Here is a 57,316-nt window from a genome sequence, read left to right as displayed (position 1 = left end):
ATCCGCGTGTTCAACCCGTTCGGCGCGTCGCAGCAGGGGATGGTCGAGCGCACGGCCGATTTCTTCACGCGCATCGACAGCTTCACGCGCCGGATGCACAACAAGGCGATGATTTCGGACAACCAGATCGCGATCGTCGGCGGCCGCAATCTCGGCGACGAATACTTCAACGCGAGCCCGACGCTGCAGTTCCGCGATCTCGACGTGCTTGCCGCGGGCCCCGTGACGAACGACGTCTCGGCGAGCTTCGACACCTACTGGTCGAGCGCGAGCAGCTATCCGCTGCGCGTGCTGAATCACCAGTCGTTCAATCCGGAGGACCTCGACGCGACGCGCGACGAACTGCGCAGCCATTGGCGCCAGAACGCCGATCCGTACAACGCGAAGCCGCTGAACGCGACGCCGCTCGCGCAGCAGATCGCGCGCGACGAGCTCGCGCTCGTGTGGGCACCGGCCGAGTTCAAGGTCGACGCGCCCGACAAGGTCGCGCAGCCGACCGACGCATACGTGAGCCCGCCGATGCAGCGCCTGGTCGAGCTCACGCGCGGTGCGCAGCAGGAATTCCTCGCTTTCTCGCCGTACTTCGTGCCGCACGACGCGGGCGTGAAGATCCTCGGCGAGACGACTGCGCGTGGCGTGCGCGTCGCGATCCTGACCAATTCGCTCGCCGCGACCGACGCGGTCGCCGTGCAGGCCGGCTACGGGCCGTACCGCGTACCGCTGCTGCAGCACGGCGTCGAGCTATACGAGTTCAAGGCGCAGCCCGGCCGGCAGCGCGCCCGCCTGTTCGGGTCGCGCTCGCGGGCGAGCCTGCATGCGAAGGCGTACGTAATCGACCGAAAGATCCTCGTGATCGGATCGATGAATCTCGATCCGCGCTCCGCGCACCTGAATACCGAACTGGCGCTCGTGATCCACAGCCCGGCGCTCGCGCAGCAGGTTGCGACGATCTTCGCGCGCGTGACGCAGCCGGATGACAGCTACCGGGTGAGCCTCGTGACGCCGGCGGGCGGCGGGTCGCCCGAACTCGAGTGGACGGGCATCGACAACGGCCAGCCGACCACCTATCACGTCGATCCGCACGCGGGGCTGCTGCGCAACCTGATGACCGGCGTCTTCATGCTGCTGCCGGTCGACGACCAGCTTTAGGGGGACGGAAGCGCTCCGGCTAAACCCGCGTTTCGGGCGCGCGCGGAAAGGTGATATGGTTGTGTGCGCAACTAGTATGGCGCGCAAGACGGTGCCGCCGGGCGGCGCGCGCCACGCGTGCCGCGCACATCCGCAACCGGAGTTCTCCCATGCAACGTGTCCCGAACCAGCCGTTCACGCGTCCCGCCCGTTTCTCCGAAGCCGAATGGCAGGCGCGCGTGCAGCTCGCAGCGGCTTACCGCATCTTCGATCATCTCGGCTGGACCGAGCTGATCTACAACCATATCTCGCTGCGCGTGCCGGGCGAGGACGGGCATTTCCTGATCAACCCGTTCGGGCTCCATTACCGCGAGGTGTGCGCGTCGAACCTCGTGAAGATCGACATCGACGGCAACGTGATCGGTCATTCCGACTGGCCGATCAATCCGGCCGGCTTCACGTTCCACAGCGCGATCCATGCGGCGCTGCCCGATGCACACTGCGTGATGCACGTGCATACCACGCCCACGATGGCCGTCTGCTGTTCGCGCGACGGGCTGTCGTTCTCGAATTTCTATTCGGCGCAGTTGTACGGGAAGATCGCGTATCACGACTTCGAGGGCATTACCGTGCATCTCGAAGAGGGGCGGCGCATCGTCGAGAGCGCCGGCGGGCGGCCCGTGCTGCTGTTGCGCAACCATGGGCCCGTGACGATCGGCGCGACGCTCGCGCAGACGTTCTCGCTGATGTGGCTGCTCAACCGCGCGTGCGAGGTGCAGGTCGCCACGCATGCGATCGGCGACGCGCTGCCGATCGCGCCACCCGTGCTCGAAGCGTGCGTGCGCGATTCGCTGAATTTCGATCCGAAGCATGGCGCGGGGCAGGACGCGTTCGATGCGCTGCAGCGTATCGTCGATCGCATCGATCCCGGTTATCGCGCGTGACGTGAAGCGGCGGTATCGCTTCTTCGTGCTTGGTACGGTGCGGACCGGGTCCGGCGGCGCGCAAAAAAAACGCGGCCGGGTGGCCGCGTGAATACTCGCAGACTCCTTCGGACGAAGGAAACAAGCAACTGTGAGACGAAGTGTAGCGAAAGGCCGCGCGCCGATTCAGTCATCTGGCTGCAAAGGTCCATTCCAGGTTGACGCAGACTCATGCGTCGTGCGCTGTGCGAGATGGTCGGCCGAGCGCGGTGCGGCGATTCGCTGCATGGCCGTTCGGCGGACTCCCGGACCGGTGGCGATCGACTACCATCCTATCAACGCCCCCGCTCGGGCGGCGTACAACGTCGTACAAGGAGAGTCCATGCTCAAGCTGCGTTTGCTCCAGGTCGCGTTACTCGCGGGCGTGCTGGCCGCCGGCAGCGCCGCCGCCGAAACGGTGCGCCTGTCCGCCAATCTCCAGCCGTCGAGCGAAGTGCCGCCGACGGCGACCAAGGGTTCGGGCGACGTCGAGGCCACCTACGATACGGCCACGCACATGCTGCAATGGAAGGTCACTTACGAACACCTCACGGGGCCGGCTACCGCCGCGCATTTCCACGGGCCCGCGCCGGTCGGCCAGAACGCGGGCGTGCAGGTGCCGATTCCGAATGGCGAGTTGGCGAGCCCGATCAAGGGCTCGAAGGAGCTCACCGACGCGCAGGTCACCGACCTGATGGGCGGCAAGTGGTACTTCAACGTCCATACGAAGGAGCACCCGGCCGGCGAGATCCGCGGCCAGGTGATGCCGGCGAACTGAGCGCCGGCGTTTGGTATAGAGGTACCTGTCGAGCGGTGCGGGAACGATCGCACGTACCATCGTCACACTGCGATTACGGAGTGCGTCCGATGAGTTGGCAAAGCAAGTTTGCCTGCTGGCTGCTGCGCTGGCAGTTCCGTCCCGAGACCACGCGCGAGGTGCTCGATCCTGCCCGCGCGCGGCGCTTTACCGACTTGCGGATGATCGTGCCGCGCCGCGCGCCATCGGGCTACCGGCTGCGCCAGTGCTACGGCGCGGGCGACGCACCGCTGCGCGGCGAATGGCTCGAACGCACCGACGCGGGCGCGGGTCGCGGGCCCGGCCGCACGCTGCTGTACTTTCACGGCGGCGGCTATTACTTCTGTTCGACGAAGACCCACCGCCCGCTCGTGTTCGGCCTGACGAAGCGTGCGGGCGTGCGCTCGTTCTCGCTCGACTACCGGCTGGCGCCCGAAAACCGTTTCCCGGCCGCGCTCGACGATGCGCTGGCCGCGTACCGGCAACTGCTGGCGCTTGGCACGCCGCCCGAGTCGATCGTGCTCGGTGGCGATTCGGCGGGCGGCGGCCTTGCGCTTGCGACGCTCGTTGCGCTGCGCGACCGCGGCGAGCCGCTGCCGGCCGGCGCGATCCTGTTCTCGCCGTGGACCGACCTGGCTGCCACCGGGGCCACGCTGCGCACGAACGATGGCGCCGATCCGATGTTCGCGGGCGCGGCGCTGCCGAAGGCCGCGAAGCTGTACCTGGGTGACGAGCCGGGGACGAATCCGTACGCATCGCCGCTCTATGCGGACTTCGCGGGCCTGCCGCCGCTGTATATCCAGGTCGGCAGCACCGAGGTGCTGCTCGACGATTCGCGCCGCGTCGCCGAGAAGGCGAAGGCGGCCGGCGTGGCGGTGGAGATCGAGGTGTGGCCGGACATGCCGCACGTATGGCAGTTGTACGCGCCAATGGTGCCGGAAGCGCGCGACGCGCTCGACCGCGCGGCCGCGTTCCTGCGCCGCGTCGCGGTCGAGCGTGCGATTCAGCGCGCCGGCGAGGCGTCGATCGCCTGATAGGCGGCCTTGACGGCCACCGAGCCGTACTTGCGCTCGAGCCGGCGGACGGTGAAGTGGCCGTGCGCCATCTGCTGGAAATGGTCGATGAACAGCGTATTGACGGTCGCGCCGAGCACGGCGCCGATCGCCGGAATCGACTTCGCGGCCATCTGCTCGGTTACCTGGACCGAGAAGCGCGACGCCACCGTCTGCACGAGCTTGAACACGGCCGCCGAGCTGTGCGCGGCGATACCCTTCGTCGTGATGTCGGACGATGCCTTCGAGATCGCCTGCGCGAGCGCGCCGCGCAGCACGAAATAGCCGAGATCGGCGTCCTCTTCCTGCTTGTCCGGGTTGCCGCCCATGCCGAGCACGGCCAGGCATTGCAACTGCGTATCGACCGAGCTCAGGTCTTCACCCTCGCTGCGTGCGATGTCGCACACCGAGCGGAAGATCAGCGTCGTCGTCACCGGCAGCTCGACCGGCAGCGCGAGAAAGCCGAATGCGCCGCCCGCCGCGCCGGTCGTCGCGACTGCAAGCTTGTGCAGCAGGTTGCTCGGCTTGTCGGGTTCGGCGTCCGGCGCGGGCGGCTTGCCGAGCGTACGCAGCGCGATGTTCAGGCACTTGCGCAGCGCGAGCTGTGTCGCGTCGTTGATCTTCCCGGTCGCGAAATCCGGCAGCCGGGCGATCATTTTCTCGACCGGCGCGCCCAGCATGCCCGTCAGCTTCATCGTCAGCGACGGGCTTTCCAGCACCTGCTTCGCGCGCCACAGCGCGTCCCGATCGTCCGGCGACAGCGTGGTCGCGGGGGTGATTGAAATCGGTTCCATCTTTCTCCTTGGCGGTCTGAGTCGGTTTGACCGTCGCCAGCCTAGATTACTCCGGCATGCTAGAATTTTGAGATTGTTTGACTCGTCAAAAGTTGCGCCAACAAAAAATGGCTGTCCATACTGCCGCCCATCATTCGAGCGGGCAAGTCCTGCCATTCCGCGAATCGCTGCTGGCGATGATCGGGATCTCATTTGTCACCATGCTCGTTGCGCTCGACCAGACCGTCGTCGGCACCGCGTTGCCGACCATCGTCGCCGAGCTCAGGGGTTTCGACCTGTACGCATGGGTCGCAACGTCGTACCTGCTCAGTTCCGTGATCACGGTGCCGATCTTCGGCCGCCTCGGCGACTATTACGGACGCAAGCCGTTCGTCATCGCGTCGATCGTCGTGTTCACCGGCGCGTCCGTGCTGTGCGGGATGGCGAACGACATGCTGATGCTCGTGCTTGCGCGCGGGCTGCAGGGGATCGGCGGCGGGATGCTGGTCGGCACCGCGTTCGCATGCATTCCCGACCTGTTCCCCGATTCCGTCGTGCGGCTGCGCTGGCAGGTGCTGATGAGCTCCGCGTTCGGCATCGCGAACGCGGTCGGGCCGTCGCTCGGCGGCGTGCTGACCCAGTCGTTCGGCTGGCGCTCGGTGTTCTACGTGAACCTGCCGGTCGGCCTGCTGTCGCTGCTGTTCGTGTGGCGCTACCTGCCGCACCTGCGCCACGTCGAGCACGATCGCAAGATGCGGCTCGACTGGCCGGGCGCGCTGCTGATCGCGCTGTCGCTCGGCGCGCTGCAGCTGTTCGTCGAATGGCTGCCGAAGTATGGCGTCGCGAGCTGGGCGTCGCTGCTGCTCGTCGTCGCGGTTGCGGCCGGTTTCGGCCTGTGGCACTGGGAGCGGCGCTGCGCGCAGCCGATCCTGCCGTTCGACATGTTCGGCAACCGCGCGCTGTCGGCGCTCTTCGTGCTGGCGATCCTCGCCGGCTTCTCGATGTTCTCGCTGCTGTTTTACGCGCCGCTGCTGTTCCAGGGCGGGTTCGGGATGTCGCCGAAGGAGGCGGGCCTCGTGATCACGCCGCTCGTCGTGTTCATCACGATCGGCAGCATCATGAACGGCCGTGTCGTCACGCGCATCCGCAATCCGAACGCGATGCTGCACGTCGGTTTCGTGCTGTTCGCGATCACCTGCGCGGGTATCGTCGTGTCGACCCACACGACGCCGAAGTGGGTGCTGATGGCGCTGATGGTCGCGGGCGGCATCGGGCTCGGCTTCGTGCTGCCGAACCTCACCGTATTCGCGCAGCAGACGGCCGGCCGCGAGCACCTCGGCATCGCGACGGCGCTGCTGCAGTCGCTGCGGATGGTCGGCGGGATGATCGGCACCGCGCTGACCGGCACGCTCGTCAACCAGATGTACTCGGGCGGCGTGCGCGATGCGCTGTCGGCCGACCATGCGATGCAGTGGCATGCGCAGCTCGCCGATCCGCAGATCCTGATCGATCGCGCCGCGCAGGGCGGCCTTGTCGCGGAGCTGACGCGTGCCGGGCATAATGGCGCGCTGCTGCTGGAAGCGGCCCGCGAATCGCTCGTCGGCGCGATTCACCTGGGCGTGGCAATGGCGGCCGTCGTCGCCGTCGTGTCGGTATGGCAGTGCCGCCGCGTGCCGCCGATCGCACTGCGGCACAAGATCGAACCGCATGTCGCGGCCGACTGAACGATTGAACGAGTAGAACTGAGCGCATGGAAGAACAGGACCGCGTCGCGATCTTGCAGCAATTCGGACGCACGTATCGCGCGTTCATGACCGCGTTCGAAACGCATGTCGGGCAGCCGATGCCGCGCTGGCGCATCATGGTTGCGTTGCACACGATGGGCGGGCATTCGTCGCAGAAGAAGCTCGTCGAAGTGCTGCGCGTCGATCCGGGCGCGCTCACGCGCCAGTTGAAGTCGCTCGACGCGCTCGGCTGGATCCAGCGTGAATCCGACGCACGCGACAATCGCGTGACCAACGTGACGCTGACGGACGACGGCCGCGCCGCGTTCGACGCATGCCTGCCGCGCCGCAAGGCGTTTCTCGACCAGACGATGGCGCAATTGCCGGACGACGTGCTGAATGCGCTGTCGGGCGCGCTGGCGATGCTGGAGTCGCGGATCGCGGACGTCGGCTCGACGCCGGCCGCGCGCTGAAGCGCGGGGCAGGGCGGCGCGAATACGCCGCCGGCCCGGCCCTTCATCTCATCTCAATTCCACTTCAGGTTCAAAGCTCGATGCGCGTTCCCAGCAGCGCGAGGAACTGCGCGAGCCAGGCCGGATGCGCGGGCCATGCGGGCGCGGTGACGAACGGCGCGTCGGTCACGGCCGCGTCGACCGGGATATCCGCATATTCGCCGCCCGCGAGCTTCACCTCGGGCGCGCAGGCCGGGTAGGCCGAGATGCGCTTGCCGCGGATCACGTCGGCGGCCGCGAGCAGTTGCGCCGCGTGGCAGATCGCGGCGATCGGCTTGCCGGCTTCGGCGAACTCGCGCACGAGCGAGATCACCTTCGGATCGAGTCGCAGGTACTCGGGGGCACGGCCGCCCGCGATCGCGAGCGCGTCGTAGCGCGATGCGTCGACGTCGTCGAACGCCGCGTTCAGCGTGAACTGGTGGCCGGGCTTCTCGGTGTAGGTCTGGTCGCCCTCGAAATCATGGATCGCGGTCTTGATCTTGTCGCCCGCGCGCTTGCCCGGGCAGACTGCATCGACGTGGTGGCCGACGGCCTGCAGTGCCTGGAACGGCACCATCGTTTCGTAGTCTTCGGCGAAATCGCCGGTCAGGAACAGGATCTTCTTCGCGGCCATGGCTTTCTCCAGTGGAGCTGCGTTGAGGGCCCGCACGCGGCAGGCGAGTGCAACGCCCGCCTGGGGCCCCGAGGACGAAAGCGCAGTGTACTCCGGCCGCTTGAAGCGCGCGTGACGGCCGCCCCGCGCGAGCGGCGGGGCGGTGCGCGCGATGTGCGTCAGAAGAAGGTTTCGACGACTTCCGTCACGCGGAACTGCGGATCGAGCACGAGCACCTGGCGCCACTTGTCGAACGTCAGGCACGGGTGCGAGATGTCGAACGCGACCATGTCGCCGACCTTCACGTCCGCGCCCGGCGGGATCTGCAGGTACGCGTGCTGGTCCATCATCCCGGTGACGGCCCAGCCTTCTGCGGCGGCGACGTCGCGCGGTGCGGTGTCGCGGCCCGGGCGGAAGTGGCGCGCCGGCTCCGGCAGCCCCGCGTCGAACGCCGCGTCGCGCTTGCCGAGCGCGACGATCGCGCGATTGGCTTCCGGCACCGACTGCACGTAGGCCCACAGCTGCAGCGCGGGCAGCAGCCCTTCGCCCATCGTGCGTGCGATCGGGTTGCGCGCGAACACGTCGGTCTGCGCCTTCTTGTAGATGCCGACATCGTGCGTCAGGTAGCAGCCCGGACGCAGCACGACTTCCGCGAAGCCGGCATTCGACGCCTTCGCGAATTCTTCCGCGACCACGTCGTACCACGCCGAACCGGCGCCGGACAGGATCGCCGGCGTACGCGCGAAGCGGCCTGCTTCGGCCAGCTCGCGCGTGAGCGCGACCGCTTCCTGCAGGAACGTGCGGATCTCGCCTTCCTCCTTCAGCACGCCTTCGTAGAGTTCGATGCCGGCCAGCTTCAGCGTGTCCGGATAGCGTGCGATCGCGGCGAGCACGGCCTCGCGCTGTGCGGCATCGCGCACGCCCGCACGGCCGCCCGGCACGCCGAGTTCGAGCAGCACGTTCAGCGGCTTCTTCAGTGCGCCGAAGAAGCTGCCGAGCTGGTCGACGCTCTCCGCCGAATCGACGAGGCAGAAGAATTCGAAGTCGGGATCCGACAGCAGCCCGGCGATGATAGTCATGTTCTGGCGGCCGACCAGCTGGTTCGCGAGCAGCACGCGCCGCACGCCGCCGTGATATGCGGCCTGCGTCTGGTGCGCGGTTGCGAGCGTGATGCCCCATGCGCCGGCGTCGAGCTGGCGGCGGAACAGTTGCGGTGCCATCGTCGTCTTGCCGTGCGGCGCAAACTTGACGCCGTACTTCTGGACGAAAGCCTGCATCCAGTTCAGGTTGTGTTCGATGCGGTCCTCGTAAAGCACGGCGGCCGGCAGGCTGACGTCTTCGGCAAGCAGGTTCCACTCGAGGCGGCCTGCGTCGCCGAGCGGCACGCTCGCGCTCGGCAGATTGCCGAGACCCTTGCCGAACGGATCGATCGTCGCTTCCTGATAGTTTGTAACTTTCATGTCATCCCGCTCCATCATCACTATGCATTGCACTGAAGTTGACACGCCGATGGTACAGAAAGTAGCATCGGCGCGGTGATGTTATTTAGTAACATCGAGCTTCGCACCCTTTTCCGCAGATGAATACGCCCGCCACCCCGTCCGCTCCGCTCGCGGCCGAGCCCCATCCGGCTCCGGCCGCTCCGCCGGTCCTCGACATCGTTGCCCGGATCGCCGAATGCGCGCCCGAGCTGCGCGAAGCCGAGCGCAAGGTCGCCGCGTTCATCCTCGCCGACCTGGCGCGCGCCGCGCATGCGAGCATCGGCGCGCTTGCGCGCGACGCGGAGGTCAGCGTTGCGACGGTCACGCGTTTTGCGAAGGCTGTCGGCTGCCGCGACGTGCGCGAACTGAAGGTGCTGGTCGCGCAGGCAGCGGCCGTCGGCCGGCGTTTTCTCGTGCCGTCCGATGACGCACCGGCCGACGATACGAGCCCCGCGTCGATGGTCTACGACGAGATCCGCGTCGCGCTCGCGCACAACCACCAGTTGCTGCGCAATACGTCGTTCGAGAAAGCGGCCGACCTGCTCGCCGGCGCGAAAATGACCTACGTGTACGGGCAGGGCGGCGGCTCGACCGCGCTCGCCGACGAGCTGCGCTTCCGGCTCGTGCGCTTCGGCCGGCCGGTCGCGAGCTACCAGGACAGCCTGCTGCAGCGCATGGTGGCCGCGACGCTGTCGCGCGACACGGTCGTCGTCGCGCTGTCGGTGAGCGGCCGCGTGCCCGAGCTGCTCGAGAGCTGCCGGCTCGCGAAGCGCTACGGCGCGACGCTGATCGCGATCACCGCGCCGGCGTCGCCGCTCGCGAAGCTGGCCGACCACCTGATCCCGGTCGTCGCGTTCGAAACCGATTTCATTTACAAGCCGTCGACATCGCGCTACGCGATGATGATGGCGATCGACGTGCTCGTCACCGGAGTCGCATTGCGGCTCGGCGATGCGGGCCGAGAATCGCTGCGCCGCATCAAGCACGCGCTCGATGCGCACCGCGGCGGCGGAGACCGTCAACCGGTAGGAGACTGACCATGCATTCGCATCCCGAAGCCGCCGATACGCTGATCGTCGGCGCGCAGCTGTACGACGGTACCGGTGCGCCGCCCGTCACGCGCGACGTCGCGATCCGCAACGGCCTGATCGCTGCGATCGGCAACCTGTCGAACTGGCTGGCCGAGAACGTCGTCGATGCGAACGGCCGCGCGCTGGCGCCGGGTTTCGTCGACGTGCACACGCACGACGACACGCACGTGATCCGCGCGCCGGAGATGATCCCGAAGATCTCGCAGGGCGTGACGACCGTGATCGTCGGCAACTGCGGGATCAGCGCGTCGCCGGTGACGCTCGCGGGCGATCCGCCCGACCCGATGAACCTGCTCGGCGAGCGCGGTGCGTTCCAGTACCCGACCTTTGCCGACTACGTCGCGGCCGTGAACGACGCGCGTCCGGCCGTGAACGTCGCGGCGCTCGTCGGACACACGGCGCTGCGCAACAACCAGATGGACCGCCTCGACCGCGCGGCGACCGACGGCGAGATCGCCGGCATGCGCGCGCAGCTCGAGGAGGCACTTGCGAACGGGGCGCTCGGCCTGTCGTCGGGCCTCGCGTACGGCTCCGCGTTCGCGGCGCCGGCCGAGGAGGTGATGGCGCTCGCCGAGCCGCTCGCGAACGCGGGCGCGCTGTACACGACGCACATGCGCACCGAGTTCGACGCGATCCTCGATGCGATGGAAGAGGCGTACCAGGTCGGCCGCCATGCGCGCGTGCCGGTCGTGATCTCGCACCTGAAGTGCGCGGGCCCGTCGAACTGGGGGCGCAGCACCGAGGTGCTTGCCTCGCTCGAAGGCGCGCGCCGCTACCAGCCGGTCGGCTGCGACTGCTATCCGTACAGCCGCAGCTCGTCGACGCTCGACCTGAAGCAGGTGACGGGCGACATCGACATCACGATCACGTGGTCGGAGCCGCATCCGGAAGTCGCCGGCAAGCTGCTGAAGGCGATCGCGGCCGACTGGGGCGTGACCGAGCAGGAAGCCGCGCAGCGGATCCGCCCGGCGGGCGCCGTGTACCACAACATGTCCGAGGACGACGTGCGCCGGATCCTGTCGCATCCCGCGACGATGGTCGGCTCCGACGGCCTGCCGAACGATCCGCTGCCGCACCCGCGGCTGTGGGGCGCGTTCCCGCGCGTGCTCGGCCACTACGTGCGCGACACGAACCTGCTGCCGCTCGAGGAGGCGATCCGCAAGATGACGTCGCTGTCCGCGCGCCGCTACGGGATCGCGCGGCGCGGCGAGGTGCACGTGGGCTACCACGCGGATCTCGTGCTGTTCGATCCGGCAAGCGTGATCGATGCCGCGACGTTCGAGAAGCCGCAGCAACCCGCGCACGGGATCGATGCCGTGTGGGTGAACGGCGTGCTGACTTATGAGAACGGCCAGCCGACCGGCGAGCGCGCCGGCGGCTTCGTCGCGCGCGGCGAGCGCGTGCCGGCGAGTGCCGACGCCGCGTTCTGAACGCGGTTGTTGTTCCGATCTGCCGCGCGTGCCATCGTCGGTGCGCGCATCCGCAACCGTGCGTTGCATGGGCCGGAGCCGGTGCTGACGCGCTGGCTCCGGTCGACACACAAGGAGTGAAACGATGAAGCGATATGGCGTAGGCGAAGCGAAGGGCACGGGCGGCCAGGTGATGCCGTTCGCGCGTGCGGTCGAGGCCGACGGCTGGCTGTACGTGTCGGGCCAGACGCCGATGGTGAACGGCGAGGTTGTCGAAGGCGGGATCGTCACGCAGTCGAAGCAGACGATCGAGAACGTGATCGCGATCCTGAAGGAAGCCGGCTACGGCCTCGAGCACGTCGTGCGTTGCGGCGTGTGGCTCGACGATGCGCGCGATTTCGCGTCGTTCAACAAGGTGTTCGTGTCGTACTTCGGCGAGAACCCGCCGGCACGCGCATGCGTGCAGTCGAGCATGGTCATCGACTGCAAGGTCGAGGTCGATTGCATCGCTTACAAGCCGCCGGTGAAGTAAAGCGGCCACGGCGAGCCGCTACGCAACGGGCCCGGCGCATTCATGTGCGGGCCCTTTTTCATCTGCGGCCGCGGGTCGACCGGCGGGCGGGGCGCTCGAGGTGGCAACCGCCGCAACGCATCCCGTCCGTTCGGGTAATGTGCCACATGACCTTACGGAGATGACATGCATGGAATGGGCTGCACTGGTGCCGGAGCTGATCTGCTCGGATCTTGCCGATAGCGTTCGCTTTTATCGCGACGTGCTCGGATTCCGGATCCGCTTCGAGCGTCCGGAAGACGGGTTCGTCTATCTTGAATTCGGGCGGGCCCAGCTGATGCTCGAGCAGTACAGCCCGGGGGGCTGGCTGACCGGCCCGCTGGAGCCGCCGTTCGGGCGCGGGATCAATCTGCAGATCGAGGTCGATGCGCTCGACCCCATCCTCGACAGGATTCGCGCCGCGGGCGTGACGCTGTTCGTCCAGCCGCGCACGTCCTGGTATCGGGAGGACGAAATCGAGCATGGCCAGGTCGAGATGCTAGTGCAGGATCCCGACGGCTACCTGTTGCGCCTGGTGGAGATTCTCCCGGAGCGGCCGGTGAGTGGGTGAGGGCCCTTAGCGCGTTTCCGCGCAATGAAAAACAGCCCGGCCGGTTGAATCCGGCCGGGCTGTTTGATCAGGGGTTACCGCCGTGCGTCGCCAACTGCGAACCGCGGCGACCACCCGCCGCCGTCACTGCCGCGCCGTCCGTGCGTTATCCGGCATCGGCTGGTTGTAGTTCGTGCGGAACGGGTTGATGTCGAGCCCGCCGCGGCGCGTATAGCGTGCATACACCGCGAGCTTCACCGGTTTGCACGCGTGCATGATGTCGAGGAAGATCCGCTCGACGCACTGCTCGTGAAAGCCCGTGTGGTTGCGGAACGAGATGATGTAGCGCAGCAGGCCCGCGTGGTCGATCTGCGGCCCGACGTAGTGGATCTGCACGCTGCCCCAGTCGGGCTGGCCCGTGACCGGGCAGTTCGAGCGCAGCAGGTCCGACACGAGCGTTTCCTCGACCGGTGCTTCGTTCTCGCCGTCGGCCGCCGTCAGCAGCGACGGATCGGGTTCGTACACGTCGGTGTCGAGATCGAGCCGGTCGAGCGACAGCCCGTCGAGCTCTTCCATCTCGAGCTTGCCGAAATCGTGCGGCGACACGAGCTGCACCGATACGCTCGCGCCGCACGCGGCCGACACGTCGCGCTTCAACGTGTCGCGCACCGCGTCGACCGAGTCGAACTTCGATTGGGCAAACGAGCCGAGATACAGCTTGAACGACTTCGATTCGACGATGTTCGGCGATTCGGCCGGCACGTAGAACGTCGCGACCGCGACCTGCGGCTTGCCGCGCGTGTTGAGCCACGACAGTTCGTACGCGTTCCAGATGTCGGTGCCGAAGAACGGCAGCGCCGACGTGATGCCGAGTTGCGCGCGCGCGCCGGCGCGCGGGATCGGGAACAGCAGCGACGCGTCGTACTGGGCGGCATAGACGGTGGCCTTGCCGAGCGGGGAATGTTCGGGATTCATTGCACGAAGCCTTTACGACAGGAAGAGCCGGTACGCCGGGTTGGCGCTCTCTTCGACATACGGATAGCCGAGTGCCGCGAGGAAGCGTTCGAATTCGACGCGATCGGCCTGCGGCACCTGCAGCCCGACGAGGATCGAGCTGTAGTCCGCGCCCTGGTTGCGGTAGTGGAACAGGCTGATGTTCCAGTCCGGCGCCATCGACGACAGGAATTTCATCAGCGCGCCCGGCCGTTCCGGGAATTCGAAGCGGAACAGGCGCTCGTCGAGCGCGAGCGGCGAACGGCCGCCCACCATGTAGCGGATGTGTTCCTTCGACAGTTCGTCGTGCGTCAGGTCGACGGTCTTGAAGCCGTGCGATTCGAAGTTCGCGGCGATCTCGGCCGATTCGCCGCGGCGCTTGATCTGCACGCCGACGAAGATATGCGCGGCCTGCGCATCGGCGATCCGGTAGTTGAACTCGGTGACGTTGCGGTCGCCGACGAGCGAGCAGAAGCGCTTGAAGCTGCCGCGCTCCTCGGGGATCGTGACCGCGAACACGGCTTCGCGTGCCTCGCCGACTTCCGCGCGCTCGGCGACGAAGCGCATCCGGTCGAAGTTCATGTTCGCGCCGGACGTGACCGCGACGAGCGTCTGGTTCTCGATGCCTTCGCGTTCCGCGTAGCGTTTCGCGCCAGCCACCGCGAGCGCGCCTGACGGCTCGAGCACGCTGCGCGTATCCTGGAACACGTCCTTGATCGCCGCGCACAGCGCGTCGGTGTCGACCGTCACGACGCCGTCGAGGAATTCGCTGCAGAGCCGGAAGGTTTCCTCGCCGACGAGCTTCACCGCGGTGCCGTCCGCGAACAGGCCGACTTCGCTCAGCTCGACGCGTTCGCCCTTTTGCAGCGACTGCGCCATCGCGCACGAATCCTCGGCCTGCACGCCGATCACCTTGATCTCCGGGCGCACCGCCTTCACGTACGCGGCGACGCCGGACGCGAGCCCGCCGCCGCCGATCGGCACGAAGATCGCGTGAATCGGGCCCTGGTGCTGACGCAGGATTTCCATCGCGATGGTGCCCTGGCCCGCGATCACATACGGATCGTCGAACGGATGCACGAACGTGAGGCTGCGCTCTTCCTGCACCTTGACCGCATGCGCATACGCATCGCTGTACGACTCGCCGGCCTGGATCACCTCGACGCCCGGGCCGCCGTGCGCGCGCACTGCGTCCACCTTCACCTGCGGCGTCGTGACCGGTACGACGATCACCGCCTTCACGCCCATCCGGGCCGCCGAGAACGCGACGCCCTGCGCATGGTTGCCGGCCGACGCGGTAATCACGCCGCGCGCGAGCGCGTCCGCCGGAATGTGCGCCATCTTGTTGTACGCGCCGCGCAGCTTGAACGAGAACACCGGCTGGTTGTCCTCGCGCTTCAGGTAGACGGGGTTGCGCAGCCGGGCCGACAGGTTGCGGGCGGGTTCGAGTTCCGTCTCGATCGCGACGTCGTAGACGCGCGCGGTGAGGATTTTCTTCAGGTAATCGTGGGATGCCATGGGTGCTCGCGTGCAGTGCGGAGGCAGACGGTAAAACGACAATGATAGCGCCAAGGGTCCGCCCGCATGCAAGCGGCATGCCGAGCGCGCGCTCGCAGGGCCGTGCGGACGGTGCGTCGGCGAGCTCGCACCGCCCTTTTTTACCGGTTTAACCGCGTGGTTACCGACCGGACGGACGGCGAATGGTCGCACGAAATCGCGCCGAGCCAGGCCTGGCGCGGCTCGCGGCGATAGCCCCACGACCTGTCCGACGTGTCACGCATGGCGCGATCATGGGTTAGAATTCCGTTTTGAATCAAGGATCGGAAGATGCAGAGGCACCCTCGGATCGCACCGTTGAAGCCGGCACCGCGCGCAGCCAGCCCCGCGGCCGAACGGCATGCGCGCCGCGCGCGATCGTGCTGATGGTTCCGAGTGCCGCCAGGCCCTGTCGCCGGCCAGGAGGGGCGAGTCGCCCGCTCCGGCCCCATGAAGGACAGCCGCGCGCCTGGTAACAGAACAGATTTCCCCAAGATTGCGCCCACGCGCTTGCCGACGCCCGTGCACGGTGTATCGGCCCTCCGAGTCGTCCGAACATGAACGCACCACAAGTTTTCGATCCGCATGGCGCGGCCGCCGCCGTCGCCGCCGACCCCGCGCCCCGCTTGCGCGAGATTCCCTACAACTACACGTCCTTCTCGGATCGCGAGATCGTGATCCGCCTGCTCGGCGAAGAGGCGTGGTCGGTGCTCGACGAATTGCGCGCCGAGCGCCGCACGGGCCGCTCGGCACGGATGCTGTATGAAGTGCTTGGCGACATCTGGGTCGTGCGCCGCAACCCGTACCTGCAGGACGACCTGCTCGACAACCCGAAGCGCCGCGCGCTCTTGATCGAGGCGCTGAACCACCGCCTGACCGAGATCGGCAAGCGCCGCAGCGCGGATCTCACCGAGCACCGCGACGATGCGGGCCGCGAGCGCGCATCGCGCGTCGAGATGCTCGAAACCGCCGCGCAGCGCGCGGTCAACGAGTTCGCCGACGAATTCGAGAAGATGGCCGACCTGCGCCGCCGCGCGACCAAGGCGCTCGGCCGCTGCACGCAGAAGGACAACATCCGTTTCGACGGGCTGTCGCGCGTGTCGCACGTGACCGACGCGACTGACTGGCGCGTCGAATACCCGTTCGTCGTGCTGACCCCCGATACCGAAGCCGAGATCGCGGGGCTGATCAAGGCCTGTTTCGAGCTCGGCCTGACCGTGATCCCGCGCGGCGGCGGCACCGGCTACACGGGCGGCGCGGTGCCGCTCACGCCGTTCTCCGCGGTGATCAACACCGAGAAGCTCGAACAGCTCGGCGCGGTCGAGCTGACCGAGCTGCCGGGCGTCGCGCACAAGGTGCCGACGATCTTCTCCGGCGCGGGCGTCGTCACGCGCCGCGTGACCGAGGCGGCGGAAGCGGCCGGCTACGTGTTCGCGGTCGATCCGACCTCGCTCGACGCATCGTGCATCGGCGGCAACGTTGCGATGAATGCGGGCGGCAAGAAGGCCGTGCTGTGGGGCACCGCGCTCGACAACCTGGCCTGGTGGCGGATGGTCGACCCGGACGGCAACTGGCTCGAAGTCACGCGCCACGAGCACAACCAGGGCAAGATCCACGATATCGCGGTCGCGCGTTTCGAGCTGAAGTGGTTCGACGGCGCGCATGCGCCGGGCGAGAAGCTGCTGCGCACCGAAATGCTCGAGATCGAAGGCCGCCGGTTCCGCAAGGAAGGGCTCGGCAAGGACGTGACCGACAAGTTCCTCGCCGGCCTGCCGGGCGTGCAGAAGGAAGGCTGCGACGGGCTCATCACGTCCGCGCGCTGGGTGCTGCACAAGATGCCCGCGCACACGCGCACCGTCTGCCTCGAATTCTTCGGCCAGGCGCGCGAGGCGATCCCGAGCATCGTCGAGATCAAGGATTACCTGTTCGAGACGTCGAAGCAGGGCGGCGCGATCCTCGCGGGCCTCGAGCACCTCGACGAGCGCTACCTGCGCGCGGTCGGCTACGCGACCAAGAGCAAGCGCAATTCATTCCCCAAGATGGTGCTGATCGGCGACATCGTCGGCGACGATGCCGATGCGGTCGCGCAAGCGACGTCCGAAGTGATCCGGATGGCGAACGGCAAGAGCGGCGAAGGCTTCGTCGCGGTCAGCGCGGAGGCGCGCAAGCGCTTCTGGCTCGACCGCAGCCGCACGGCCGCGATCGCGAAGCATACGAACGCGTTCAAGATCAACGAAGACGTCGTCATCCCGCTGAACCGGATGGGCGAGTACACCGACGGCATCGAGCGGATCAACATCGAGCTGTCGCTGAAGAACAAGCTGCAGCTCGTCGACGCGCTGGAGGCGTTTTTCCGCGCCGGCAACCTGCCGCTCGGCAAGACCGACGACGCGAACGAGATCCCGAGCGCCGAGCTGCTCGAGGATCGCGTGCAGCAGGCGCTGGAGCTGCTCAAGCGCGTGCGTGCGCGCTGGGAATTCGTGCGCGACCGGCTCGACCAGCCGCTGCGCGAGGCGCAGCACTACCTCGTGCAGCTCGGCTACGAGGCGCTCGCCGAGAAGTTCGCCGACCGCGCGGACGAGCAGCCGGGCGCGACCGTGTTCCACATCACGCAGGACCGCACCGTGCGCATCTCGTGGAAGCAGGAGATCCGCGCGGAGCTGCGCGCGATCTTCAACGGCGGCGCGTTCAAGCAGATCCTCGACGAGGCGCAGGCGATCCACAAGCAGGTGCTGCGCGGCCGCGTGTTCGTCGCGCTGCACATGCACGCGGGCGACGGCAACGTCCACACCAACCTGCCGGTCAACTCCGACAACTACGAGATGCTGCAGGACGCCCACGCGGCGGTCGCACGCATCATGACGCTCGCGCGCTCGCTCGACGGCGTGATTTCCGGCGAGCACGGCATCGGCATCACGAAGCTCGAGTTCCTGACCGACGACGAGATCGCCGAATTCCGCGCGTACAAGCAGCGTGTCGACCCGAACGGCCGCTTCAACAAGGGCAAGCTGCTCGAAGGCGCCGATCTTCGCAATGCCTATACGCCGAGCTTCGGGCTGATGGGCTACGAGTCGCTGATCATGAAGCAGTCCGACATCGGCGCGATTGCCGATTCGGTGAAGGACTGCCTGCGCTGCGGCAAGTGCAAGCCGGTGTGCGCGACCCACGTGCCGCGCGCGAACCTGCTGTACAGCCCGCGCAACAAGATCCTCGCGACGTCGTTGCTGGTCGAGGCGTTCCTGTATGAAGAACAGACGCGCCGCGGCGTGTCGATCAAGCACTGGGACGAGTTCAACGACGTGGCCGACCACTGCACGGTGTGCCACAAGTGCGCGACGCCGTGCCCGGTGAAGATCGACTTCGGCGACGTCACGATGAACATGCGCAACCTGTTGCGCAAGATGGGCAAGAAGAAATTCAACGCCGGCAATGCGGCGGGCATGTTCTTCCTGAACGCGACCAACCCGCAGACGATCAACGTCGCGCGCGGCGTGATGATGGGCGTCGGCTACAAGGTGCAGCGCTTCGCGAACGACATGCTGAAGAAGGTCGTGACGAAGCAGACGCAGCACCCGCCGGCGACGGTCGGCAAGCCGCCCGTGGTCGAGCAGGTGATCCACTTCGTCAACAAGAAGATGCCGGGCAACCTGCCGAAGAAGACGGCGCGCGCGCTGCTCGACATCGAGGACAACAAGATCGTGCCGATCATCCGCAACCCGAAATCGACCACCGTCGATTCGGAGGCGGTGTTCTACTTCCCGGGCTGCGGCTCCGAGCGCCTGTTCTCGCAGGTCGGTCTGGCGACGCAGGCGATGTTGTGGGAAGCCGGCGTGCAGACGGTGCTGCCGCCGGGCTACCTGTGCTGCGGCTATCCGCAGCGCGGTTCGGGCCAGTACGACAAGGCAGAGAAGATCGTCACCGACAACCGCGTGCTGTTCCACCGCGTCGCGAACACGCTGAACTACCTCGACATCAAGACGGTGGTCGTGTCGTGCGGTACCTGCTACGACCAGCTCGCCGGCTACGAATTCGACAAGATCTTCCCTGGCTGCCGGATCATCGACATCCACGAGTTCCTGCTCGAGAAGGGGATGAAGCTCGACGGCGTGACGGGCACGCGCTACATGTATCACGACCCGTGCCACACACCGATCAAGACGATGGACCCGGTGAAGCTTGTCAACGAGCTGATGGGTGCGGAGAAAGACGGGTACAAGATCGAGAAGAACGAGCGCTGCTGCGGCGAATCGGGCACGCTCGCGGTCACGCGCCCGGACATCTCGACGCAGGTCCGCTTCCGCAAGGAAGAGGAGATCCGCAAGGGCGCCGCGAAGCTGCGCGCGATTCCCGTGGTGGCCGGCGATGCGCCGGCGCCGGCCGCCGCGGCCGCGAACGGCCCGGACGTGAAGATCCTGACGAGCTGCCCGTCGTGCCTGCAGGGCCTGTCGCGCTACAGCGAGGACGCGAACCTCGAAGCCGACTACATCGTGGTCGAAATCGCGCGCCAGGTGCTCGGCGAGAACTGGATGGCCGATTATGTCGCACGCGCGAACAATGGCGGGATCGAGCGCGTGCTGGTCTAATGCGGGCATGACGGCCGCCCGACCGGGCCAGGAATGAGCGGGCGCCGGCGCAGCAATGCCGGCGCCTGTCCACATGGGAGCGACGATGGAATGCGTGTTTTGCCGTGAAGACGGCGGCGAGCTGCTCTGGCAGGACGAAGCGCTGCGTGTCGTCCTCGCGACGGGCGAGCACGACTACCCGGGCTTCTGCCGGGTGATATGGGGCGCGCACGTGGCCGAGTTCTCCGATCTCGGCGAGCCCGAGCGGGCCCACCTGATGCGCGTGGTTTACGCAGTCGAGCGGGCCGTGCGCCGCGTGATGCAACCGAACAAGGTGAATCTCGCGAGCCTCGGCAACATGGTGCCGCACGTGCACTGGCACGTGATCCCGCGCTTCTCCAACGACGCCCATTTCCCGCAGCCCGTCTGGGCGCCGCGCCAGCGCAGCGTGTCCGAGGCGCTGCTGCGCACGCGTGCCGCGCAGGCCTCGCTGCTGCACAATGCGGTGCGCGAGGAAATTCAACGCATGACCGATTCGAGGCAGCCATGAGCGGTTTGACTTCCACGACGCCGATTCCGTCCGGCGTCGTCGTGCACGCGGTGTCGCGCGTGCTCGAATTGCAGTACCCCAACGGCGACAGTTTCCGGATTCCGTTCGAGCTGATGCGCGTGTATTCGCCGTCGGCCGAGGTGCGCGGCCACGGGCCCGGCCAGGAGACGTTGCAGACGGGCAAGCGCGAAGTGACGATCACCGCGCTCGAGGGCGTCGGCAACTACGCGCTGCAGCCGACGTTTTCCGACGGCCATTCGACCGGCATCTACTCGTGGGACCTGCTGTACGAGCTGGCCACGCAGCAGGACGCGCTGTGGCGCGACTATTTCGACAAATTGAAGGCGGCAGGCGTCGAGCGCGACGCCCCGATGCCGGCGGCGAGCGCGTCGCACGGCCACTGCCACTGAAATTCGACGGCGCCCGCTCGGCGCCGTCTTGCCATTTACTGAGGATCAACGCGATGAGCAAAACCCACTTCGGCTTCGAAAGCGTCGAGGAAAACGAAAAAGCGAAGAAAGTGGCGGGTGTGTTCCATTCGGTCGCGAGCAACTACGATCTGATGAACGACCTGATGTCGGCGGGCATGCACCGCGCGTGGAAGGCGTTCACGATCGCGCAGGCGAACGTGCGCCCCGGCTTCAAGGTGCTCGACCTGGCGGCCGGCACCGGCGACCTGACCCGGTCGTTCGCGAAGGCGGCCGGGCCGACGGGCGAGGTCTGGCACACGGACATCAACGAATCGATGCTGCGCGTCGGCCGCGACCGGCTGCTCGACAAGGGCATCGTGACGCCGTCGCTGCTGTGCGACGCGGAGAAAATTCCCTTTCCGGACAACTACTTCGATGTGGTCACGGTCGCGTTCGGGCTGCGCAACATGACGCACAAGGATGCCGCGCTGGCCGAGATGCGCCGCGTGACGAAGCCCGGCGGCCGCGTGATGGTGCTGGAATTCTCGAAAGTCTGGGATCCGCTGAAAAAAGCGTACGATCTGTATTCTTTCAAAGTATTACCGTGGCTTGGCGACAAGTTCGCGAAAGATGCTGAAAGTTATCGGTATCTTGCTGAATCTATCCGGATGCACCCCGACCAGGACACCCTGAAGACAATGATGGAACAAGCGGGCCTCGATGCCGTCAAATATTACAATTTGTCAGGTGGCGTGGTAGCTTTACACATGGGAGCCAAGTATTAAGGGGCTCTTTCCATACATTTGTCTTACATCCGGAGAAACTGATGTTCGAATCGCGTTCGTTGTTCAACCGTAGCAAGCCGTCGAAGCCGTGGGCTCGACGGGTCGGCACGCTGCTGATGGTCGGCCTGCTCACGGCCGGCACGTTCGCATCGCTCGACGCCGAAGCCAAGCGCATGGGCGGCGGGCGCAGCATCGGCCGCCAGAATTCCACCGTCACGCAGCGCCAGGCCACGCCGCCCGCGCAGCAGCCGATGCAGCAGGCCGCGCCGTCGCAGGCACAGCGTGCGAACCCGGCCGCGCCCGCGCCGGCTGCGCAGCCCAACCGTTCGCGCTGGCTCGGGCCGATCGCCGGCCTTGCGGCCGGTCTCGGCATCGCAGCGCTGCTGTCGCACTTCGGCCTGGGCGGCGCGTTCGCAAGCATGATGGCGAACGTCATCGTGATCGCGCTGCTCGCGATGGTCGGCATCTGGCTGATCCGCAAGTTCATGAACCGCCGTCGTCCGCAGGAGCCGGCCTACTCGGTCGGCGGCTCGGCGTCGTCGTCGGGCGGTTACTCGCAAAGCCCGTCGTTCCAGCAGGGCAGCACCGGCAGCAACTATGCGGGTAGCGGCAGCAGCTACGCGAACGAAGCGCAGGGCGTGTTCGGCGGCGGTGCTGCGGCCGCCGGCACGGCAGCAGCTGCCGCGGCAGCACCGCTCCAGGTGCCGGCCGGCTTCGACACCGAAGCGTTCCTGCGCAGCTCGAAGGTCTATTTCGTGCGCCTGCAGGCTGCGTGGGACCAGGGCAACCTGGCCGACATCCGCGAGTTCACGACGCCCGAAATGTTCGCCGAGATCAAGATCGACCTCGATTCGCGCGGCAACGAGTCGAACCAGACCGACGTCGTGCAGCTCGACGCGGAACTGGTCGCGATCGAGGATCGTGGCATCGAGCAGTCGGCGAGCGTGCGTTTCCACGGCCTGATCCGCGAATCGGCGAATGCGTCGGCCGCGCCGTTCGACGAGGTGTGGAACCTGTCGAAGTCGGGCAGTCAGGGCTGGCTGCTCGCGGGCATCCAGCAGATCAACACGCACTGAGCGTGACCGGCGGCCCACGCCGCCGGACACCCGGGCAACGGCCGCCGCACTGCGACCGCTTGCCGCCCGGGTGTACGGTCAGGCACGGCCTGCCGACGATCCGACGTTACAATAGAAACCCGCGTGGGCGCCCGGCCTGCGCGGGTTTTTCCTTTCCCAGCCCGATGACCTTTGCTGCCAAGCCTTTTGCTGCTGCCGTCAATCACCTGCTCGCCCGCGAATCGTGGGCGCGCGATCGCCTGATTCCCTATGCGGGCAAGACTGCCCGGATCGACGTGCCTCCCGTTACGCTCACGCTGCTGGTGCAGCCCGACGGCTATCTGTCGGCCGTCGACGCGCACGATGCGCAACAGGTCGACGTGTCGATCGCGCTCGCCGGCGACACGCTCGCCGCGTTCCTGCAGGGCGGCCAGGCGGCTGTGATGAAGCACGTGAAGATCGAGGGCGACGCGGAGTTCGCGACGCAGATCGCGAAGCTGGCCGAGCACCTGCGCTGGGAGCCTGAAGAAGATCTCGCGAAGCTGGTCGGCGACGCGGCGGCATACCGGATCGCGACGGTCGTACGCGACGCCGGTGCACGCGCGCGACGCACCGGCCGCAACGTGCTCGATTCCGTCGCCGAATACTGGCTCGACGAGAACCCGCAAGTCGTCCGGCGCGCGTCGCTCGGCGGCTTCGATGCCGAGCTGGCGCGTGCACGCGATGCGCTCGCACGGGTCGAAAAGCGGGTCGAGCGACTCGAACAAAAAATCGGCGCGCGCACGGGTTCCGGCCCGCGCGGCGCGCACTGAGGGCCGCAGGGCATGCGCATTTTCCGTTTCATCAAGATTGTCTACACCGTCATCCGCTTTGGTCTCGACGAGGTGATGCTGTCCCGGATCGACGACCGGCGTGTGAAGCTGCTGCTGCGGATCACGACAATCGGCCGCCGTTATTCCGATCCGCCTGCCGTGCGGCTGCGCCACGCGCTCGAAAGCCTCGGCCCGATCTTCGTGAAGTTCGGCCAGGTGCTGTCGACGCGCCGCGACCTGCTGTCGGTCGATTTCGCGAACGAACTCGCGAAGCTGCAGGACCAGGTGCCGCCGTTCGATTCGGCGGTCGCGATCGGGATCATCGAGAAGTCGCTCGGGGCGCCGGTCGACGAGCTGTTCGACGAATTCGAGCGCGAGCCGATCGCAAGCGCGTCGATTGCGCAGGTGCATTTCGCGAAGCTCAAGCAGGGCCAGCACGCGGGCAAGGCCGTCGCCGTCAAGGTGCTGCGCCCGAACATGCTGTCCGTGATCGACTCCGACCTCGCGCTGATGCGCGACATCGCGATCTGGACCGAGCGCATGTGGGCCGACGGCCGGCGCCTGAAGCCACGCGAGGTCGTCGCCGAATTCGACAAGTACCTGCACGACGAGCTCGACCTGATGCGCGAGGCCGCCAACGGCAGCCAGCTGCGCCGCAACTTCGCGGGCCTCGACCTGCTGCTCGTGCCGGAGATGTTCTGGGATTTCTCGACGTCGCAGGTGCTCGTGATGGAGCGCATGACTGGCGTGCCGATCAGCCAGGTCGAGACGCTGCGTTCGGCCGGCGTCGACATCAAGAAGCTCGCACGCGAAGGCGTCGAGATCTTCTTCACGCAGGTGTTCCGCGACGGCTTCTTCCATGCCGACATGCACCCGGGCAACATCCAGGTGAGCCTCGATCCGAACACGTTCGGGCGCTATGTCGCGCTCGATTTCGGGATCGTCGGTGCGCTGTCCGATTTCGACAAGAACTACCTCGCGCAGAACTTCCTCGCGTTCTTCAAGCGCGACTATCACCGCGTCGCGACGCTCCACCTCGAATCGGGCTGGGTGCCGCCCGAAACGCGCGTCGAGGAACTCGAAAGCGCGATCCGCGCGGTGTGCGAGCCGTATTTCGATCGTGCACTGAAGGACATCTCGCTCGGCCAGGTGCTGATGCGGCTGTTCTCGACGTCGCGCCGCTTCAACGTAGAGATCCAGCCGCAGCTCGTGCTGCTGCAGAAAACGATGCTGAACGTCGAGGGGCTCGGCCGCTCGCTCGACCCCGAGCTCGACCTGTGGAAGACCGCGAAGCCGTACCTCGAGCGCTGGATGACCGAGCAGATCGGCCTGCGCGGCTGGTACGAGCGCTTCAAGGTCGAGGCGCCGCAGTGGAGCAAGACGCTGCCGCAACTGCCGCGCCTGATCCACCACGCGATGGCCGCACGCCATGACGCGCCGCGCGCGGCGAGCGAGGACCTGATGCGCCAGGTCCTCGTCGAGCAGAAGCGGACGAACCGGCTGCTGCAGGCGCTGCTGATCTTCGGCCTCGCCGTCGGCGTCGGCGCGCTCGTCGCGCGCGTGCTGCTCGCGCTCGCGTACGGCACATGACCGAAAGGAGCAGGGCGATGCCCGATCCGAAGCAACCCGTCACACCGGCAGCCGCCGATTTCTCGACGCGCGATCCCGGCAACGCTTCGTTCTGGGACGAGCGTTTCGAGCGTGGCGTGACGCCGTGGGAATTCGGTGGCGTACCCGATGGTTTCAGTGTGTTCGCGCATCGGCTCGAGCCGTGCGCGGTGCTGATTCCCGGCTGTGGCAGTGCGCAGGAAGCCGGGTGGCTCGCGCAGGCCGGCTGGACCGTACGTGCGATCGATTTCGCCGCGCAGGCGGTGGCTGCCGCGAAGGCGCAGCTCGGCGCGCATGCCGAAGTCGTCGAGCAGGCCGATTTCTTTGCGTACCGGCCGCCGTTCGACGTGCAGTGGGTGTACGAGCGCGCGTTCCTGTGCGCGCTGCCGCCGGCCATGCGCGCCGGCTATGCGGCACGCATGGCGGAGCTGCTGCCCTCGGGCGGATTGCTGGCCGGCTATTTCTTTCTGATGGCGAAACCGAAGGGGCCGCCGTTCGGAATCGAGCGTGCCGAACTCGATGCGCTGCTCACGCCGTACTTCGAACTGATCGAGGATTTGCCCGTGACCGATTCGCTGCCCGTGTTCGAAGGGCACGAGCGCTGGCTTACGTGGCGCCGCCGCTGATGCGCGGGTGTCGTGGCCATTGCCGGAGCGCGGCAGGGTTTCGGCTATAATTCAAGGTTTTGCAAGCCGTTTCCAGTTTCCGCGGGAAAAATATCATGCCGATCTACGCCTATCGATGCGAAGCGTGTGGTTTCGCGAAGGACGTGCTCCAGAAGATGAGCGACGCGCCGCTGTCGCAGTGTCCGGAATGCGGGAAGGATGCATTTCGCAAGCAGGTCACTGCCGCAGGCTTCCAGCTGAAGGGTTCGGGTTGGTATGTCACCGATTTCCGCGGCGGTTCGGGCGGCACCAGCGCGCCGGCGACGGCATCGGGCGACGCAGCCCCGGCTGCAGCGGCGGAAGCCGCGCCTGCTGCAGCGAGCAGTTCCGAAAGTACGACGACGAGCGCCGCGCCCGCCCCGGCCGCAGCGCCCGCCGCCAGCAGTTGACCGTCGCGGCCCGGCCGGGCTGCGACCAACCCGCGCCGCCGGCGCGGTTCATTGACGGCAGATGATGAAAAAGACGACCCTGAAATCGGTGTTTCTGACCGGCCTGCTGGTTCTCGTCCCGCTCGCGATCACGCTGTGGGTGCTCGGCCTCATCATCGGCACGATGGATCAGACACTGCTCCTGTTGCCCGAATCGTGGCAGCCCGAGCGGATGCTCGGCTTCCATCTGCCGGGGATCGGCGCGGTGCTGACGCTCGCGTTCATCTTCGTCGTCGGGCTGGCCACGCGGAATTTCATCGGCCAGAAGCTCGTCACGTGGTGGAACGCCGTGGTGCGTCACATCCCGGTCGTCGGGCCGATCTACACGAGCGTCAAGCAGGTGTCGGACACGCTGCTGTCGAGCAGCGGCAACGCGTTCCGCAAGGCGCTGCTGATCGAATACCCGCGTCGCGGCTCGTATACGATCGCGTTTCTGACCGGCACGCCGGGCGGCGACGTGCTCAATCATCTGACGGAAGAATACGTGAGCGTCTATATTCCGACGACGCCGAACCCGACGTCGGGCTTCTTCCTGATGCTGCCGAAGAGCGAAGTCATCGAACTCGACATGTCGGTCGATGCCGCGCTCAAGTACATCGTCTCGATGGGCGTGGTGGCGCCCCCGGCGCCGGCTCCGGCGCCGGCACGCCGCCCCGTCGAGCCGCCGCTGTAAGTAAAGAATCATCGCCCGGGCCGCGCGTTGCGGCGCCCGTTGATCAAACCGAACGAAAGCAAACATCATGTCGATGCGTACTGAATACTGCGGTCTCGTGACCGAACACCTGCTGGGCCAAACCGTGTCGCTGTGCGGCTGGGTGCAGCGCCGCCGCGATCACGGCGGTGTGATCTTCATCGACCTGCGCGATCGTGAAGGCCTCGTGCAGGTGGTGTGCGACCCGGATCGCGCGGAAATGTTCGCGACCGCCGAAGGCGTGCGCAACGAGTTCTGCGTGCAGATCAAGGGCCTCGTGCGCAACCGTCCGGAAGGCACGGTCAACGCCGGCCTGAAGAGCGGCAAGATCGAAGTGCTGTGCCACGAACTGAACGTGCTGAACGCGTCGGTCACGCCGCCGTTCCAGCTCGACGACGACAACCTGTCGGAAACGACGCGCCTCACGCACCGCGTGCTCGACCTGCGCCGTCCGCAGATGCAGCACAACCTGCGCCTGCGCTACCGTGTCGCGATCGAAGCGCGCAAGTACCTCGACGAGCAGGGCTTCATCGACATCGAAACGCCGATGCTGACGAAGAGCACGCCGGAAGGCGCGCGCGACTACCTCGTGCCGTCGCGCGTGAACGCGGGCCAGTTCTTCGCGCTGCCGCAGTCGCCGCAGCTGTTCAAGCAACTGCTGATGGTCGCGAACTTCGACCGTTACTACCAGATCACCAAGTGCTTCCGCGACGAAGACCTCCGAGCCGATCGTCAGCCGGAATTCACGCAGATCGACTGCGAAACGTCGTTCCTCGGCGAGCAGGAAATCCGTGACCTGTTCGAAGACATGATCCGTCACATCTTCAAGACGACGATCGACGTCGAGCTCGACGCAACCTTCCCGGTGATGCCGTACTCGGAAGCGATGGCGCGTTTCGGTTCGGACAAGCCGGACCTGCGCGTGCAGCTCGAATTCACCGAGCTGACCGACGCGATGAAGGATGTCGACTTCAAGGTGTTCAGCACGCCGGCCAACGCGAAGGACGGCCGTGTCGCGGCACTGCGCGTGCCGAAGGGCAGCGAGCTGTCGCGTGGCGACATCGACGGCTACACCGAATTCGTGCGCATCTACGGCGCGAAGGGCCTCGCCTGGATCAAGGTCAACGAGAAGGCGAAGGGCCGCGACGGCCTGCAGAGCCCGATCGTCAAGAACCTGCACGACGCATCGATCGCGGCGATCCTCGAGCGCACCGGCGCAGAAGACGGCGACATCATCTTCTTCGCGGCCGACCGCGCGAAGGTCGTCAACGACAGCCTCGGCGCGCTGCGCCTGAAGATCGGCCATTCGGAATTCGGCAAGGCGAACGGCCTCGTCCAGGCCGGCTGGAAGCCGCTGTGGGTCGTCGACTTCCCGATGTTCGAATACGACGACGAAGATGCGCGCTACGTTGCGGCGCACCACCCGTTCACGAGCCCGAAGGACGAGCACCTCGAGTACCTCGAGACCGATCCGGGTCGTTGCCTCGCGAAGGCCTACGACATGGTGCTGAACGGCTGGGAAATCGGCGGCGGCTCGGTGCGTATCCATCGCGAGGAAGTGCAGAGCAAGGTGTTCCGCGCGCTGAAGATCGGTGCGGAAGAAGCGCAGCTGAAGTTCGGCTTCCTGCTGGACGCGCTGCAGTACGGCGCGCCGCCGCATGGCGGTATCGCATTCGGTCTCGACCGCATCGTCACGATGATGGCCGGCGCCGACTCGATCCGCGACGTGATCGCATTCCCGAAGACGCAGCGTGCGCAGGATCTGCTCACGCAGGCGCCGAGCCCGGTCGACGAGCGTCAGCTGCGCGAACTGCACATCCGTCTGCGTCAGCCGGAGCAGCCGAAGGCGTAACGCGCTTCGTATCCGGTCGTGTGTGCGTTCGCGCGCACACGGCGCACATGAAAAAGGCGCAGCGATGCGCCTTTTTCGTTTTTTGCGGTACAGTCGCAGCACTTGCCGCCCGTTCGGAGCCAATGCCCGGCGCGCGGCCCCGTGCTGCATGAAACAACGATGACGAAGCCGCCGAAAATTCCCGAATCCGTTCTTGTCGTGATCTACACGCCGGACCTCGATGTGCTCGTGATCAAGCGTGCCGACCAGCCCGATTTCTGGCAATCGGTGACCGGCTCGAAGGACGCGCTCGACGAGCCGCTCGCGGTCACCGCCGCGCGCGAAGTGGCCGAGGAAACCGGCATTGCGATCGGCACGCCGGCCGTGCCGGCCAGTGCGCTCGTCGACTGGCGCCACAAGATCGAATACACGATCTATCCGCAATACCTGCACCGCTACGCGCCGGGCGTCACGCGCAACACCGAGCATTGGTTCGGCCTGTGCGTGCCGCATCGTGTGGATGTGACGCTATCGCCGCGCGAGCATGTCGACCATGCGTGGCTGCCGTTCCGCGAGGCGGCCGAGCGCTGCTTCTCGCCGTCGAACGCCGAGGCGATCCTGCAACTGCCCGCGCGCTTGGCACTCTCGCGCGCGCCGCACGGCTCGTCCGCATGACGGCGGAAGCCCGCAAGCGCTTCGCGCAATTGCGGCAGATGTTCCTGCAGGAGCGCGGTTCCGCGTCGCGGCTCGCGTTCACGTCGGGCAACACCGTGCGGCTGTGCGAGGGCGGCGGCGCATTCTTCCGGGCACTGGTCGAGCGCATCGATGCCGCCCGCGAGCAGGTGATGCTCGAAACCTACATCTTCTGCGACGACGCGGCCGGCCGGCCGGTGTCGGACGCGCTGATCCGCGCGGCGCAACGCGGCGTGCGCGTGCGCGTGATCACCGACGGCATCGGCACCGCACGCTTGCCGTTGTTCGACACGTGGGGCGAGGCCGGCGTCGAGCACTGCATCTACAACCGTTTCCTGTTCGGCCGCTTCGGCTTCTCGCGTACGCATCGCAAGCTCGCGGTGATCGATCATGCGGCCGCGTTCTGCGGCGGCATCAACATCATCGACGACTATGCGCAGGGCGGCACGACGCTGCCGTTTCCACGCTGGGATTTCGCGGTCGAGATGGCGGGGCCCGCGGTGTCCGACGTGCGTGCCGCATTCGAACTGCAGTGGCACCGGATCATGTTCGGCCACAAGCCGTATGCGCAATACGCGGCCGGGCTGCATGGCGGCGAAGCGTTCCCCGATATGTTCCGGCGCTGGATGCGCAGCCACCGGTGGGTCAAGGCCGGTGCGCTGCGGGTCGTGACGGAGCCGAGCGTCGCATTCGTCGCACGCGACAACGTCGTGAACCGCCGCGCGATCGAGAAGGCGTATCTCGCGGCGATCGGCCAGGCGCGCCAGCGGATCCTGCTCGCCAATCCCTACTTCATGCCGGGGCGCAAGCTGCGCCGTGCGCTGACGGGCGCGGCGCGGCGCGGCGTCGACGTGCGGATCCTGATCGGCCGCAAGGAATTCGCGGCGCTCGATACGGCCGTGCCGTTCCTCTATCACGCGCTGCTGCGCGCGGGCGTGCGCGTGGCCGAGTACGACAAGACGATGCTGCACGGCAAGGTGGCCGTGATCGACGACAATTGGGCGACGGTCGGCTCGTCGAACCTGGACGCGCTGAGCCTGATGTTGAACAATGAGGCGAACGTCGTGCTGGTGCGCTACGATGCGATCACGAACGAACTGCGCGACGCGATCGCGGCCGCGTTCGCCGACGGCCGGGAGATCGACGCCGCCCGGTACGCCGCACGGCCGCGCATCGAGCGTATGCTGAACTGGCTCGCGTACAACACGTACCGCCTCGTGATGAAGGCGCTGACGGTCGGCAGTTACGACTAACGCTGCGACTAAGCGTTCGCTTCAAAAATCTGTCCGCACGTTCGTGCGGAAAAGCCGCTCCGGTCCCGCCGGAATCGCGCAAAATAGCGGCTCGGTTAGACACCGGTTTCTAATAATTTCCTTGTTTCGCGAGCGGTCGCACTCAATAATAGTACGGCCGTTCGATTTTATTCGAACCCCCGAACGGTTACAGAAATAGCTATGCGAAAAGGCGAACAGACGCGTGCCGCGATACTTGAAGCTGCTTTGGACCTCGCCAGCCGTGATGGGCTGGAGGGGCTGACGATCGGCCTGCTGGCCGAGCGCATGCAGATGAGCAAGAGCGGTGTGTTCGCGCACTTCGGATCGCGCGAGGACCTGCAGGTCGAGGTCGTCCGCGAGTATCACCATCGTTTCGAAAACGAGGTGTTCTTTCCGAGCCTGCGCGAGCCGCGAGGCTTGCCGCGCCTTCGGGCGATGCTGGCCCGCTGGACGGAGAAGCGCATCCAGGAGGTGACGACCGGATGCATCTACATCAGCGGTGCCGTCGAGTACGACGACCGGCCTGACAGCCCCGTGCGCGAGCAGTTGATCGCGAGCGTGACGGCCTGGCGTGCCGCGATGCTGCGTGCCATTTCGCAGGCGAAGGAAGAAGGCCATCTGCGTGCGGATACCGATCCGGACCTGATGCTCTTCGAGTTGTACAGCTTCACGCTCGGCCTGCATCACGACGCACGCTTCCTGCATTCGCCGGACGCCGTGCGCCTCACGTGGGCCGCGCTGGAAAAGACGATTGTTTCGTATCAGAGCGAGAGCCGTTAGCGGCGCGTGATCCGCCCGCCAGGAGCTCGAGCCGTTTGCCCACCTTTGGAGAGAGTCATGGGACAGTACGCCGCGCCGCTGCGCGACATGCAATTCGTGTTGCACGAGCTTCTGAACGTCGAAGCCGAAGTCAAGCAAATGCCCAAGCATGCGGACCTCGACGCCGACACGATCAACCAGGTCCTCGAGGAAGCGGGCAAGTTCTGCTCCGAGGTACTGTTCCCGCTGAACCAGGTCGGCGACCGCGAAGGCTGCACGTATGAAGGCGACGGCGTCGTGAAGACCCCGACCGGCTTCAAGGAAGCGTACCAGCAGTACGTCGAGGCCGGCTGGCCGGCACTCGGCTGCGATCCGGACTACGGCGGCCAGGGCCTGCCCGCGTTCGTGAACAACGCGCTCTACGAAATGCTGAACTCGGCGAACCAGGCATGGACGATGTATCCGGGCCTGTCTCACGGCGCCTACGAGTGCCTGCACGCGCACGGCGCGCCGGAACTGCAGCAGCGCTACCTGCCGAAGCTCGTGTCGGGCGAATGGACGGGCACGATGTGCCTGACCGAGCCGCACTGCGGCACCGACCTCGGCATCCTGCGCACCAAGGCCGAACCCAACGGCGACGGCTCGTACTCGATCAGCGGCACGAAGATCTTCATCTCGAGCGGCGAGCACGACATGTCGAAGAACATCATCCACCTCGTGCTCGCGCGCCTGCCGGACGCGCCGCAGGGCACGAAGGGGATCTCGCTGTTCATCGTGCCGAAGTTCATCCCCGACGCAGCAGGCGAGCCGGGCGAGCGCAACGGCATCAAGTGCGGCTCGATCGAGCACAAGATGGGCATCCACGGCAACTCGACGTGCGTGATGAACCTCGACGGCGCGAAGGGCTGGATGGTCGGCGAGCCGAACAAGGGCTTGAACGCGATGTTCGTGATGGTGAACGCCGCGCGTCTCGGCGTTGGCATGCAGGGCCTCGGCCTCACGGAAGTCGCGTACCAGAACTCGCTCACGTATGCGAAGGAGCGCCTGCAGATGCGCTCGCTGACGGGCCCGAAGGCACCGGACAAGCCGGCCGACCCGATCATCGTGCACCCGGACGTGCGCCGCATGCTGCTCACGCAGAAGGCCTACGCCGAAGGCGCGCGCGCCTTCACGTACTGGTCCGCGCTGCAGATCGACAAGGAACTGTCGCACGCTGACGAAGCGGTGCGCAAGGAAGCGGCCGATCTCGTCGCGCTGCTCACGCCGATCATCAAGGCGTTCCTGACCGACAACGCGTTCGAGTCGACCAACCACGCGATGCAGATCTACGGCGGCCACGGCTTCATCTCCGAGTGGGGCATGGAGCAGTACGTGCGCGACGCGCGGATCAACATGATCTACGAAGGCACGAACTCGATCCAGTCGCTCGACCTGCTGGGCCGCAAGGTGCTCGGCGACATGGGCGCGAAGCTGAAGAAGTTCGGCAAGCTCGTCACGGAATTCGCGGAAGCCGAAGGCGTGAAGCCGGAAATGGCCGAGTTCATCAACCCGCTCGCCGACATCGGCGACAAGGTGCAGAAGCTGACGATGGAAATCGGCATGAAGGCGATGCAGAACCCGGACGAAGTCGGCGCTGCCGCCGTGCCGTACCTGCGCACCGTCGGCCACCTGGTGTTCTCGTACTTCTGGGCGCGCATGGCGCGCCTCGCCCTCGACAACGAAGCGTCGGGCGACCCGTTCTACAAGTCGAAGCTCGCCACTGCCCGCTTCTACTTCGCGCGCCTCTTGCCCGAGACGGCGTCGACGATCCGCGCGGCACGCGCCGGTTCGAAGACGATGATGGAAGTCGACGAATCGCTGTTCTGACGCGAGTCCGGGCGGGGCGCACCGCGCGCCGCCCGAACGCAACGGTTCCTGGTACTCACTTCGCCGTGCAGCCCTCACCTCTCGCGCTGCACGACACTATCCGGAGACATCCCGTGAGCAATTTCCTGATTCGCAAGGTCGCCGTGCTGGGCGCCGGCGTGATGGGCGCGCAGATCGCCGCGCACCTCATCAACGCGCGCGTGCCGGTGCTGCTGTTCGACCTGCCGGCCAAGGAAGGCCCGAAAAACGCGATCGCGCTGAAGGCGATCGAGAACCTGAAGAAGCTGTCGCCCGCGCCGTTCGGCGTGAAGGACGACGCGAAGTACCTCGAAGCCGCCAACTACGAAGACGACATCGCGAAGCTCGCCGAGTGCGACGTCGTGATCGAGGCGATCGCCGAGCGGATGGACTGGAAGCACGACCTGTACAAGAAGGTCGCGCCGCACATCGCGCCGAACGCGATCTTCGCGACCAACACGTCGGGCCTGTCGATCACGAAGCTGTCCGAAGGTTTCTCCGACGAGCTGAAGTCGCGCTTCTGCGGCGTGCACTTCTTCAACCCGCCGCGCTACATGCACCTCGTCGAGCTGATCCCGACCGCGCATACGCGCCCGGAGATCCTCGACCAGCTCGAAACCTTCCTGACGAGCATCGTCGGCAAGGGCGTCGTGCGCGCGAAGGACACGCCGAACTTCATCGCGAACCGCGTCGGTATCTTCTCGATCCTCGCGGTGATCACCGAAGCAGCCAAGTTCGGCTTGCGCTTCGACGAAGTCGACGACCTGACGGGCAGCCGCCTTGGCCGCGCGAAGTCGGCGACGTTCCGCACCGCGGACGTGGTCGGCCTCGACACGATGGCGCACGTGATCAAGACGATGCAGGACAACCTCGCCGACGATCCGTTCTTCCCGGTCTACCAGACGCCGGCCGTGCTTGCCGAACTGGTGAAGCAGGGTGCGCTCGGCCAGAAGACGGGCGGCGGTTTCTACAAGAAGGAAGGCAAGGCGATCAAGGTGCTCGACGCGAAGACGGGCACCTATGTGGATTCGGGCGCGAAGGCGGACGAAACCGTCGGCCGCATCCTGAAGCGCCCGCCGGCAGAACGCCTGAAGCTGCTGCGTGAAACGGACCATCCGCACGCGCAGTTCCTGTGGTCGATCTTCCGCGACGTGTTCCACTACATCGGCGTGCATCTCGAATCGATCGCCGACAACGCGCGCGACGTCGACCTCGCGATCCGCTGGGGCTTCGGCTGGAACGAAGGCCCGTTCGAAGGCTGGCAAGCCGCCGGCTGGAAGCAGGTCGCCGAGTGGGTGCAGGAAGACATCGCGGCCGGCAAGGCGCTCGCGAACGTGCCGCTGCCGTCGTGGGTGCTCGAAGGTGCAGTCGCCGAGAAGGGCGGCGTGCACACGGCCGAAGGCTCGTGGGCGCCGGCAGCGAAGCGCTTCGTGCCGCGCTCGGACCTCGCGGTCTACGACAAGCAGGTATTCCGCGCGCCGCTGCTCGGCGAAGCCGGTGCCGATCCGAAGACGTACGGCAAGACGCTGTTCGAGACCGACGCGGTGCGCGCGTGGGTCGACGACCGTGCGGGTGAAGACGACGTCGTGATCGTGTCGTTCAAGTCGAAGATGAACACGATCGGACCGAGCGTGATCGACGGCCTCGTGCAGGCGATCGAACTCGCGGAGAAGGACTACAAGGGCGTGGTGATCTGGCAGCCGACGTCGCTGAAGCTCGGCACGCCGGGCGGCCCGTTCTCGGCCGGCGCGAACCTCGAAGAGGCGATGCCCGCGTTCATGATGGGCGGCGCGAAGGGCATCGAGCCGTTCGTGAAGAAGTTCCAGGAAGGCATGCTGCGCGTGAAGTACGCGAACGTGCCGGTCGTCGCAGCCGTGTCGGGCATCGCGCTCGGCGGCGGGTGCGAGCTGATGCTGCACAGCGCGAAGCGTGTCGTGCACGTCGAGAGCTACATCGGTCTCGTCGAAGTGGGTGTCGGCCTCGTGCCGGCGGGCGGCGGCCTGAAGGAAGCCGCGCTGCGCGCAGCGGACGCCGCAACGGCCGCGAACGCGACCACCGACATCCTGAAGTTCGTCACGAAGTCGTTCGAGAACGCGGCCATGGCGAAGGTGTCGGCGTCCGCGCACGATGCCCGTGCGATGGGCTATGTGAAGCCGTCCGACACGATCGTCTTCAACGTGTTCGAACTGCTCGACACCGCGAAGAAGGAAGCGCGCGCGCTGGCCGCCACCGGCTACCGCGCACCGCTGCGCGCGAAGGACGTGCCGGTCGCGGGCCGTTCGGCGATCGCGACGATCAAGGCGTCGCTCGTCAACATGCGTGACGGCCGCTTCATCAGCGATCACGACTACCTGATCGCGAGCCGCATCGCCGAAGCCGTGTGCGGCGGCGACGTCGAAGCCGGCAGCCTCGTCGACGAGCAGTGGCTGCTCGCGCTGGAGCGCCGTGCGTTCGTCGAACTGCTCGGCACGCAGAAGACGCAGGAACGGATCATGGGCATGTTGCAGACCGGCAAGCCGGTGCGTAACTGAGCGGGCGGACAACTTTGCATGGGACCGGAGCCGGCGCCGAAGCGCCCGCTCCGCCCGATTGGAGTTTGAAATGAGCAAACAATTGCAAGACGCATACATCGTCGCCGCCAGCCGCACCCCGATCGGCAAGGCTCCGCGCGGTGTCTTCAAGAACACGCGCCCGGACGAGTTGCTGGTCCACGCGATCAAGTCGGCGGTTGCGCAGGTGCCCGGCTTCGACACGAAGCTGATCGAGGACGCGATCATCGGCTGCGCGATTCCGGAAGCCGAGCAGGGCCTGAACGTCGCGCGGATGGGTGCGCTGCTCGCGGGCCTGCCGCAGACGGTCGGCGGCGTGACGGTCAACCGCTTCTGCGCGTCGGGCATCACGGCGCTCGCGATGGCGGCCGACCGCATCCGCGTCGGTGAATCGGACGCGATCTTCGCGGGCGGCTGCGAATCGATGAGCATGGTGCCGATGATGGGCAACAAGCCGTCGATGTCGCCGCACATCTTCGATCGCAACGAAGACTTCGGCATCGCATACGGGATGGGCCTGACGGCCGAGCGTGTCGCCGAGCAGTGGAAGGTGAGCCGCGAAGACCAGGACGCGTTTTCGGTCGAGTCGCACCGCAAGGCACTGGCCGCGCAGCAGGCCGGCGAGTTCAACGACGAGATCGCCGCGTATACGCTCACCGAGCGTTTCCCGAACCTCGCGACCGGCGAAGTCGACGTGAAGACGCGCGAGATCGCGCTCGACGAAGGTCCGCGTGCGGATACGTCGATCGAAGGCCTCGCGAAGCTGCGCACGGTGTTTGCAAACAAGGGCTCGGTCACGGCCGGCAACAGCTCGCAGACGTCGGACGGCGCGGGTGCGCTGCTCGTCGTGTCGGAGAAGGTGCTGAAGGAATTCAACCTGACGCCGCTTGCACGCTTCGTGAGCTTCGCGGTGCGTGGCGTGCCGCCGGAAATCATGGGCATCGGCCCGAAGGAAGCGATTCCGGCCGCGCTGAAGGCCGCCGGCCTGAAGCAGGACGATCTCGACTGGATCGAGCTGAACGAAGCGTTCGCCGCGCAATCGCTGGCGGTGATGCGCGATCTCGGCCTGGACCCGTCGAAGGTCAACCCGATGGGCGGCGCGATCGCACTCGGCCACCCGCTCGGCGCGACCGGCGCGATCCGCGCGGCAACCGTCGTGCACGGCCTGCGCCGCCGTAACCTGAAGTACGGGATGGTCACGATGTGCGTCGGCACCGGCATGGGCGCCGCGGGCATCATCGAACGACTGTAAGCGGGACGCGACGAAAAGCGACGACGGTGCGCGGGCCACGAGCTCGCGCACCGTTTTTTCATTCCGATAGAGGAAAGTCAAAGGAGACGGTTGTGGCCGAAATTCAAGTGGAACGCGCCGATGGCGTAATGACGATCACGATCGCGCGCCCGGCGAAGAAGAACGCGCTGACGGCGGCGATGTACCAGACGATGGCCGACGCACTCGCCGAAGCCCAGGAAGACAAGGCGATTCGCGCGATCCTGCTGCGCGGCGGCGACGGCAACTTCACCGCGGGGAATGATCTCGAGGATTTCCTGAAGTCGCCGCCGAAGGACGACACCGCGCCGGTGTTTCAGTTTCTTGCGCGGATCAGCGGCGCGAGCAAGCCGATCGTGGCCGCGGTGCCGGGCCTGGCGATCGGCGTCGGCGTGACGATGCTGCTGCACTGCGATCTGGTCTACGCGGCCGACACCGCAACGTTCTCGTTGCCGTTCGCGCAGCTCGGGCTGTGCCCGGAAGCCGCGTCGAGCGTGCTGCTGCCGCGTCTGGCCGGCCATCAGGTTGCGGCCGAGAAGCTGCTGCTGGGCGAGGCGTTCGACGCGCTGGAAGCGCACCGGATCGGTATCGTCAACCGTGTGCTGCCGGCTGCCGAACTCGACGCGTTCGCGGCGAAGCAGGCGGCGAAGCTCGCGGCACTGCCTGCGGCATCGCTGCGTGTGACGAAGGCGCTGCTGAAGGATACGGGCGGCGTGGCGACGCACGCGCGGATGGCCGAGGAAGCGGGCCACTTCGCCGCGATGCTGCGTGCGCCGGAAGCGCGCGAGGCGATGACGGCATTCTTCGAGAAGCGCAAGCCGGATTTCCGTCAGTTCGACTGACGGCGCAGGCCGCGCCGGCGGCGGGCCGTCGGCGCGGGCGCGCTCCCGCGATCGCGATCAGGCCGTGCCGTAGTCGACGTGGCCGGTTTCGCGGCAGAAGCTGACGAGCCGCAAGCCGGCTGCTTTCGCGATCTCGATCGCGAGCGACGACGGCGCAGAGATCGTCGCGACCATCGGGATGCCGACCCGTGCGGCCTTGCGCACGAGCTCGTAGCTCGCGCGGCTCGACAGGAACACGAACCCGTCGGTCGCGTCGGCGCGCGACAGCACGAGCGAGCCGATCAGCTTGTCGAGTGCGTTGTGGCGGCCGACGTCCTCGAACGCCATCCGGATCGCACCTGTTGCATCGCACCACGCGGCCGCGTGCAGGCCGCCCGTGAGCCGCGTGAGCGCCTGGTGGGCCGGTAGCGCCTGCGCCGCGCGTGTCAGCGCGTCGGGCGCGAGGCGCGCCAGAAAGCCCGTATCGGGCACGCGTTCGGGCGCGAGGTCGAGCAGGTCGATGCTTTCGATCCCGCATACGCCGCAGCCGGTGCGCCCCGCGAGCGCGCGGCGCCGGTCCTTCAGCGCGGCGAACGCCTGCTGGACGACCTCCAGGTGGACTTCCGCATGCGGCAGCGGCGCGTCGGCGTGCAGGATCACCTCGATGTCCTTGATGTCGCTGCCGCGCGCGACGATCCCTTCCGAGATCGCGAAGCCGACCGCGAACGCTTCGAGGTCGCATGGCGTACACATCATCACCGCGTGCGAGATGCCGTTGAATACAAGTGCGACGGGCCATTCCTGCCCCACGTAGTCGTGTGCGGGTTCGACGGCACCGCCGCGCGTGCGGGTCACGGACAGTTCGATCGCGCCGCGCGGTTCGTCGCGCATTTCACCGGATTCGGTCGGATTCACGAGCACTCCCGTTGATTCAGCGTGCGGCCGGCGGCAATCGTGTCCGCCACCCGCGCGCAGAGGTTCTAAAATACCTCAGGCAAGCCGGCCGCGCCGGCATCCGCCACGTCAGGTAACGATCATGGGACTCAGCGACGCTCCACTGCTTTTCGCCTTCGAACACGATTCGTCGGAAAACTTCACGTACATTCCGATGATCGTGCGTTTCAATCTCGACCGTTTCGGTTTGCGGATTTCGCTGGAGCAGTGGCAGCTGCTGCCGCTCGAGGACCGCAAGCTGCTCGCGCGCTTTCCGGCCGACGACGACACCGCGATCGAGCCCAATTTCGACCACGCGCTGTTCGAAATGCTGCGCACACACGCGGATCTGGAACCATCGTGGTTTCAGCCCGACGAGCAGCCAACTTGGCGCGCCACCGACATCGTGCCGGAGTCGCTCGTGCAGCAGAGCGCGTTGGCCGGGCTGATGGCGCCCGCGCTCGCGCAGTGGCAGCGGCTCGCGCCGTTCCAGCGCTACGTGCTGGTGAAGCTGTCGCGCAAGCCGAAGCTGAACCACGATTTCCTGCCCGCGATGCGGGAGTTCGGGCTGACGGCCACGCACTGAGGTGGCCGCGGGCAGGTGGAATGTGCCGCCGCGCGGCGCTCGCCCGTCAGAGCGGCGGCAGTTGCCGCGGCTTGCGGTCAGTGCCGGTCGCGACGTAGGTGAGGGTCGCTTCGGTGACCTTCACGATTTCCCCCATCAGGCGCATGCGCTGCGCGTACACCTCGACGTCGACCGTGATCGACGTGTTGCCGGTGCGCGTGATGGTCGCGTAGAAGCTCAGCAGATCGCCGACGAACACCGGCTGCTTGAACACGAACGAGTTGACCGCGACCGTCGCGACGCGGCCGTTCGCGCGCTGGCTCGCGGGGATCGAGCCGGCAATGTCGACCTGCGACATGATCCAGCCGCCGAACACGTCGCCGTGGACGTTCGCGTCGTGCGGTTGCGGGACGACGCGCAGCGCGGGCTGCTTTTGCGGGAGTTCGAGGGTCGAATCGGTCATGGCGGGGGCTTTCATCCTGTAATAAACATGCCGCCGCGCGCAGGCCGGCCGGCGAGGGCGCCGGCAGCGGCGCGAAGCGGCTTCTGCGACAATACAACGTTCGCAAATTGTACGAGAAAGTGAGCGAGCCGGCCGCCGATGCACGCGTCCGGCACCGCTGCCAATCCTTCCCCATGCGCCGATTTCCTGCTTCCGGCGAGCCCGCGCCGGCTTCGACCGGGCCCCGCAACGACTGGCAGACCATCCGGTCGCTGCTGCCGTACCTGACCACCTACAAATGGCGCGTCGCGCTCGCGCTCGGCTGCCTGATCGGCGCGAAGGTCGCCAACCTCGGCGTGCCGGTCGTGATGAAACGCATCGTCGACCACCTGTCCTACGTCCAGCAGATCACCGCGCTCGGCCGCGCCGAGCAGTCGGCCGGCATCGTGCTCGCGGGCGGCGTGGGGCTGCTGGTCGTCGCGTATGCGCTCGTGCGGCTGTCGACGTCGCTGTTCACCGAGCTGCGCGAGATCCTGTTCTCGAAGGTCACCGAGAGCGCGGTGCGCCAGCTCGCGCTGCAGGTGTTCCGGCACCTGCACGGGCTGTCGCTGCGGTTTCACCTGGAGCGCCAGACGGGCGGCATGTCGCGCGACATCGAGCGCGGCACGCGCGGCATCCAGCAACTGATTTCGTATTCGCTGTACAGCATCCTGCCGACGCTCGTCGAGGTCGGGCTCGTGCTCGGCTTCTTCGTGGTCAAGTACGAGACCTATTACGCGTACGTGACGTTCGCGGCGCTGGTCACGTACATCGTGTTCACGGTGAAGGTCACCAACTGGCGCACGCATTTCCGCCGCACGATGAACGAACTCGATTCGCGCGCGAACTCGCGGGCGATCGATTCGCTGATCAACTACGAGACGGTGAAGTACTTCGGCAACGAGGAGTGGGAGGCGCAGCGCTACGACGAGAACCTGAAGCGCTACCGCAAGGCCGCGATCCGCTCGCAGAATTCGCTGTCGGTGCTGAACTTCGGCCAGCAGGCGATCATCGGCACGGGGCTCGTGTTCATCCTGTGGCGCGCGACGCAGGGCGTGCTGGCGGGCAAGCTGACGCTCGGCGATCTCGTGCTGATCAACACGTTCATGCTGCAGCTGTACATTCCGCTGAATTTCCTCGGTGTCGTGTATCGCGAGCTGAAACAGAGCCTGACCGACATGGACCGGATGTTCGGGCTGCTGTCGGCCGCGAAGGAAGTCCCGGACGCGCCCGACGCGCGGCCGCTCGCGGTGGCCGGCGCGCAGGTGCGCTTCGAGCACGTGAACTTCTCGTACGAAGCGTCGCGGCAGATCCTGCACGACGTGACGTTTACGATCGACGCGGGCACGACGACCGCGGTGGTCGGTCACAGCGGCTCCGGCAAGTCGACGCTGTCGCGGCTGCTGTTCCGCTTCTACGATCTCGACCGGCAGGCGGGCGGCGCGATCCGGATCGACGGCCAGGACATCCGCGACGTGACGCAGGACTCGCTGCGCGCGTCGATCGGGATCGTGCCGCAGGACACCGTGCTGTTCAACGATTCGATCTACTACAACATCGCGTACGGCCGGCCGACCGCGACCCGCGACGAGGTGGTCGCGGCCGCGCGCGCCGCGCACATCCACGACTTCATCGAAAGCTTGCCGAAGGGCTATGACACGCCGGTCGGCGAGCGCGGGCTCAAGCTGTCGGGCGGCGAGAAGCAGCGCGTCGCGATCGCGCGCACGCTGTTGAAGGATCCGCCGGTATTGCTGTTCGACGAGGCGACGTCGGCGCTCGATTCGCGCTCGGAGCGTGCGATCCAGCACGAGCTCGACCAGATCGCGCGGCATCGCACGACGCTCGTGATCGCGCACCGGCTGTCGACGGTCGTGCATGCGCAGCAGATCCTCGTGATGGACCACGGGCGGATCGTCGAGCGCGGCACGCACGACGAACTCGTGCGCGCGGACGGCCTCTATGCGCAGATGTGGGCACTGCAGCAGCAACGCGCGGCGGCGGGCGGGGAAGAGGCGGAAGCCGCGTGAGCGGCGGTGCTGCGGGCAACGGGAAGGGGGCTTGCTCGATGGGCGGGAGTCGGGCCGGCATGATGGTGCGGCAGGCGCCTGGACCCGTTGATCCAAGCCAACTCAGCCAGTTCGCCGGCCAGCTGACCCGCTAGCCAACCAATCGATCAGCCAGACGCCCGATCGACCGGTCACTCTGCGGCGCGCAGCCGCGCATCCAGCTCGCCCAGTTGCGCGGGCGTGCCGACGTTCTCCCAGATACCTTCATACAGTTCGCCGCTCGCGCGGCCGGCTTCGATCGCCGCGCGATAGTACGGCGTCAGCGCGCGTCGCGTGCCGGGCGCAAGATCGCGGAACATCCGCGTGTCGTACAGGCCGATGTTGCCGAACGTGAAGCGTGCGGCGCCGTCGAGCGCGAGGCGGCCGTCGCTGCCGAGCGCGAAGTCGCCGGCCGGGTGGAACGGCGGGTTCGGCACCATCACGAGGTGCATCGCCGGCGCATCGAGCGCGGCCATCCGGGTGGCGCGCGGTGCGAGCGTCCGGTAGTCGAACGTGCAGTACACGTCGCCGCTGACCGCCGCGAATACGGCCGGTTGCCCGTCGCGCTCGAGCAGCGGCAGCGCCTGCGCGATGCCGCCCGCGGTTTCGAGCGCTTCGCCTTCGGCCGAATATACGAGCCGCACGCCCCAGCGCGACCCGTCGCCGAGCGCGGCCTCGATCTGTTCGCCAAGCCACGCGTGGTTGATCGCGATCGTCTCGATGCCTGCGCGCGCGAGCGCTTCGATCTGCCATACGATCAGCGGCTTGCCGCCGGCTTCGAGCAGCGGCTTCGGGCGGGTGTCGGTGAGCGGGCGCATCCGTTCGCCGCGCCCGGCGGCGAAGATCATCGCCGTGGTCAGGGTGGTGCTCATCTTGGGCAGGTTGTCAGACGATCAGAACGTATAGCCCACGTCGGCCGGCGCGTTGCCCTCGAGCTCGTCGAGCAGCTTCGCGAACGGCACGAGCGGGCGGTAGCGCAGCGCGACCTTGCGCGCGTACGTGATGAAGCGCGGCAGGTCGTTCAGGTAGTGCGGCTTGCCGTCGCGGTAATTGATCCGCGCGAACAGGCCGAGCACCTTGATGTGGCGCTGCAGCCCCATCCATTCGAGCTGGCGGTAGAACTCGCCGAAGTCGGGGTCGACCGGCAGGCCGGCCTTCTTCGCCTTTTCCCAGTAGTACGCGAAGCAGTCGAGCTCGAACTCCTCGTCCCAGCTGATGAAGGCGTCGCGCAGCAGCGACACGACGTCGTAAGTCAGCGGCCCGTATACGGCGTCCTGGAAGTCGAGCACGCCCGGGTTCGGCTCGCACACCATCAGGTTGCGCGGCATGAAGTCGCGCAGCATGAAACCCTGCGGTTGCGCATGGGCGCTCGCGACCAGCAGCGCGAAGGTGCGGTCGAGCGTGCCGCGCATCGCGTCGGTGACGGGCTTGCCGAGGTGGCGGCCGACGAACCATTCGGGCATCAGCTCCATCTCGCGGCGCAGGAACGCCTCGTCGAACGGCGGCAGCACGTCGGGCTTCGAGGTGAGCTGGAAGCGGATCAGCGCGTCGAGCGCGTCGCGCATCAGCGGGCGTGCCGCGGCCGGGTTCGCCGGATCGAGCACCGAGATGTACGACGTGCGGCCGAGATCGGTCACGAGCATGAAGCCTGCGTCGAAATCGTGGGCCAGCACGTCCGGCACGTGGTCGCCGGCCGCGGCGAGCAGCTGCGCGACCTGGACGAATTCACGGCACTTCTCGGGCGGCGGCGCGTCGACCGCGATCAGCGTGCCGCCGGGGCTCGTGGCCGATGCGACACGGAAATAGCGGCGGAAACTGGCATCCGACGATGCGGGCGCGAGGGTCGACAGGTCGAGCGCATAGCGCTCGGCGAGCGGGTGCAGCCACGCGGTGAGCGCTTCGAGGCGGGCGTCGGGCTGGGATGCGGCGGATGGGGGCGTCATGAAACTCGGAGGAGGGGGGAACGTCTTGCCATATAATACCCCACGACTTTTTTGACGCGCCCCGCGTCAGCTTTCCGCCGTGCAGGCCCGCCGCCTGCCGCGCCGTCGCCCGAACGCCTCCCCGGTTTGCGCTCAGCCGCAGTCGCGGTGCGACGGTGCGGCCCGCCGTGCGCGAATGTGCCGCGACGGCGCGGTTGACAAGGGGCGATTCGCCAAACGATAGATGCCGCCCAAACCGCTATTCCCGAATGTTTTCCCCGGTGACGGGGCGCCGCGCAAACGGCGGCTCGCGCTCGCGCTCCTGGCCGTGCCTGGCCTCGTGCCGGCCGTGTCGTACGCGCAGCTGTCGGGCGCGGCTGCGCAGCCGCAGCCGCTCGACACGCCGTGGGATCTGCGCCTCGCGCCCCAACTCGAGGATCATCCGCTGAAGGACGGCGCGAAGCCGGCCGCCTTCGTGATCGCCGACCACACGAGCGGCACGGCCGAGCAGGATCTCGCCGCGAAGGGTTCGGCCGAGCTGCGGCGCGGCGACGCCGTCGTGAAGGCTGACGCGATCCACTACGATCAGGATACCGACATGGCCGATGCGTACGGCCAGGTCAGGGTGGTCAACGCCGGCACGTCGTTCGCGGGCCCCGAGGCGCACCTGAAGATCGAGGCGAACCAGGGCTTCATGACGGCGCCGAAGTACCACTTCAACGTGACGGGCGGCTCGGGCAGCGCGGAGCGCGTCGACATGGTCGACAACGAGCGCTCGGTGTTCATCAACGGCACGTATACGGCGTGCCAGTGCTCGACGAACCCCGCGTGGTATATCAAGGGCAGCCGCTTCGACTTCGATACGGGCGCCGACGAAGGCACCGCGCGCAACGGCGTGCTGTTCTTCCAGGGCGTACCGATCTTCGCGAGCCCGTGGATGACGTTCCCGCTGTCGGGTGAACGGCGCAGCGGCCTGCTGCCGCCGACGTTCTCGATGAACTCGAGCAACGGCTTCGAGCTGACGCTGCCGTACTACTTCAACATCGCGCCGAACCGCGACCTGACGCTCACGCCGCGGATCATCTCGCGGCGCGGCGTGATGACGGAGGCGACGTTCCGCTACCTGTCGCCGACGTATTCGGGCACGTTTACGGCCAATTACCTGCCGGATGACCGGCTCGAGCACCGCAACCGCTACGCGATCTACTGGCAGCACCAGCAGAACTTCGGCGGCGGCTTCGGCGGCTACGTCTACTACAACAAGGTCTCGGACAACACGTATCCCGAACAACTGGGTTCGATGAACCAGTTCATCAACGGGACGCAGACGTTGTACCAGCAGGAGGCCGGTCTCACGTACAACAACGGCCCGTGGTCGGTGCTCGCGCGCTACCAGCACTGGCAGACGCTGCCGCCGTCGATCGCGCCTTACAGCCGCGAGCCGCAGTTGAACGTGAAGTACACGAAGTACAACGTCGGCGGCTTCGACTTCGGCGCGGAAGCCGACTATTCGCGGTTCCGCATCACGACGGCCGATGCGACCGAAGGCGACCGGATCGTCTTCAATCCGTATATTGCGTACGGCGTGTACGGCCCCGGCTACTTCGTCGTGCCGAAGGTCCAGTACCACTTCGCGTCGTACGACCTGAACTACCTGTCGTCGAGCACGCCGAACAACCCGAAGCGCTTCACCGAGTCGATCCCGACCGTGAGCTTCGATTCGGGCCTGATCTTCGATCGCTCGGTGCGCCTGTTCGGCCAGGACTTCATCCAGACCCTCGAGCCGCGCCTGTACTACGTGTACACGCCGTATCGCAACCAGTCGAACGCACCGCTGTTCGACACCGCGGAGTCGGACTTCGGCCTCGCGGAGATCTACCAGCCGAACACGTTCGTCGGCAACGACCGGATCGCCGATGCGAACCGGATCACGGCGGGCCTCACGTCGCGCTTCATCGATCCGCGCACCGGCGACGAGCGCGCGCGTTTCGTGATCGCGCAGCAGTACTACTTCGCCGATCAGCGTGTCACGCTGAATTCCGGGCAGAGTGCCGTACTGGCGCGCCACTCGGACCTGATCGTCGGCGCCGCGCTGAAGCTCGGCTCGGGTTTCATGTCGGAGACGGCGTTCCAGTACAACCAGAACAACAACCAGCTCGTGAAGTCGAGCGTCGGTTTCGGCTACAGCCCGGGCGAGCGCCGCGTGATCAACGTCGGCTACCGCTATACGCGCTCGAACACGACGCTCGACAACCAGCCGATCAACCAGTTCCTGGTGTCCGCGCAATGGCCGCTCACGCGCCGCCTGTATGCGATCGGCCGCTTCAACTACGACCTCGCCGGCGATCGCGTGGTCGACGGTCTGGTCGGCTTACAATACGACGCGGATTGCTGGGCGCTCGGGGTCGGGGTGCAACGGGCTGCGAACGGCATCAATTCATCGGGACAGCAGAACTCGTCGACGCGATTCATGATGCAGCTGACGCTCAAGGGCCTGTCGACCGTTGACAACGGCCTCGTGTCCGCGTTCCGCGCCGGGGTGCCGGGCTACACGCCGCTGCCGCCGCCGCCGCCGCCGATGTCCCGCTTCAGCAACTACGAGTAACGCCGGCTTGTCTGCACCGGTCAGCACGATTTCAATGGAGTTCCAGTGGCAATGAAGAAAACCCTTCGTTTCGCGGCAGTCGTGTCCAGCCTCGCTGCGGCCGCCGCGCTGCTCGCCGCCGCGCCGGCCGCGGCGCAGGCGCTCGGTTCGCACGGTGCGCAGCTCGCCGACGAAGTCGTCGCGGTCGTCAACAACGACGTGATCACGGGCCGCGAACTCGACCAGCGTGCCGGCCTGATCGCGCGCCGGCTGCAGCAGCAGAACGCACCCGTGCCGCCCACCGACCAGTTGCGCGCGCAGGTGCTGAACCAGATGGTGCTCGAGCGTATCCAGGTGCAGAAGGCCAAGGACGACGGGATCCGCATCGACGACGCGACCGTGCAGTCCACGCTGCAGCGTCTCGCGCAGGCGAACGGCATGACGCTCGACCAGTACCGCGCGCGTCTCGAGGCGCAAGGCGTGCCCTGGAGCATCTTCACGAGCGACGCGCGCACCGAACTGATGCTGTCGAAGCTGCGCGAGCGCGAGGTCGACGGCAAGATCACCGTGTCGGACGCCGAGGTCGCGAACTACATCGCGAGCCAGCGCGGGCCGAACGCGTCGCAGCAGCAGGACCTGCGCTTCCAGCACATCTTCATCAAGGCGCCGACCAACGCACCGCAGGCCGACATCGAAGCCGCGCAGAAGAAGGCGGACGCATTGCTGCAGCAGGCGAAGTCGGGCGCCGATTTCGAGAAGCTCGCGAAGAACAATTCGGAAGCGAACGACGCGAAGAAGGGGGGCGACCTCGGCTTCAAGGCGCCGAGCGCGCTGCCGGCCGACGTTGTCGACGCCGCATCGAAGCTGCGCCCGGGCCAGGTCAACCCGACGCTGATCCGCGTGCCGGACGGCTTCGAGATCGTGCGTCTCGTCGATCGCCGTCAGAGCCAGGGCGCGACCGCCGCCGCACCGAAGATCGTCCAGACGCACGTGCGCCACATCCTGTTGCGCGTGGGCGAAGGCAAGTCGGAAGGCCAGGCGCGCCAGCAACTGGCCGACATCCGCAACCAGGTCGAGGCCGGCGGCGATTTCGCAAAGTTCGCGCGCACCTACTCGCAGGACGGTTCGGCGTCGCAGGGCGGCGATCTCGGCTGGATCAGCCCGGGCGAGACCGTGCCGGAATTCGAGCGTGCGATGAACAACCTGCAGGACGGCCAGATCAGCCAGCCGATTCGTACCGAGTACGGCTACCACCTGATCCAGGTGCTGAGCCGCCGCGAGGCGGAAGGCTCGGTGCAGCAGCAGATGGATATCGCGCGTCAGGCGATCGGCCAGCGCAAGGCCGAGCAGGCGTATGCCGACTGGCTGCGCGAGCTGCGCGATTCGTCGTACGTGCAGTACAAGATCGGCGGCGTCGGCCCGGCGAACTGAGCGAGCTTCAGATGACCACGCCCGCGCTGCAGATCGCGATCACGACCGGCGAACCCGCGGGAGTCGGCCCGGAGCTGACCGTGCAGGCGCTGCGTGATGCCGCGCAGCGCTGGCCCGACGCGCATTTCATCGTGCTCGGCGATGCGGCGCTGCTCGACGCGCGTGCGGCGGCCGTCGGCGTCGACCTGGCCGCGCTGGCCGGTGGCGGGCCCGTGTCGGTCGCGCATCACGCGCTCGCCGTGCCCGCGCAGGCGGGCACGCTGGACGCGGCGAACGGCCCGTACGTGCTCGGGCTGCTCGACGCGGCGATCGACGGCGCGCTGGCAGGCCGGTACGACGCGATCGTCACCGCGCCGCTGCAGAAGAGCACGATCAACGATGCGGGCGTGCCGTTCACCGGCCATACCGAATACCTGGCGGAGCGCACGCATACGCCGCGTGTCGTGATGATGCTGGCCGGTACCGGCCACAAGCCGCTACGCGTCGCGCTCGCGACCACGCACCTGCCGCTGAAGGACGTGTCGGCCGCACTGACGGTCGACGGGCTCGTCGAGACGCTCGCGATCATCGATCGCGACCTGCGGCGCGACTTCGGTCTGGCCGCGCCGCGCATCCTCGTGACGGGCCTGAACCCGCATGCAGGCGAGAACGGTTATCTCGGCCGCGAGGAGATCGACGTGATCTCGCCGGCGCTGGCCCGCGCGAACGCGCAGGGTATCGACGCGCGCGGCCCGTACCCGGCCGACACGCTGTTCCAGCCGCGCCATCTCGCCGACGCCGATTGCGTGCTCGCGATGTTCCATGACCAGGGTCTGCCCGTGCTGAAGTATGCGACGTTCGGCGAGGGCATCAACGTGACGCTCGGGCTGCCGATCATCCGGACGTCGGTCGATCACGGCACGGCACTCGACCTGGCCGGCACGGGCCGCGCGGATCCGGGCAGCATGATCGCCGCGCTCGACACGGCCGTCATGATGGCGCGCCATCGCCGCACGGCCTGACGCGGCCCGGCTTCCCCTCATTCGTCGTATTTTTCGTTTTACTCAGTCGATGTCGAACAGCAGACAGCACCAAGGCCATTTCGCGCGCAAGCGCTTCGGGCAGAACTTCCTCGTCGATCACGGCGTGATCGACTCGATCGTCTCGACGATCGGCCCCGCGCGCGGCCAGCGCATGGTCGAGATCGGCCCGGGGCTCGGCGCGCTGACCGAGCCGCTGATCGAGCGTCTCGCGACGCCCGAGTCGCCGCTGCATGCGGTCGAGCTCGACCGCGACCTGATCGGGCGCCTGCAGCAACGCTTCGGCGCGCTGCTCGAACTGCACGCGGGCGACGCGCTCGCGTTCGACTTCCGTTCGCTCGCGGCGCCCGGCGACAAGCCGTCGCTGCGGATCGTCGGCAACCTGCCGTACAACATTTCCAGCCCGCTGCTGTTTCACCTGATGACGTTCGCCGATGCGGTCATCGACCAGCACTTCATGCTGCAGAATGAAGTCGTCGAGCGGATGGTCGCGGAGCCGGGCACGAAGGCGTTTTCGCGGCTGTCGGTGATGCTGCAGTACCGCTACGTGATGGAAAAGATGCTCGACGTGCCGCCGGAGTCGTTCCAGCCGCCGCCGAAAGTCGATTCGGCGATCGTCCGGATGATTCCGTACGAGCCGCACGAACTGCCGGACGTCGATCCCGTGCTGCTCGGCGAAGTCGTCACCGCCGCGTTCTCGCAGCGACGCAAGATGCTGCGCAATACGCTCGGCGACTATCGCGAGACGATCGATTTCGACGCGCTCGGCTTCGATCTCGCGCGCCGTGCGGAGGACGTGAGCGTGGCCGAATACGTTGGCGTCGCGCAGGCGCTCGCGGCGGTGCGCAAGGCCGGTTGAGGCTGGCAACGCGAGCCGGACCGGATGCGAAACAGGCTGCCCAGCGGGGCAGCCTTTTTTATTGCAGCGTGAATGCGCGCGTGCTGCGCCCGGTTGTCATGCCCGCCGGCGTGGCGGCGCGTTGACGAGCGCGATGCCGGTCAGCACGAGCGCGGCCGCGGACATGAAGCGCCAGCCGACCGATTCGCCGAGCAGCAGCACACCGAACGCGACGCCGAACAGCGGCGACAGGAACGTGAAGACGGACAACCGCGACGCGCTGTAGCGCGTCAGCAGCCAGAACCATGACAGGTAGCTGACGAACGCGACGATCACCGACTGGTACGCGAGGCTCGCCACCGCGACCGGCGTGACGTGCGCGAACGACACCTGGCTGAACAGTGCGGCAAGCGCGACCAGCACGACTGCCGATACCGCGAGCTGGTAGAACAGCGTCTTGCTCGCGCTCGCCCGCGCAAGCGCCGTCGAGCGCACGACCACCGTCGTCGCGGCCCACATCGCGCCGCCGAGAATGCCGAGCGCGTCGCCGGCGAGCCCGGCCAGCACGGACGCGCCGGGTGCGCGCGGCTTCAGGAAGCCGTCCGCGAACGCGAGCGCGATGCCGGCGAACGCGAGGCCGACGCCGGCCCACTGCTTACGCTGCAGCCGTTCACCCGGTGCGAACAGGTGCAGGCCGAGCGCAGTGAAGCACGGCGCCGTGTACAGGAAGATCGCCATGTGCGATGCGCTCGTCAGCGTCAGCCCGAAGAACACGCAGATGAATTCGCCGGCGAACAGCGCACCGGCCGCGAGGCCCGCGCCGAACGTGCCGTCCGCCTGGAACAGCGGCGTTCCGCGCGAGCGGGCCCAGCCCCACAGCAGCAGCGCGGCGATCACGGAGCGCAGCCCGGCCTGGAACATCGGCGCGATCGCGGCGTTCGTGCTCTTGATCGCGACCTGCTGGAAGCCCCAGATCGCGCACAGCAGCAGCATCAGGCCGACGGCGCGCGTATCGAGCGCGCGGCGCACGGGGGCAGCGGCGAGCGTGGTCATCGGCGCACCTCGCCGGTTGGGTACGGCGGCTGCGAGATCGGAAGGGCGGCGCATCCGGCGCGCTCGAATCGACGGTTTCGCACGGCAGTGTGGCTGTAGGGAAGCGTTGGTCGCGTTCGGGCGGTGAGCCGCGTGCCCGTTTTTGGTGCGAGGTGGAAGGATGTTACCCGATCGGCGCGGTAGCCGGGCGAGCCGGGGCAGGCTGTTTTCCGCCGGTATGCTCGCGCCGGCAGGTGCCGATGGGCCGTATCGGCCGTGCTCCGGCCAGGCGCCCCGACCGGCTGTCCCCAGCCAGGCGCCCCCGGCGAAGTTCACCCGACTCTGGTAGAGTTCCCGGTTCTGGAAAGTCCCCACAGGAGTACAACACATGCGATTTCTGCATACGATGCTGCGAGTCGGCGATCTCGACCGCTCGATCAAGTTCTACACCGAATTGCTCGGCATGAAGGTGCTGCGCCGCGACGACTATCCGGAAGGCAAGTTCACGCTCGCATTCGTCGGCTACGGCGATGAAAGCGACAACACGGTGATCGAACTGACCCATAACTGGGATACGCCGGCCTACGATCTCGGCAACGGCTTCGGCCATCTCGCGCTGGAAGTCGACGATGCGTACAAGGCCTGCGAGCAGATCAAGGCGCAAGGCGGCAAGGTCACGCGCGAAGCGGGCCCGATGAAGCACGGTACGACCGTGATCGCGTTCGTCGAGGATCCGGACGGCTACAAGATCGAGTTCATCCAGAAGAAGGCGCACTGAGCGCCGGATGAACCGGGCCGCGGCGTGCGATGTGCGCCGCGGCAGCAAAAAAGGGCGATGCGGGGTGACCCGCATCGCCCTTTTTCGTTGGCGGCAAAGCCGTGCGCGTCACAGCGACGGCAGCAGCTCGGGCGGGTGATGCTTGAGCGTGTGCCGCGCTTCGCGGAACTCGGGGAAGATCGATTCGACGGTCTGCCAGAAGGCCGGGCTGTGGTTCATCTCGCGCAGGTGCGACAGTTCGTGCGCGACGACGTAGTCGACGATCGACATCGGGAAATGGATCAGCCGCCAGTTCAGGCGGATCTTGCCGTCGCTCGAGCAGCTGCCCCAGCGCGTCGCGGCCGACGACAGCGCGTACATCGAATACGTGACGCCGAGTTTCTCCGCGTAGACCGCGAGGCGTTCACCGAAGATCCGCTTGGCCTCGCCCTGCAGCCAGCCCTGCACGCGATCCTTGATCTGCTGCATGTCGGCCTGCACGGGCAGCGGCAGCGAGAGCCGCAGCGCATCGGCATCGAACGCGACGGCACCCGCGCCGAGCGCGATCGTCACCGTCTTGCCGAGATAGGGAAGCTGCGCGCCGTCGCGCCAGTCGATCTGCGGCAGCGCGCGCTGCTCGGTGCGCGTCTTCCACTCCGCGAGCTTCGCGAAGATCCAGCGTTGTTTCTCGGAGATCGCGGCTTCGATGTCGGCGAGCGTGACCCAGCGCGGCGCGGTGATCGACAGCCCGCTGCCGTCGATCGTGAAGCCGATCGTGCGGCGCGCGGAGCGCTTCAGGCGGTATTCGAGCACGCGGCTGTCGAGTGCGAACGTACGCACGCGCGAGCGGTCGGGCGCCGGGCCCGGATCGAGGGGCGCGACGGGTGCCGCTTCGGGCGGCGCCGGCGGCGCGGCGGGCGCCGACGGTGCGGCGGCCGGCCCGTCGAAGAGCGGCAGGTCCATCTGGCGATGATCGAGGGCCACGACGGCAGGCCGTGGCCGCGGACGCTGTTTCATCAGTTCGCTTCTTTTTGTCGTACGCAACGGCTGCAACCTGGGGGCGTCAGACTCGTGCGGCATCGCGCGTGCCGGCATTGCCCGCCTGTCGATACGAATCCGGATCGATCCGGCGCATTTCCGCTTCGATCCATGCTTCGACCTGCGAGTTCAATGCATCGGGCGTCAGCCCCTCGCTGGGGATCGGCTTGCCGATCGACACGGTGACGACACCCGGGAATTTCGTGAACGAGTTGCGCGGCCACACCCGACCTGCATTGTGCGCGATCGGCACGACGGGTGCGCCGGTTTCGATCGCGAAACGCGCGCCGCCCGTCTTGTACTTGCCCTGCTTGCCGACCGGCGTGCGCGTGCCTTCCGGGAACATGATCATCCATGCGCCTTCCGACAGGCGCTTCTTGCCCTGGCGGATCACCGACACGAATGCATTCTTGCCTTCCTTGCGGTTGATGTTGACCATGTGCAGCAGCCCGAGCGCCCAGCCGAAGAACGGCACGTACAGCAGTTCGCGCTTGAACACGTAGCAGAGCGGCTTCGGCATCAGCGCAGGGAACGCGAGCGTCTCCCACGCGGACTGGTGCTTCGACAGCAGCACGGCCGGGCCGTCGGGCAGGTTCTCGAACCCTTCGATCCGGTAACGGATGCCGTTCAGCCAGCGCACGACCCACAGCGTCGACTTGCACCAGCCGGCCGCCATCCAGTAGCGCGCGTCGGGGCGCATGAACGGAAAGGCGATGAAGCACGCGGTGGCGTACGGCACCGTGTACAGGATGAAGTAGATCAGCAGCAGCAGGGAGCGGACGAAGCGCATCGGCGTAAGTCTGGCGTTAGGGAGGATGCGCGCGGCGGCTGCATCACTCGTGTTCGTGTGAAAGGAAATCGAGCGCGAACGCGCGCAGGTCGTCGTGGACCTTCGTGCCGGGCGGCAGGTTGCCGGCGGCGAGCGTCTTCTTGCCCTTGCCGGTGAGCACGAGGTGCGGCTGGAAGCCGACCGCGACGCCGGCCTGCAGGTCGCGCAGCGAATCGCCGACGACCGGCGTGTGATCGGGATCGATCTCGAAGCGCTCGGCGATCATCTGCATCATGCCGGGTTTCGGCTTGCGGCAGTCGCAGTGATCCTCGGCCGTGTGCGGGCAGAAGAACACCGCGTCGATGCGTGCGCCGACCGCGGCCGCCGCCCGATGCATCTTCAGATGCATCTCGTTGAGCGTGGCCATGTCGAACAGCCCGCGACCGATGCCGGACTGGTTGGTCGCGACGATCACGCGATAACCCGCGTGGTTGAGCCGGGCGATCGCCTCGAGGGCGCCGGGCAGCGCGATCCATTCGTCGGGCGTCTTGATGAACGCATCCGAATCGACGTTGATCACGCCGTCCCGGTCGAGGACGACGAGCTTTCGGTTGGGGCTGGTCGGCATCGGCGGCCCTTATGCAGCGAGCTTCGAGATGTCGGCGACGCAGTTCATCTGCTGGTGCAGCGCGGACAGCAGTGCGAGACGGTTCGCGCGCAATGCCGGATCTTCCGCGTTGACCATCACGTCGTTGAAGAACGTGTCGACCGGCGCGCGCAGCGCGGCGAGCGCCGACAGCGCGCCCGTGTATGCACGCGCCTCGAGCTGCGACTGCACGTGCGGCGTCACGGCCGTGAGCTGTTCGTGCAGCGCCTTCTCGGCAGCTTCGACGAGCAGCGCCGGCTGCACCGCGCCGTTCGCGCCGCCTTCCGACTTCTTCAGGATGTTCGAGATCCGCTTGTTCGCGGCCGCGAGCGCTTCGGCTTCCGCGAGGCGCGTGAATTCGCGCACCGCGTCGAGGCGCGCGACGAGATCGTCGACGCGCGTCGGGTTCAGGCTCAGCACCGCGTCGATTTCGCCGGCCGAATAGCCGCGCTCGCGCAGCAGGCCGCGCAGGCGATCCATGAAGAACGCGAGGATCGCATCGGTCGATTCGGCTACGCCCGCCACGCCTTCGAAGCGCGCATGGGCCGTGCGCAGCAGCGACACGAGATCGAGCGGCAACTGCTTCTCGAGCAGCAGGCGCAGCACGCCGAGTGCATGGCGGCGCAGCGCGAACGGATCCTTCTCGCCCGTCGGCGCGAGGCCGATGCCCCAGATGCCGACGATCGTCTCGAGCTTGTCGGCGAGCGCGACGGCGGTCGACACGGGCGTGGTCGGCAGCGCGTCGCCGGAGAAGCGCGGCTGGTAGTGCTCGGCGCACGCGAGCGCGACGTCGTCGGCTTCACCGTCGTGGCGCGCGTAGTACGTGCCCATCGTGCCCTGCAGTTCCGGGAACTCGCCGACCATGTCGGTCAGCAGGTCGGCCTTCGCGAGGCGCGCGGCGCGCTTCGCGTGCGCGGCGTCGGCGCCGATCGCGGGCGCGATCTCGCCGGCCAGCGCCTCGAGGCGCTCGACGCGCGCGAGCGCCGAACCGAGCTTGTTGTGATACACGACGTTCGCGAGCTGCGGCACGCGGTCGGCGAGCGGCTTCTTCTTGTCCTGCTCGAAGAAGAATTTCGCATCGGCGAGGCGCGGGCGCACGACGCGCTCGTTGCCTTCGATGATCTCGCCCGGCGTCTTCGTCTCGATGTTCGACACGATCAGGAAGCGCGAGCGCAGCTTGCCGCCGACGTCGGTCAGCGCGAAATACTTCTGGTTCGTCTGCATCGTGAGGATCAGGCATTCCTGCGGGACCTGCAGGAATTCGTCCTCGAAGCGGCACGGGTAGACGACCGGCCATTCGACCAGCGACGTCACTTCGTCGAGCAGCGCTTCGGGCATCACGACCGTATCGCCGTTCGCATGTTCGTTCAGCTGCGTGCGGATCGTTTCGCGGCGATCGGCGAAGTGCGCGATCACGCGGCCCTTGTCGCGCAGCGTGTCGGCGTAGGTGCGCGCATGCTGGATCGCGACGAGGCCGTCGGACAGGAAGCGGTGGCCGAGCGTGGTGTCGCCGGCGTCGATGCCGAACGCGGTGACGGGCACGATGCGATCGTCGTGCAGCACCGTCAGGCGATGCACCGGGCGCACGAACTTCACGTCGGAGCCGTCCGGGCGCTGGTAGGTCATCACCTTCGGGATCGGCAGCTTCTCGAGCGTTTCGTCGAGCGCGGCCTGCAGGCCGTCGGCGAGCGTCGCGCCGGCTGCCGAATAGTTGATGAAGAACGCTTCGGCCTTGCCGTCCTGCGCGCGCTCGAGATCGGCGATCGACAGGTTCGGGTGGCCGAGCGCCGCGAGCTTCTTCGCGAGCGGGGCGGTCGGCTTGCCTTCGGCGTCGAGCGCGACCGACACGGGCAGGACTTTTTCGCGGACCTGCTTTTCAGGTGCGACGGCGCGCACGTTCTGCACGACGACGGCGAGGCGGCGCGGCGTGGCGTAGCGTTCGAACACGAGTTCGCCTTCGACGAGGTCGCGCGCCGCGAGGCGTTGCGCGAGACCTTCGGCGAATGCGTCGCCAAGGCGCGCGAGGGCCTTCGGCGGCAGCTCTTCGGTCAGCAGTTCGACGAGCAGGGGGGCGGGATGGTTATGCGTCATGTGTGGAATAAATCTCGTCTCGTCAGTCCTGATCGATCTTGCGTTCGACCTTGAGCGGCGGCGCCCATGCCGGCTGCGCGGCGTCCTGGGCGTCGGTGGTGAGGCCCGGCACGCCCGGCGGGTTGCCGAGCATCGGGAAGCCGAGCTTCTCGCGCGAGTCGTAGTAAGCCTGCGCGACGAGACGCGACAGCGCGCGGATGCGGCCGATGTAGGCCGCGCGCTCGGTGACCGAGATCGCGCCGCGCGCATCGAGCAGGTTGAACGTGTGGCCGGCCTTCAGCACGAGTTCGTACGCGGGCAGCGCGAGCTGCGCGTCGATCATCTTCTTCGCTTCGGCTTCGTAGCTGTTGAAGAACGTGAACAGCAGGTCGACGTTCGCGTGCTCGAAGTTGTAGGTCGACTGCTCGACCTCGTTCTGGTGATAGACGTCGCCATACGACAGGCGGCGCAGCTCGGGGCCGTTCGGGCCTTGCTCTTCCCATTCGGTCCAGACCAGGTCGTACACGTTCTCGACCTTCTGCAGATACATCGCGAGGCGCTCGAGGCCGTACGTGATCTCGCCGAGCACCGGCTTGCAGTCGAGGCCGCCGACCTGCTGGAAATACGTGAACTGCGTGACTTCCATCCCGTTCAGCCACACTTCCCAGCCGAGGCCCCACGCGCCGAGCGTCGGGTTTTCCCAGTCGTCCTCGACGAAACGCACGTCGTTCTGCTGCAGGTCGAAGCCGAGCGCCTCGAGCGAGCCGAGGTACAGGTCGAGGATGTTTTCCGGCGCCGGCTTGAGCACGACCTGGTACTGGTAGTAGTGCTGCAGGCGGTTCGGGTTCTCGCCGTAGCGGCCGTCTTTCGGGCGGCGCGACGGCTGCACGTACGCGGCGCGCCACGGCTCGGGGCCGACCGCGCGCAGGAACGTGTGGACGTGCGACGTGCCTGCGCCGACTTCCATGTCGATGGGCTGGAGCAGGGCACAACCCTGCTTGTCCCAGTAGGACTGCAGCGTCAGGATGATTTGCTGAAACGTAAGCATGAAGAGCCTTCGTGGCGCTGGCGCTCCGTTGCGGGCGGCGCTCCGGGCAGGGCCCGGAGGGTCGGCTCGCGCGGCGGCGCGGCTTGTTAGTGTGCTGAAACGCGTAATTTTACCGGATCGGCGAGCCGATGCGGCCGGAACGCGGGCGGGCGCACCGTCGGCCCCGTTCCGGCGGCCTGTGCGAGCGCGCCCGGCGCGCGCCGGGCGGCCGCGTGCGGCATGTCGAGACGCGCGTGTCGCGCGGCTTCGCACGGGCGTTAAGATGCGCGTATTGCGGCGCGCGCGACGCGTGCCGTGCCACCGCTTGCCGATCCCGATTGCATGGACGATCCGAACGACATC

51 protein-coding genes (2 of these 51 running past the window's edge) are annotated in these 57,316 nt (G+C 67.0%); 36 read left to right on the top strand and 15 right to left on the bottom strand.

Features of this window, described 5'->3' with window-relative positions; translation table 11 throughout:
- The 4 genes from B7G54_RS30450 to B7G54_RS30435 form a co-directional block, all read left to right on the top strand.
- On the top strand, positions 1-1,149 hold the 3' portion of the coding sequence (locus B7G54_RS30450) for a phospholipase D family protein (protein ID WP_085042393.1). The gene continues 477 nt to the left of window position 1, outside the view; the window shows 1,149 of its 1,626 coding nt (coding positions 478-1,626); its start codon lies beyond the left edge, outside the window; its stop codon occupies positions 1,147-1,149.
- Positions 1,150-1,298: 149 nt separating this feature from the next.
- Positions 1,299-2,072, top strand: a complete 774-nt coding sequence (locus B7G54_RS30445) for a class II aldolase/adducin family protein (RefSeq protein WP_048242764.1) — start codon at positions 1,299-1,301, stop codon at positions 2,070-2,072.
- Between the two features lie 361 nt (positions 2,073-2,433).
- Positions 2,434-2,868: a CHRD domain-containing protein gene (locus tag B7G54_RS30440; protein WP_085042392.1), complete on the top strand. Its 435-nt coding sequence runs from the start codon at positions 2,434-2,436 to the stop codon at positions 2,866-2,868.
- An 89-nt stretch (positions 2,869-2,957) separates the two neighbouring features.
- Positions 2,958-3,920: an alpha/beta hydrolase gene (locus tag B7G54_RS30435; RefSeq protein ID WP_085042391.1), complete on the top strand. Its 963-nt coding sequence runs from the start codon at positions 2,958-2,960 to the stop codon at positions 3,918-3,920.
- Here the strand turns inward: B7G54_RS30435 and B7G54_RS30430 are convergent.
- Positions 3,890-4,732, bottom strand: a complete 843-nt coding sequence (locus B7G54_RS30430; RefSeq protein WP_085042390.1) for an EcsC family protein — start codon at positions 4,730-4,732, stop codon at positions 3,890-3,892. The two genes, B7G54_RS30435 and B7G54_RS30430, sit on opposite strands and share 31 nt — an antisense overlap.
- A 107-nt stretch (positions 4,733-4,839) precedes the next feature.
- Between B7G54_RS30430 and B7G54_RS30425 the strand changes: the two genes are divergently transcribed.
- Both B7G54_RS30425 and B7G54_RS30420 read left to right on the top strand, forming a co-directional pair.
- Positions 4,840-6,435: an MDR family MFS transporter gene (locus B7G54_RS30425; protein WP_085042389.1), complete on the top strand. Its 1,596-nt coding sequence runs from the start codon at positions 4,840-4,842 to the stop codon at positions 6,433-6,435.
- Positions 6,436-6,461: 26 nt separating this feature from the next.
- Positions 6,462-6,908 carry a MarR family winged helix-turn-helix transcriptional regulator gene (locus B7G54_RS30420; protein ID WP_085042388.1) on the top strand — a complete coding sequence of 149 codons (447 nt, stop codon included), beginning with the start codon at positions 6,462-6,464 and terminating at the stop codon, positions 6,906-6,908.
- Positions 6,909-6,978: 70 nt separating this feature from the next.
- Here the strand turns inward: B7G54_RS30420 and B7G54_RS30415 are convergent, their stop codons facing one another.
- Positions 6,979-7,560, bottom strand: a complete 582-nt coding sequence (locus B7G54_RS30415) for a DJ-1/PfpI family protein (RefSeq protein ID WP_021161332.1) — start codon at positions 7,558-7,560, stop codon at positions 6,979-6,981.
- Between the two features lie 158 nt (positions 7,561-7,718).
- Complete coding sequence (locus B7G54_RS30410; RefSeq protein ID WP_085042387.1) at positions 7,719-8,999, bottom strand: amino acid deaminase; 1,281 nt, start codon at positions 8,997-8,999, stop codon at positions 7,719-7,721.
- Between the two features lie 119 nt (positions 9,000-9,118).
- Between B7G54_RS30410 and B7G54_RS30405 the strand changes: the two genes are divergently transcribed.
- From B7G54_RS30405 to B7G54_RS30390, 4 genes are all read left to right on the top strand, one after another.
- Positions 9,119-10,057 carry a MurR/RpiR family transcriptional regulator gene (locus B7G54_RS30405; RefSeq protein WP_085042386.1) on the top strand — a complete coding sequence of 313 codons (939 nt, stop codon included), beginning with the start codon at positions 9,119-9,121 and terminating at the stop codon, positions 10,055-10,057.
- 2 nt (positions 10,058-10,059) lie between these two features.
- Positions 10,060-11,541, top strand: coding sequence for an N-acyl-D-amino-acid deacylase family protein (locus B7G54_RS30400; protein ID WP_085042385.1), 1,482 nt, complete (start codon positions 10,060-10,062; stop codon positions 11,539-11,541).
- Positions 11,542-11,665: 124 nt separating this feature from the next.
- Positions 11,666-12,052, top strand: coding sequence for a RidA family protein (locus B7G54_RS30395; protein WP_050016655.1), 387 nt, complete (start codon positions 11,666-11,668; stop codon positions 12,050-12,052).
- Positions 12,053-12,221: 169 nt separating this feature from the next.
- A complete protein-coding gene (locus B7G54_RS30390; RefSeq protein ID WP_085042384.1) occupies positions 12,222-12,641 on the top strand; it encodes a bleomycin resistance protein in 420 nt (139 codons plus the stop codon).
- A gap of 123 nt (positions 12,642-12,764) precedes the next feature.
- On the opposite strand, the gene queF is transcribed toward B7G54_RS30390, so the two are convergent.
- Both queF and ilvA read right to left on the bottom strand, forming a co-directional pair.
- On the bottom strand, positions 12,765-13,595 hold the full coding sequence (gene queF / locus B7G54_RS30385) for an NADPH-dependent 7-cyano-7-deazaguanine reductase QueF (protein WP_085042383.1): 831 nt from the start codon (positions 13,593-13,595) through the stop codon (positions 12,765-12,767).
- 12 nt (positions 13,596-13,607) lie between these two features.
- Positions 13,608-15,131: a threonine ammonia-lyase, biosynthetic gene (gene ilvA / locus B7G54_RS30380; protein ID WP_085042382.1), complete on the bottom strand. Its 1,524-nt coding sequence runs from the start codon at positions 15,129-15,131 to the stop codon at positions 13,608-13,610.
- Between the two features lie 575 nt (positions 15,132-15,706).
- Between ilvA and B7G54_RS30370 the strand changes: the two genes are divergently transcribed.
- From B7G54_RS30370 to B7G54_RS30285, 18 genes are all read left to right on the top strand, one after another.
- A complete protein-coding gene (locus tag B7G54_RS30370) occupies positions 15,707-19,732 on the top strand; it encodes a DUF3683 domain-containing protein (RefSeq protein ID WP_085042380.1) in 4,026 nt (1,341 codons plus the stop codon).
- Between the two features lie 85 nt (positions 19,733-19,817).
- Positions 19,818-20,261: an HIT family protein gene (locus B7G54_RS30365; RefSeq protein ID WP_085042379.1), complete on the top strand. Its 444-nt coding sequence runs from the start codon at positions 19,818-19,820 to the stop codon at positions 20,259-20,261.
- Positions 20,258-20,671 carry a gamma-butyrobetaine hydroxylase family protein gene (locus B7G54_RS30360; RefSeq protein WP_085042378.1) on the top strand — a complete coding sequence of 138 codons (414 nt, stop codon included), beginning with the start codon at positions 20,258-20,260 and terminating at the stop codon, positions 20,669-20,671. The genes B7G54_RS30365 and B7G54_RS30360 overlap by 4 nt, the downstream gene beginning before the upstream one ends.
- Positions 20,672-20,724: 53 nt before the next feature.
- Positions 20,725-21,456: a bifunctional demethylmenaquinone methyltransferase/2-methoxy-6-polyprenyl-1,4-benzoquinol methylase UbiE gene (gene ubiE, locus B7G54_RS30355; RefSeq protein WP_039360112.1), complete on the top strand. Its 732-nt coding sequence runs from the start codon at positions 20,725-20,727 to the stop codon at positions 21,454-21,456.
- Between the two features lie 41 nt (positions 21,457-21,497).
- The gene (locus tag B7G54_RS30350; RefSeq protein WP_085042377.1) at positions 21,498-22,532 is read left to right on the top strand and encodes a Tim44 domain-containing protein; all 1,035 of its coding nucleotides are present in this window, start codon (positions 21,498-21,500) and stop codon (positions 22,530-22,532) included.
- 164 nt (positions 22,533-22,696) lie between these two features.
- Positions 22,697-23,323, top strand: a complete 627-nt coding sequence (locus B7G54_RS30345; RefSeq protein ID WP_027785401.1) for a ubiquinone biosynthesis accessory factor UbiJ — start codon at positions 22,697-22,699, stop codon at positions 23,321-23,323.
- 12 nt (positions 23,324-23,335) lie between these two features.
- Positions 23,336-24,913 (top strand): ubiquinone biosynthesis regulatory protein kinase UbiB, encoded by a 1,578-nt coding sequence (ubiB, locus tag B7G54_RS30340; protein WP_085042376.1) that lies wholly within the window; start codon positions 23,336-23,338, stop codon positions 24,911-24,913.
- A gap of 17 nt (positions 24,914-24,930) precedes the next feature.
- Positions 24,931-25,557 carry a methyltransferase domain-containing protein gene (locus tag B7G54_RS30335; RefSeq protein ID WP_085042375.1) on the top strand — a complete coding sequence of 209 codons (627 nt, stop codon included), beginning with the start codon at positions 24,931-24,933 and terminating at the stop codon, positions 25,555-25,557.
- A gap of 95 nt (positions 25,558-25,652) precedes the next feature.
- Positions 25,653-25,985: an FmdB family zinc ribbon protein gene (locus B7G54_RS30330; protein WP_085042374.1), complete on the top strand. Its 333-nt coding sequence runs from the start codon at positions 25,653-25,655 to the stop codon at positions 25,983-25,985.
- A 61-nt stretch (positions 25,986-26,046) separates the two neighbouring features.
- Positions 26,047-26,697 (top strand): DUF502 domain-containing protein, encoded by a 651-nt coding sequence (locus tag B7G54_RS30325; protein WP_011353157.1) that lies wholly within the window; start codon positions 26,047-26,049, stop codon positions 26,695-26,697.
- Positions 26,698-26,764: 67 nt separating this feature from the next.
- Positions 26,765-28,567: an aspartate--tRNA ligase gene (gene aspS, locus B7G54_RS30320; RefSeq protein WP_085042373.1), complete on the top strand. Its 1,803-nt coding sequence runs from the start codon at positions 26,765-26,767 to the stop codon at positions 28,565-28,567.
- Positions 28,568-28,726: 159 nt separating this feature from the next.
- The gene (gene nudB / locus B7G54_RS30315) at positions 28,727-29,221 is read left to right on the top strand and encodes a dihydroneopterin triphosphate diphosphatase (protein ID WP_085042372.1); all 495 of its coding nucleotides are present in this window, start codon (positions 28,727-28,729) and stop codon (positions 29,219-29,221) included.
- Positions 29,218-30,492 (top strand): cardiolipin synthase ClsB, encoded by a 1,275-nt coding sequence (gene clsB / locus B7G54_RS30310; RefSeq protein WP_085042371.1) that lies wholly within the window; start codon positions 29,218-29,220, stop codon positions 30,490-30,492. Before nudB ends, clsB begins: the two co-directional genes overlap by 4 nt.
- A 201-nt stretch (positions 30,493-30,693) precedes the next feature.
- Complete coding sequence (locus B7G54_RS30305; protein ID WP_006751498.1) at positions 30,694-31,293, top strand: TetR/AcrR family transcriptional regulator; 600 nt, start codon at positions 30,694-30,696, stop codon at positions 31,291-31,293.
- Between the two features lie 57 nt (positions 31,294-31,350).
- Entirely contained in the window at positions 31,351-33,138 is a 1,788-nt protein-coding gene (locus tag B7G54_RS30300; protein ID WP_085042370.1) for an acyl-CoA dehydrogenase C-terminal domain-containing protein, read from the top strand.
- A 113-nt stretch (positions 33,139-33,251) separates the two neighbouring features.
- Positions 33,252-35,687 (top strand): 3-hydroxyacyl-CoA dehydrogenase/enoyl-CoA hydratase family protein, encoded by a 2,436-nt coding sequence (locus tag B7G54_RS30295; RefSeq protein WP_021158421.1) that lies wholly within the window; start codon positions 33,252-33,254, stop codon positions 35,685-35,687.
- A 70-nt stretch (positions 35,688-35,757) separates the two neighbouring features.
- Entirely contained in the window at positions 35,758-36,957 is a 1,200-nt protein-coding gene (locus B7G54_RS30290; protein ID WP_085042369.1) for an acetyl-CoA C-acyltransferase, read from the top strand.
- A gap of 92 nt (positions 36,958-37,049) precedes the next feature.
- Positions 37,050-37,817, top strand: coding sequence for an enoyl-CoA hydratase (locus B7G54_RS30285; protein WP_085042368.1), 768 nt, complete (start codon positions 37,050-37,052; stop codon positions 37,815-37,817).
- A 57-nt stretch (positions 37,818-37,874) separates the two neighbouring features.
- On the opposite strand, the gene fdhD is transcribed toward B7G54_RS30285, so the two are convergent.
- Positions 37,875-38,717 (bottom strand): formate dehydrogenase accessory sulfurtransferase FdhD, encoded by an 843-nt coding sequence (gene fdhD / locus B7G54_RS30280; protein ID WP_425266527.1) that lies wholly within the window; start codon positions 38,715-38,717, stop codon positions 37,875-37,877.
- 115 nt (positions 38,718-38,832) lie between these two features.
- On the opposite strand from fdhD, the gene B7G54_RS30275 reads away from it, so the two are divergent.
- Positions 38,833-39,315: a nitrate reductase associated protein gene (locus B7G54_RS30275; protein WP_085042367.1), complete on the top strand. Its 483-nt coding sequence runs from the start codon at positions 38,833-38,835 to the stop codon at positions 39,313-39,315.
- Between the two features lie 46 nt (positions 39,316-39,361).
- On the opposite strand, the gene B7G54_RS30270 is transcribed toward B7G54_RS30275, so the two are convergent.
- Positions 39,362-39,757 (bottom strand): acyl-CoA thioesterase, encoded by a 396-nt coding sequence (locus B7G54_RS30270; protein WP_059684352.1) that lies wholly within the window; start codon positions 39,755-39,757, stop codon positions 39,362-39,364.
- 173 nt (positions 39,758-39,930) lie between these two features.
- On the opposite strand from B7G54_RS30270, the gene B7G54_RS30260 reads away from it, so the two are divergent.
- On the top strand, positions 39,931-41,802 hold the full coding sequence (locus B7G54_RS30260) for an ABCB family ABC transporter ATP-binding protein/permease (RefSeq protein WP_085042366.1): 1,872 nt from the start codon (positions 39,931-39,933) through the stop codon (positions 41,800-41,802).
- Between the two features lie 170 nt (positions 41,803-41,972).
- On the opposite strand, the gene murU is transcribed toward B7G54_RS30260, so the two are convergent.
- Both murU and B7G54_RS30250 read right to left on the bottom strand, forming a co-directional pair.
- On the bottom strand, positions 41,973-42,692 hold the full coding sequence (murU, locus tag B7G54_RS30255) for an N-acetylmuramate alpha-1-phosphate uridylyltransferase MurU (protein WP_085042365.1): 720 nt from the start codon (positions 42,690-42,692) through the stop codon (positions 41,973-41,975).
- Between the two features lie 21 nt (positions 42,693-42,713).
- Positions 42,714-43,763, bottom strand: coding sequence for an aminoglycoside phosphotransferase family protein (locus B7G54_RS30250; RefSeq protein ID WP_085042364.1), 1,050 nt, complete (start codon positions 43,761-43,763; stop codon positions 42,714-42,716).
- Between the two features lie 223 nt (positions 43,764-43,986).
- On the opposite strand from B7G54_RS30250, the gene B7G54_RS30245 reads away from it, so the two are divergent.
- From B7G54_RS30245 to rsmA, 4 genes are read left to right on the top strand one after another with little or no spacing between them, the layout of a single operon-like run.
- Positions 43,987-46,347, top strand: a complete 2,361-nt coding sequence (locus B7G54_RS30245) for an LPS-assembly protein LptD (protein WP_085042363.1) — start codon at positions 43,987-43,989, stop codon at positions 46,345-46,347.
- 51 nt (positions 46,348-46,398) lie between these two features.
- Positions 46,399-47,757, top strand: a complete 1,359-nt coding sequence (locus B7G54_RS30240) for a peptidylprolyl isomerase (protein WP_085042362.1) — start codon at positions 46,399-46,401, stop codon at positions 47,755-47,757.
- A gap of 11 nt (positions 47,758-47,768) precedes the next feature.
- The gene (pdxA, locus tag B7G54_RS30235; protein ID WP_085042361.1) at positions 47,769-48,758 is read left to right on the top strand and encodes a 4-hydroxythreonine-4-phosphate dehydrogenase PdxA; all 990 of its coding nucleotides are present in this window, start codon (positions 47,769-47,771) and stop codon (positions 48,756-48,758) included.
- Positions 48,759-48,807: 49 nt separating this feature from the next.
- Positions 48,808-49,635: a 16S rRNA (adenine(1518)-N(6)/adenine(1519)-N(6))-dimethyltransferase RsmA gene (gene rsmA / locus B7G54_RS30230; protein ID WP_011353140.1), complete on the top strand. Its 828-nt coding sequence runs from the start codon at positions 48,808-48,810 to the stop codon at positions 49,633-49,635.
- A gap of 96 nt (positions 49,636-49,731) precedes the next feature.
- Here the strand turns inward: rsmA and B7G54_RS30225 are convergent, their stop codons facing one another.
- Positions 49,732-50,667 (bottom strand): DMT family transporter, encoded by a 936-nt coding sequence (locus B7G54_RS30225; RefSeq protein WP_085042360.1) that lies wholly within the window; start codon positions 50,665-50,667, stop codon positions 49,732-49,734.
- A 367-nt stretch (positions 50,668-51,034) separates the two neighbouring features.
- Here B7G54_RS30225 and gloA point away from each other — a divergent pair, with 367 nt between their 5' ends.
- Positions 51,035-51,424: a lactoylglutathione lyase gene (gene gloA / locus B7G54_RS30220; RefSeq protein WP_085042359.1), complete on the top strand. Its 390-nt coding sequence runs from the start codon at positions 51,035-51,037 to the stop codon at positions 51,422-51,424.
- 108 nt (positions 51,425-51,532) lie between these two features.
- On the opposite strand, the gene B7G54_RS30215 is transcribed toward gloA, so the two are convergent.
- The 5 genes from B7G54_RS30215 to glyQ are packed head-to-tail and all read right to left on the bottom strand — an operon-like array spanning position 51,533 to position 56,974.
- Entirely contained in the window at positions 51,533-52,420 is an 888-nt protein-coding gene (locus tag B7G54_RS30215) for a M48 family metallopeptidase (RefSeq protein ID WP_085042358.1), read from the bottom strand.
- Positions 52,421-52,466: 46 nt separating this feature from the next.
- Positions 52,467-53,231 (bottom strand): lysophospholipid acyltransferase family protein, encoded by a 765-nt coding sequence (locus tag B7G54_RS30210; RefSeq protein WP_085042357.1) that lies wholly within the window; start codon positions 53,229-53,231, stop codon positions 52,467-52,469.
- Between the two features lie 43 nt (positions 53,232-53,274).
- Complete coding sequence (gene gmhB, locus B7G54_RS30205; protein WP_085042356.1) at positions 53,275-53,838, bottom strand: D-glycero-beta-D-manno-heptose 1,7-bisphosphate 7-phosphatase; 564 nt, start codon at positions 53,836-53,838, stop codon at positions 53,275-53,277.
- A gap of 9 nt (positions 53,839-53,847) precedes the next feature.
- Positions 53,848-55,947, bottom strand: coding sequence for a glycine--tRNA ligase subunit beta (glyS, locus tag B7G54_RS30200; protein WP_085042355.1), 2,100 nt, complete (start codon positions 55,945-55,947; stop codon positions 53,848-53,850).
- A gap of 22 nt (positions 55,948-55,969) precedes the next feature.
- Positions 55,970-56,974, bottom strand: a complete 1,005-nt coding sequence (glyQ, locus tag B7G54_RS30195) for a glycine--tRNA ligase subunit alpha (RefSeq protein ID WP_011885965.1) — start codon at positions 56,972-56,974, stop codon at positions 55,970-55,972.
- Positions 56,975-57,295: 321 nt separating this feature from the next.
- On the opposite strand from glyQ, the gene B7G54_RS30190 reads away from it, so the two are divergent.
- Positions 57,296-57,316 carry the 5' end (the start) of a tetratricopeptide repeat protein gene (locus B7G54_RS30190; RefSeq protein WP_085042354.1) on the top strand. Its footprint extends 1,635 nt past the window's final position, so the window shows 21 of its 1,656 coding nt (coding positions 1-21); its start codon is at positions 57,296-57,298; the stop codon falls past the right edge of the window.

The sequence above is a fragment of the Burkholderia puraquae genome (assembly GCF_002099195.1).
GTDB classification, from domain to species: domain Bacteria; phylum Pseudomonadota; class Gammaproteobacteria; order Burkholderiales; family Burkholderiaceae; genus Burkholderia; species Burkholderia puraquae.
This window is presented reverse-complemented; position numbering and strand designations above follow the sequence as displayed.

Coding starts and splice junctions, on each gene's coding strand:
- B7G54_RS30445 (WP_048242764.1), top strand. CDS start 1,299: ATGCAACGTGTCCCGAACCAGCCGTTCACGCGTCCCGCCCGTTTCTCC.
- B7G54_RS30440 (WP_085042392.1), top strand. CDS start 2,434: ATGCTCAAGCTGCGTTTGCTCCAGGTCGCGTTACTCGCGGGCGTGCTG.
- B7G54_RS30435 (WP_085042391.1), top strand. CDS start 2,958: ATGAGTTGGCAAAGCAAGTTTGCCTGCTGGCTGCTGCGCTGGCAGTTC.
- B7G54_RS30430 (WP_085042390.1), bottom strand. CDS start 4,732: ATGGAACCGATTTCAATCACCCCCGCGACCACGCTGTCGCCGGACGAT.
- B7G54_RS30425 (WP_085042389.1), top strand. CDS start 4,840: ATGGCTGTCCATACTGCCGCCCATCATTCGAGCGGGCAAGTCCTGCCA.
- B7G54_RS30420 (WP_085042388.1), top strand. CDS start 6,462: ATGGAAGAACAGGACCGCGTCGCGATCTTGCAGCAATTCGGACGCACG.
- B7G54_RS30415 (WP_021161332.1), bottom strand. CDS start 7,560: ATGGCCGCGAAGAAGATCCTGTTCCTGACCGGCGATTTCGCCGAAGAC.
- B7G54_RS30410 (WP_085042387.1), bottom strand. CDS start 8,999: ATGAAAGTTACAAACTATCAGGAAGCGACGATCGATCCGTTCGGCAAG.
- B7G54_RS30405 (WP_085042386.1), top strand. CDS start 9,119: ATGAATACGCCCGCCACCCCGTCCGCTCCGCTCGCGGCCGAGCCCCAT.
- B7G54_RS30400 (WP_085042385.1), top strand. CDS start 10,060: ATGCATTCGCATCCCGAAGCCGCCGATACGCTGATCGTCGGCGCGCAG.
- B7G54_RS30395 (WP_050016655.1), top strand. CDS start 11,666: ATGAAGCGATATGGCGTAGGCGAAGCGAAGGGCACGGGCGGCCAGGTG.
- B7G54_RS30390 (WP_085042384.1), top strand. CDS start 12,222: ATGGAATGGGCTGCACTGGTGCCGGAGCTGATCTGCTCGGATCTTGCC.
- queF (WP_085042383.1), bottom strand. CDS start 13,595: ATGAATCCCGAACATTCCCCGCTCGGCAAGGCCACCGTCTATGCCGCC.
- ilvA (WP_085042382.1), bottom strand. CDS start 15,131: ATGGCATCCCACGATTACCTGAAGAAAATCCTCACCGCGCGCGTCTAC.
- B7G54_RS30370 (WP_085042380.1), top strand. CDS start 15,707: ATGAACGCACCACAAGTTTTCGATCCGCATGGCGCGGCCGCCGCCGTC.
- B7G54_RS30365 (WP_085042379.1), top strand. CDS start 19,818: ATGGAATGCGTGTTTTGCCGTGAAGACGGCGGCGAGCTGCTCTGGCAG.
- B7G54_RS30360 (WP_085042378.1), top strand. CDS start 20,258: ATGAGCGGTTTGACTTCCACGACGCCGATTCCGTCCGGCGTCGTCGTG.
- ubiE (WP_039360112.1), top strand. CDS start 20,725: ATGAGCAAAACCCACTTCGGCTTCGAAAGCGTCGAGGAAAACGAAAAA.
- B7G54_RS30350 (WP_085042377.1), top strand. CDS start 21,498: ATGTTCGAATCGCGTTCGTTGTTCAACCGTAGCAAGCCGTCGAAGCCG.
- B7G54_RS30345 (WP_027785401.1), top strand. CDS start 22,697: ATGACCTTTGCTGCCAAGCCTTTTGCTGCTGCCGTCAATCACCTGCTC.
- ubiB (WP_085042376.1), top strand. CDS start 23,336: ATGCGCATTTTCCGTTTCATCAAGATTGTCTACACCGTCATCCGCTTT.
- B7G54_RS30335 (WP_085042375.1), top strand. CDS start 24,931: ATGCCCGATCCGAAGCAACCCGTCACACCGGCAGCCGCCGATTTCTCG.
- B7G54_RS30330 (WP_085042374.1), top strand. CDS start 25,653: ATGCCGATCTACGCCTATCGATGCGAAGCGTGTGGTTTCGCGAAGGAC.
- B7G54_RS30325 (WP_011353157.1), top strand. CDS start 26,047: ATGATGAAAAAGACGACCCTGAAATCGGTGTTTCTGACCGGCCTGCTG.
- aspS (WP_085042373.1), top strand. CDS start 26,765: ATGTCGATGCGTACTGAATACTGCGGTCTCGTGACCGAACACCTGCTG.
- nudB (WP_085042372.1), top strand. CDS start 28,727: ATGACGAAGCCGCCGAAAATTCCCGAATCCGTTCTTGTCGTGATCTAC.
- clsB (WP_085042371.1), top strand. CDS start 29,218: ATGACGGCGGAAGCCCGCAAGCGCTTCGCGCAATTGCGGCAGATGTTC.
- B7G54_RS30305 (WP_006751498.1), top strand. CDS start 30,694: ATGCGAAAAGGCGAACAGACGCGTGCCGCGATACTTGAAGCTGCTTTG.
- B7G54_RS30300 (WP_085042370.1), top strand. CDS start 31,351: ATGGGACAGTACGCCGCGCCGCTGCGCGACATGCAATTCGTGTTGCAC.
- B7G54_RS30290 (WP_085042369.1), top strand. CDS start 35,758: ATGAGCAAACAATTGCAAGACGCATACATCGTCGCCGCCAGCCGCACC.
- B7G54_RS30275 (WP_085042367.1), top strand. CDS start 38,833: ATGGGACTCAGCGACGCTCCACTGCTTTTCGCCTTCGAACACGATTCG.
- B7G54_RS30270 (WP_059684352.1), bottom strand. CDS start 39,757: ATGACCGATTCGACCCTCGAACTCCCGCAAAAGCAGCCCGCGCTGCGC.
- B7G54_RS30260 (WP_085042366.1), top strand. CDS start 39,931: ATGCGCCGATTTCCTGCTTCCGGCGAGCCCGCGCCGGCTTCGACCGGG.
- murU (WP_085042365.1), bottom strand. CDS start 42,692: ATGAGCACCACCCTGACCACGGCGATGATCTTCGCCGCCGGGCGCGGC.
- B7G54_RS30250 (WP_085042364.1), bottom strand. CDS start 43,763: ATGACGCCCCCATCCGCCGCATCCCAGCCCGACGCCCGCCTCGAAGCG.
- B7G54_RS30245 (WP_085042363.1), top strand. CDS start 43,987: ATGCCGCCCAAACCGCTATTCCCGAATGTTTTCCCCGGTGACGGGGCG.
- B7G54_RS30240 (WP_085042362.1), top strand. CDS start 46,399: ATGAAGAAAACCCTTCGTTTCGCGGCAGTCGTGTCCAGCCTCGCTGCG.
- pdxA (WP_085042361.1), top strand. CDS start 47,769: ATGACCACGCCCGCGCTGCAGATCGCGATCACGACCGGCGAACCCGCG.
- rsmA (WP_011353140.1), top strand. CDS start 48,808: ATGTCGAACAGCAGACAGCACCAAGGCCATTTCGCGCGCAAGCGCTTC.
- B7G54_RS30225 (WP_085042360.1), bottom strand. CDS start 50,667: ATGACCACGCTCGCCGCTGCCCCCGTGCGCCGCGCGCTCGATACGCGC.
- gloA (WP_085042359.1), top strand. CDS start 51,035: ATGCGATTTCTGCATACGATGCTGCGAGTCGGCGATCTCGACCGCTCG.
- B7G54_RS30215 (WP_085042358.1), bottom strand. CDS start 52,420: ATGAAACAGCGTCCGCGGCCACGGCCTGCCGTCGTGGCCCTCGATCAT.
- B7G54_RS30210 (WP_085042357.1), bottom strand. CDS start 53,231: ATGCGCTTCGTCCGCTCCCTGCTGCTGCTGATCTACTTCATCCTGTAC.
- gmhB (WP_085042356.1), bottom strand. CDS start 53,838: ATGCCGACCAGCCCCAACCGAAAGCTCGTCGTCCTCGACCGGGACGGC.
- glyS (WP_085042355.1), bottom strand. CDS start 55,947: ATGACGCATAACCATCCCGCCCCCCTGCTCGTCGAACTGCTGACCGAA.
- glyQ (WP_011885965.1), bottom strand. CDS start 56,974: ATGCTTACGTTTCAGCAAATCATCCTGACGCTGCAGTCCTACTGGGAC.